A 57,671-nucleotide genomic window follows, 5' to 3' on the forward strand; every position below is an offset into this window, starting at 1 on the left:
GCCGTCGATCAGGTACAGCTTGCCGCCGTGACGCAGCAGGTTGTCCAGGTGCAGGTCTTCCTGCCACAGGCCCTTGGCGTGCATCTGCGCAACGGCGCCCAGCGCCTCGCCGATCACTGCCTGTTGCTCGTCGGCCAGTGGCGGCAAGGATTCAACGGCTTTCCAGGCATCGCCCAAGCTGTGTGCCTGATCGAGGAACTCGAACAACAGCCAGCCACCCTCGCCTTCCTGCAGCCCTTCGGCCAGCAACAGCGGCGTGGTCAGATTCTGCTGGGCGAGCAACTGCACGCCTGCGCGCTCACGCTGAAAATGCCGCGAGGCCTTGCTGCCCACCAGCAACTTGGCCAGCACCGGACGACCGCGCCAGATACCCGCGCCCACATAACGCTGCCCCGGCAACACGCGGAGCAGGCTGAGCAGTTGCAACTGCGCAGGCCCGGCGGCATCGGCAAGCTCGATGCTCAAGGGCAGCGCCGGTGCACGACCGGCGTTTTTCAGTTCAGACAAACGCATCGGCGTCCTCTTTTATCAATCAGGATCAACTCACTGACCTGGCAAGCAACCCATTACCTGTGGGAGTGAGCTTGCTCACGAAGAAGGCCGGGCTGACACAGAAGATCCATCGGATGCACGGACCGCTTCGTGAGCAAGCTCACTCCCACAGGTTGCCAATCCAGATTCAATCATGCTTACCGCCCGGCGCGCTTATGGCTGCCGCGTCGCGCCAAGCGCTGCCACCACGAATCCACCAACCCGCTGTCCCCCGGCGCCTGCACATAGGCAGCGAGCATTTCGCGGATCTCGGCCTCGTTCCACATCGGCGCCCGGCGCAGCAGCGGCTCCAGGTCCTTGACACGGTCACGCTGGCCGAAGATCGATTTGCGGGTTTTCTCAAGGTCAATCAGCTGCGCCAGATACGCGCCGCCTCGCGCCTTGAGGAAGATGTGCTTGGGGTAGAAGCAGCCGTGCACCTGCCCGGCCTTGTGCAGCGTGCGCGCCAGTTGTCCACAGGCCTGCAGGATCGCCAGACGCTGGGTCGCCGACAGCTCGCCCCACTGCGCAAGCAACGCGTCCAGGTCGGTCCAGCCATCCAGCGCGCGTGTCATCAGAATCGCCCGGCGCTCGCCATCGACCTTCTGCTCGCCGTAGAACACCGCATGCAGCGCGGGGATGCCGAGCTTCTGATACAGGCTGATATTGCGAAACTCGCGGGAAAACGAAGGCTCGCCAAACGGGTGATGCAAGGTGTACGTCAGGTAGTTGCTCTGGCGCTTGAGGTAATAGCCCGAGCCTTCCAGCTCCAGACGGTACACGCTGCTCCAGCCGCCGCGGCCGGTGTTGGGTTCGTCGACGGCATCGAGCTCGACTTCCCACAACGAATCGAAATCCGCCAGGCCATGGCGCTCCAGCAGCGCACGGTCGGCGTCGGCAATGAACACGCTCATTCGCGCCCCTCGAAAAAGCTGACGATGTGTCGAATGCGCTTCTTGTCCGAGGCGTTCAGACGCTCGCGACCCCGGTATTGCAGGTAGAAACGCAGACGCTGGGTGGCCGACAGGTGATATTTGGCCACCTTGTCCAGACACGCCAGGTCCTTGGTGATGCGATAGCGCAGCATGAAGCTGACCCAGAACGCGCCGTTGGGGCAATCGATCAGGAACACCGTCGACTGATCGTCCACCAGCAGGTTGCGCCACTTCAGATCGTTATGGGTGAAGTGGTTGTCGTGCATGGTACGCGTGTAGCGGGCCACTTGCTGACTGACGTGATCGACCCACGAACGGTCCTTCAGGCGCAGATCGTGATGCCGGGCGATCTCGGACAAGTCTTCGGTGCGCGGCAACTCACGGGTGATCAACGCCCCACGGTCATAGGCCGCGCCATTGCGCTCCAGACCCCAGGCCACGACCTCGGCGGTGGGAATGCCCCACTTGGCGAAGCGCTTGAGGTTCTGCCACTCGGACTTGACCCGCGGGCGCCCCAGGTAACGGCGCAGGCCCTTGCCCGCCGCCACGTAACGCTTGACGTAATAATTCACGCCGTCGCGCTGCACACGAATCACTTCCGAAAGCGGGTCGCGGGTCAGGCGCTCGCCCTGCAGGGCGAACACCGCGTCCAGCGAGCCGAAATCCTCGGCCAGCGCGGCGTATTCGGGTTCCAGATTCCAACCCGCCATCAGAGCGCATCCCCGTAGCGCAGCTTGCGCTTGTACAGTTTGTCGGCCTTGCCTTCCAGCCAGCTCAGCAGCGCGGCTTCCTCGGCCAGAATCTGGCGCAGCGGCTGCAGGAAATAGCCCTTGAGGAAACGCAACTTGTCGCGCCGGGTCAGGCCGATGTCCATCGCCGAGAAATACAGCGCCGCCAGATCCTTGTTGCGCCAGCGCATCGTGATCGCCAGGCGAGTCTGGGCGCGATGCAGGTCGATTACCGAAAGCTTGAAGTCTTCAGGTGTGACCGGCTTGTCGGTGTGCAGCAGGAAATGGCAGATGTAGCAGTCGCGGTGGTTGACCCCGGCGCGGTGCATCATGCCGACCAGACGCGCGACCTCTGCGATGTAGGCGCGCTTCATGCGAGGCTGAGGCGGCTCTTTCACCCAATTGATGCTCACATCTTCCAGGCTCTCGGTCGGCGCCAGTTCTTCGGTGACGATGAACGAATGCTGCGCTGCCGGGTTGCTGCCGCGCTCGCCGTAAGCTACGGCCGTCATGGTCGGCACGCCGACTTCCTGCAGGCGCTTGATCGCCTGCCACTCCTGGCCTGCGCCGAGGACCGGCAGCTTGGCGGTCAGCAGGTTCTTGGCAACTTCGCCCCAGCCAATGCCGCGGTGGATCTTGACGAAGTAACCGCGCCCGTCGACCTCGGTACGCAAGGTGCGGCGGTTTTCCAGTTCGCGATAGACCTGGCCTTCCAGCGCTTCGACGGCTTCGAACGCATCGCGCCCGGCCCACAGGCTCTTGAAGGGTTCAGCAAGGATCAGTTTCATCCGTGGTGCTCCGCCAGAATCACATCCGCCGCGTGCTGCGGCATGCTGTAGAGATCCGCCGTTTCGGCGAACGCCAGGCCGTTCTTGCCCCAGGCGCTGCGCGCGGCATCGTCCTTGAGCATGCGCGCCAGGTACTGATTGAGCTGGTTCTGCTCGAACGGCTCATCCAGCACCAGGCCGCTGTCGGCCTCGGCAATGTAGTGGGCATAACCGCACACGGCGCTGACCAGCACCGGCAAACCCGCCACCAGCGCTTCGAGCAGCACGGTGCCGGTGTTTTCGTTGTAGGCCGGGTGAATCAGCACGTCGGCGCCCAGCAGGAAGCGCGGGATGTCGCTGCGCCCTTTCATGAAGGTGACGTTGTCGGTCAGGCCCAGCGCGGTGCTTTGCATCTGGAACAGCTTGGGGTCGTCCTGACCGATGACAAACAGACGCGTACGTTTGCGCAACTCCGAGGGCAGCGCCGCCAGCGCCTTGAGGCTGCGGTCCACGCCCTTGGTCTTGAAGCCTGAGCCGATCTGCACCAGCAGCAGGTCGTCATCGCCCAGCTTGAATTCTCGACGGAAATCGGCGCGAATCTCGGCGGCATTGACCGGCGCCCGACGATCCTGGGAAATACCCGGCGGCAACAGGTGGAAGCGCTTGAGCGGCGTGTCGTAATGCTTGATGAACAGCGGCTGCTGCACCTCAGAAATCATCAGCACTTCGGTCTTCGCATCTTTAGCGAACACCGCGCGCTCGTAATCGGCGAAGTGGCGATAGCGGCCCCAGTACTTGTACAGGCCGTGGCGCAGGTTCTGGGCCTTGTCTTCATAGCAGCCGTCGGCGGCGTAATACACGTCCAGGCCCGGCATCTTGTTGAAGCCAATCAAACGATCCACAGGACGTTTGGCCAGGTCAGCGTTCATCCAGTCGGTGAGTTTTTCATTGCGCCGATGGTTGAACAGCGCCTTGACCGGCGCCACCAGCACCTCGAAGCCAGGCGGCACGTCGCCTTCCCAGATCAGGGTGTAGACGCGAATCGAATGGCCGCGCTGCTGACACTCCAGGGCGATGCGCATGAAATCGCGCTGCAGGCCGCCGAAGGGAAAGTATTTATAAAGCACGAATGCCAGTTGCATCAGGGATGTTCCTTTGCCGGCAGCAGCGCACCCAGCTCGGTGGCCACACGCTCGGGATTCAGGCGAGAGAAGCACAGCGGCCACTCGCGTTCGGTATCGAACCGGCGCTGATCTTCAGCCGTCGGTCGATAGGTGCATTTCTTTTGCAGGCACGGCGCACAGGCCGGGTAATCGCCCGCCAGATGAACCTGGGACTTGCCATAGGCGCCGCTCAGGCCCGGGTTGGTCGGGCCGTAGAGCGACAGGGTCGGCACGTCCATCGCCGCGGCCAGATGGCCGAGCCCGGTGTCCACCGCCACACAGCCCTGGGCGCTGGCCAGCACTTTGGCAACGCCGGCCAGATTCAATTTGGGGAGCACCACGGCTTTATCAAGGCCCTGAGCGATGCGTTCGGCGCGGGCCTTTTCCGCCGGGTTGCCCCAGGGCAGGCGCACTTCGAGGCCCTGGGCGATGATACGCTCGGCCAGTTGCCGCCAGTACAGCTCCGGCCAATGCTTGGTCGCCCACGTGGTGCCGTGCAGAAACAGCACGAAGGGCGCAGCGCTTTCGGCCTCGGGATTGAGCAGCCGGCTGTGGTCCAGGCCGTAGTCGCCCACGCCTTGCGGCAGCGAATAACCCAGCGCCTGAGCGAACAACTGCCGCGTGCGCTCCACTGCATGCTGCCCGCGGGCCACGGCATAGGTACGGTCATAAAAGCGCGCAGCCAGCGGTTCGCGGGCGGACTGTTTGTCCAGCCCGGCAATCGGCGCCTTGACGTAGCGGGTCAGCCAGGCGCTTTTCAACAGGCCCTGAGCGTCGATCACCAGATCGTATCGAGTGTCGCGCAGGCGCTGCTTGAACTGGCGCCACTGGCCGTTCTTGAACGTCTGCCACAGGTTCTTGCGCCAGCGGCGGATCGCCACCGGAATCACCCCGGCCACCGCCGGGTGCCAGGTCGGGATCTCGGCGAAGCCTTCTTCCACCACCCAGTCGAATTCGATGCCCGGCAGCGCGCGCATCGCATCGGTCAGGGCTGGCAGGGTATGAATCACGTCACCCAGCGACGACGTCTTGATCAGCAGTACCCGCAACTCAGGCGACCTCGACCGGTGCGCCGCCCAGCCCGTCCAGCGCCTTGATCACGGAGTCGGGCTCAAGCAGGCGCAGGCAGTTGTAGTGGCCGAAACGGCAGGTGCGCTCGAAACACGGGCTGCACTCGATGCCCAGTTGCACGATCTCGACATGATCGGCCAGCGGCGGGGTAAAACCCGGCGAAGTGGAACCGTAGACCGCCACCAGCGGGCGATTCAGCGCGGCAGCCACGTGCATCAGGCCCGAGTCGTTGGAGACCACGGCATCGGCGCACGACAGCAAGTCGATGGCCTCGGCCAGCGAGGTTTCACCGCTGAGGTTCACCGACTCCTCGCGCAGGCCGGGAATCAGCCGCTCGCGAATGCTCTCGCCGACCGGGAAATCCTTCTTCGAGCCGAACAGCCAGACTTGCCAGCCTTCGCGGATCTTCGCCTCGGCGACCTTGGCGTAGTGCTCGGACGGCCAGCGCTTGGACTCGCCAAACTCGGCACCCGGGCAAAGCGCCAGCACCGGGCGATCCAGGGTCAGGCCGAACTTGGCCAGCGCGGCGTCGCGGCTGGCGATTTCGATCGAAAGGCTCGGTTTGGGGTACGGGCGCGGGATCTCGGCGTTCTTTTCATAGGCCAGGGCCATGAAACGCTCGATCATCAGCGGGTATTTCTGCTTATCCAGCGTGCGCACGTCGTTGAGTAGACCGTAGCGGAATTCGCCACGCCAGCCGGTGCGTTTCGGGATACCGGCGAAGAACGGCACCAGCGCCGACTTGAGCGAGTTGGGCAGCAGGATCGCCTGGTCGTACTGGCCCTTGAGCGACTTGCCGATGTTGCGCCGGGTCGCCAGCTCCAGCACGCCGTGGCCGAGCGGAAAGCTCAAGGCCTTGCGCACTTCGGGCATGCGCTCAAGAATCGGCCGGCTCCACTCGGGCGCCAGCACGTCGATTTCGCATTGCGGGTGACGCTGTTTCAGGCACTGGAACAGCGTTTGCGCCATCACCATGTCACCGACCCAGCTGGGCCCTACGATCAGAATTCTCATGCTCAATCCAAAACGACCAGAAACGAGCAGGGAGGCCAATCAGACTGCGTGACGCTTCCACACAGCCTGACGCCTCCCTGTCATAGCTTTTATATAGATCCAGTAATAATCCGGATTTTGCAGCGTTCTTGCTGCCCCCTTCGTGAGCAAGCTCACTCCCACTAGGGAACACTATCCTCTTCGCGAGCAAGCTCACTCCCACAGGAGAACGCGATCCTCTGTGGGAGTGAGCTTGCTCACGAAAGGGCCAATGGATTCACTCAAGAACCCAGCAAATTCAACTCAACCCCAACTGCGCCCAGATCCGCATCACCTCATGCCGCTCGCTGGCGAACTGATCGCCGCTGACCACGCCCGGATTCTTCTGCAGGGCCTGCCGGTGAGCGGCTGAACGGTACGCCTTGTACACCTCGCGCAGCAGGCTGGCATCGGCGGCGGGCATCAGCCCGACCTGCTCAAGACCTTCCAGAATGCGGATGTTATCGGTGTAACGCGAAAGCTCGGGGTGCTCTCTGGACCACGCCAAGGCCGCGTATTGCACCATAAATTCGATATCGACGATACCACCGGCGTCCTGCTTGAGGTCGAACGACGAGGCGGCATCGAAGGCATTGGCCCCCTTGCCGGCGGTCGTGCCCTTGGTCCCGAGGTTGTCGCGCATCTTGGCGCGCATCTCGCTGACTTCCACCCGCAGCGTGTCCAGATCGCGTTCACGACCCAGCACCGCCGCGCGCACTTGCTCGAACCCCTGTCCCACGTCATCGCTGCCCACCAGCACCCGCGCGCGCACCAGCGCCTGGTGCTCCCAGGTCCAGGCTTCGTTCTCTTGATAGCGTGAAAACGCCCCCAGCGAGCTGACCAACAGCCCCGACGCGCCAGACGGCCGCAGGCGCATGTCCACTTCGTAGAGCTGCCCGGAGTTGGTCTGCGTGGTGATCAAATGGATGATCCGCTGGCCCAGGCGAGTGAAGAACTGCGCACCGTCGATCGGCTTGGCGCCGTCGGTTTCGGCCTGCGGGTCACCATCGTGGATGAACACCAGGTCCAGGTCCGAGCCATGCCCCAGCTCGATGCCGCCGACCTTGCCATATCCGACGATCACGAAGCCCGGATCGCACAGCGTGCCATCCGGCCGACGCGGCGCACCGTGGCGAGCGACCGTGTGCCGCCAGGCCAGCGCCAGCACCTGCTCCAGAATCGCCTCGGCCAGCCAGGTCAGGTAGTCGCTGACTTTCATCAGTGGCAGGCTGCCGCTGATTTCCGAAGCGGCCACGCGCAGGCTGTGGGCCAGCTTGAAGTGCCGTAACGCTTCCATCTGTTGCTCAAGATCGTCCTCGGGGATGCGCGTCAGGCGCTCGCGCAACTCGGCGCCCAACTCCAGCGCCTGAGGCGGGTTGAACAGCCGGCCCTCGTTGAGCAACTCATCCAGCAGCAGCGGGAAGCGGGCAATCTGCTCGGCAATCCACGGGCTGGCCGCGCACAGCGTCAGCAACCTGCGCAGGGCGCCGGGGTTCTCCGTGAGCAACACCAGATAGGCCGAACGACGGGCGACGGCTTCGACCAGCGGCAACACGCGCTCAAGTACCAGATCAGGATCGGAATGCTCCACCGCCTGAGCCAGCAAGCGGGGAATAAAGGCGTCCAGCCGCTCGCGGCCCAGGCGCTGCATCGAGCGCAATTGCGAGCTGTTGCGCAGGTTGTTCAGATGATTCAGCGCTTTCTGCGCGTCGACGAATCCGCCTTCCTGCAATTGAAGGCAGGCGCTTTCTTCATTCTGTGAGTTTTCCCACAGCGGCAACCACTCGCCGCCGACGACTTCTTCGCCGCCGTCCTGCGGGTTCTCGTCTTCATCGGGGTCGGCGATCACCTGGCGGAAATGCCAGTCCACCCGGCCGCGCCAATACATCAATTTCTCATGGAAACTGTCCCAATCGGCGAAGCCCATGATCAAGGCGATGCGCGCCTGATCCTGTTCGTCATCGGGCAGCATCTGGGTCTGGCGGTCGGCGATGGCCTGAATGGCGTGCTCGGTGTAGCGCAGGAATTCATAGCCTTCGCGCAGCTCGTTGATGACCGCGGGCGGCAGATAGCCCTGGCCTTCAAGAGTCTTGAGCACCTTGAGCAACGGCCGTTGTTGCAGGCTCAGGTCGCGGCCACCGTGGATCAGCTGGAACGCCTGGGCGATGAACTCCACTTCGCGAATGCCACCCGAGCCCAGCTTGATGTTGGCCGCCATGCCCTTGCGTCGTACTTCCTGCTGGATCAGCTGCTTCATGGTGCGCAGCGCTTCGATGGCCGAGAAGTCCAGATAGCGGCGATAGACGAAGGGCCGCAGCATCTCCAACAGCTCAGCGCCCTTGGCCTGGTCGCCGCCGACCACCCGCGCCTTGATCATGGCGTAGCGTTCCCAGTCGCGGCCCTGATCCTGGTAGTACTGCTCCAGCGCATTGAAACTGAGCACCAGCGCGCCGGACGAACCGTAGGGGCGCAGGCGCATGTCGACGCGGAACACGAAACCGTCGACCGTGACCGGGTCCAGCGCCTTGATCAGCCGCTGGCCCAGGCGGATGAAAAACTCCTGGTTGTCCAGCGGGCGCTTCACCCCTTGGGTCTCGCCGCCTTCGGGGTAGGCGAAGATCAGGTCGATGTCCGAAGACAGGTTCAGCTCCACCGCACCCAGCTTGCCCATGCCGAGGATGACCATCTGCTGCGGCTCGCCGCTGCGTCGCCCGGTGGGCGTGCCGAATTGCTGGCAGTGGCGTTCGTACAGCCACTTATAAGCAAGGTCGATACTGCCATCGGCCATGTCGGAAAGGTCACGACAGGTTTCGATCAGATCGGCCTGGCGGGTCAGATCGCGCCAGATAATTCGCACTTGCTGGCGCGTGCGTTGCCGACGTAGATTACGCCCCAGCTCATCGTCGCTGGTGGCCAGATCCACCGCAGCGGCGATCTGCCCACGCAATTCGCCGGGCGCGAAACTGCGCTCCAGCTCGCCGGATCCGGCCAGTTCCAGCAACATGCGCGGCTCGCGGATGATGTGCTCGGCAACGAAATCACTGGATGCACAGACGCGGTCGAACGCTTCGCGGCGTGCGTCAGGCCAGGCAGCGAAAGCCGCTTGATCGACATCGCTCAGGGATGACAGCGCTATACCAAAGGACTGTTGTGCCCGTGTGACCAACGGCAGCAGGATGGCCGGCAGATCAGCCAGCGAAGGAAGGCTCATGGTCTATCCTTGATCGGCGTTCAAAAGACTACCCGATGTGGTGGTTTTACCTACAAAACGGGCTGGACTGTCGAACAAAGGTTAAAAATTGCTGGTTTCATATAATTTTTGACCACCAGCTCAACGTTTCACTTGATCTACTTGTTGTTTTAACCAAAATCAGCGATTCGTTTCACAGCTTCACACGAGCGAAAACATCGTTCAGCTGTAGTTTTACTACTGTATATACAAGTCGAAAAGCTGAAACGGCCAAAGATTTGTAGTAAAACTACACAACGCCGGGTACAACGCCGGCGATCCAAGAATTTTTATACCGTCTGCCCACAAGGCCAGTCGCAACAAACTCAGGCGACCGATTCTGGAAGCCTTTCCGCCCTGGAGCAAGCCATGCAAGACCTCGATCCCGTCGAAACCCAGGAATGGCTGGACGCCCTGGAATCGGTTCTCGACAAAGAAGGCGAAGACCGTGCTCACTACCTGATGACCCGTATGGGCGAACTCGCTACCCGTAGCGGCTCGCAACTGCCTTACGCCATCACCACGCCATACCGCAACACCATCCCGGTAACCCGCGAAGCGCGCATGCCAGGCGACCTGTTCATGGAACGCCGCATCCGCTCGATCGTTCGCTGGAACGCCCTGGCGATGGTGATGCGCGCGAACATGCAGGACCCAGACCTGGGCGGCCACATCTCCACGTTTGCCTCCAGCGCGACCCTCTACGACATCGGCTTCAACTACTTCTTCCAGGCTCCGACCGAAGAACACGGCGGCGACCTGATCTACTACCAGGGCCACGCATCGCCTGGCATCTACGCTCGCGCTTTCCTGGAAGGCCGCTTGAGCGAAGAGCAGATGCTCAAATTCCGTCAGGAAGTGGACGGCGGCGGTCTGTCTTCGTACCCGCACCCGCACCTGATGCCTGACTTCTGGCAGTTCCCGACCGTTTCCATGGGTCTGGGTCCGATCACCGCGATCTACCAGGCGCGCTTCATGAAGTACCTGGAAAACCGCGGCTTCATCCCGGCCGGCAAGCAGAAGGTCTGGTGCTTCATCGGCGACGGCGAGTGCGACGAGCCGGAAACCCTGGGCGCCATCTCCCTGGCGGGCCGCGAGAACCTGGACAACCTGATCTTCGTCATCAACTGCAACCTGCAGCGTCTGGACGGCCCGGTTCGTGGCAACTCCAAGATCATCCAGGAACTGGAAGGCGTGTTCCGTGGCGCCAACTGGAACGTCAACAAGGTCATCTGGGGCCGCATGTGGGACCCACTGTTCGCCCAGGACGAAGACGGCCGCATGCAGCGTCGCATGGACAAAGCCATCGACGGCGAGTACCAGAACTACAAGGCCAAAGACGGCGCCTACGTGCGCAAGCACTTCTTCGGTGACGATCCGGAGCTGCTCAAGCGCGTCGAGAACCTGTCCGACGACGAGATCTGGAAACTCAACCGTGGCGGCCACGACCCGTACAAGGTCTACGCAGCGTACCACCAGGCGGTCAACCACAAAGGCCAGCCTACCGTCATCCTGGCCAAGACCATCAAGGGTTACGGTACCGGTGCGGGCGAAGCGAAGAACACCGCGCACAACACCAAGAAAGTCGATATCGAGTCGCTGAAGAAATTCCGCGATCGCTTCGACATTCCGCTGAACGATTCCGAACTGGAAGCGCTGCCGTTCTACCGCCCTGCCGAAGACAGCGCGGAAATGAAATACCTGCGCAAGTGCCGCGAGAAGCTGGGCGGTTCCCTACCTCAGCGCAACCGCGGCAACATCAGCATCCCGACGCCGCCGCTGGAAACCCTGAAATCCGTCCTGGACGGCTCGGGCGACCGCGAAATCTCCACCACCATGGCGTTCGGCCGCATCCTGGCCTCGATGGTCAAGGATAAAGAGCTGGGCAAGCGCATCGTTCCGATCCTCGCCGACGAAGCCCGTACCTTCGGTATGGAAGGCATGTTCCGTCAGCTGGGTATCTACTCGCCAGTCGGCCAGCTGTACGAGCCAGTCGACCGCGATCAGGTGATGTACTACCGCGAAGAGAAAGACGGCCAGATCCTCCAGGAAGGCCTCAACGAGGCAGGCGCGTTCTCCTCGTTCATCGCGGCGGGTACTGCCTACAGCAACTACAACACCCCGATGCTGCCGGTCTACATCTTCTACTCGATGTTCGGCTTCCAGCGTATCGGCGACCTGGCCTGGGCGGCGGGCGATGCCCAAACCCGCGGCTTCCTGCTGGGCGGCACCTCGGGCCGTACCACGCTGAACGGCGAAGGCCTGCAACACGAAGACGGTCACAGCCACCTGCTGGCCAGCACCATCCCGAACGTGCGCAGCTATGACCCTGCCTATGCCTACGAGCTGGCGGTGATCATGCAGGAAGGCACGCACCGGATGATGACGCTGCAGGAAAACGTCTACTACTACATCACCGTGATGAACGAGAACTACCATCAGCCAGCGATGCCGGCCGGTGTAGAGCAAGGCATCATCAAGGGCATGTACCTGCTCGAAGAAGACAAGCGCGAAGCGGCTCACCACGTTCAGCTGATGGGCTCCGGCACCATCCTCAACGAAGTGCGCGAAGCGGCGAAGATCCTGCGCGAGCAGTTCAACATCGGCGCCGACGTGTGGTCGGTCACCAGCTTCAACGAACTGCGTCGCAACGGCCTGGCCGTCGAGCGCAGCAACCGTCTGAAACCGGGCCAGAAGCCACAAGTGAGCTACGTTGAAGAATGCCTGGGTGGCCGTAAAGGTCCGGTGATCGCTTCGACCGACTACATGAAACTGTTCGCTGACCAGATCCGTCAGTGGGTTCCTACCAAGGAATACAAGGTCCTGGGCACTGACGGCTACGGCCGCAGCGACAGCCGCAAGAAGCTGCGTCACTTCTTCGAAGTCGACCGTCACTTCGTGGTGCTGGCAGCTCTGGAAGCCTTGGCTGATCGTGGCGATATCGAGCCTAAGGTCGTGGCTGAAGCCATTACCAAGTTCGGCATCGACCCTGAGAAGCGCAACCCGCTGGACTGCTGAGTCGTAGATCGAGAAGAGCGCTGAGACGTGCGCGAAACAGCCGCCGATGCGGAATTTACTTCGGTAAATGAGCATCCCGGCTGTTTCGTTGCTTGAGCCAGCGCAGTCGAGTGAACAGGTTCTCCTGAGGAGAGACATTGTGAGTGAGTTAATTCGTGTACCCGACATCGGCAGCGGTGACGGTGAAGTCATTGAGCTGTTCGTCAAGGTTGGCGACCGCATCGAGGCCGACCAGAGCCTGCTGACCCTGGAGTCGGACAAGGCGAGCATGGAAATCCCTGCGCCAAAGGCCGGTATCGTCAAAGCCCTGAAAGTGAAGCTGGGCGACCGTCTGAAAGAAGGCGACGAACTGCTGGAGCTGGAAGTCGAAGGTGGTGCTGCTGCCGAGCCAGCCGCTGCTCCTGCGGCTGCCGCACCTGCTGCTCCGGCCGCGGCTGAAAAGCCTGCCGAAGCTGCCCCGGCGCCTGCTGCTGCGCCAGCACCTGCTGCTGCCGCGTCGGTCCAGGACATCCACGTTCCTGATATCGGTTCCTCGGGCAAGGCTCGCATCATCGAGCTGATGGTCAAGGTCGGCGACAGCATCGAAGCCGATCAATCGCTGATCACCCTGGAATCCGACAAAGCCTCGATGGAGATCCCATCTCCAGCCGCAGGCGTGGTCGAAAGCATCAGCGTCAAGGTCGAAGACGAAGTCGGCACTGGCGACCTGATCCTGAAACTGAAAGTGGCGGGTGTTGCACCTGCCGCCGCTCCTGCTCCAGCCCCTGCTGCCGCGCCTGCCCCGGCCGCTGCTGCTCCGGCTGCAGCCCCTGCGCCAAAAGCCGAAGCGGCTCCTGCGCCAGCCGCTGCACCTGCTGCCCCAGCCAATAACGGCGCGAAAGTCCACGCAGGCCCGGCTGTTCGTCAGTTGGCCCGCGAGTTCGGCGTCGAGCTGAGCGCCGTGACCGCGACCGGCCCGCACGGCCGCGTGCTGAAAGAAGACGTGCAGGCGTATGTCAAGTCGATCATGACCAAGGCCAAGGACGCTCCAGCTGCTGGCGGCGCTGCCGGCGGCATGGGCATCCCGCCGATTCCGGAAGTCGACTTCAGCCGTTTCGGCGAAATCGAAGAAGTGCCGATGACCCGCCTGATGCAACTGGGCGCCACCGGCCTGCACCGCAGCTGGCTGAACATCCCGCACGTCACTCAGTTCGACCAGGCCGACATCACCGACCTGGAAGCTTTCCGCGTTGCGCAGAAAGCCGTCGCTGAAAAAGCCGGCGTGAAGCTGACCGTGCTGCCGCTGCTGCTCAAGTCCATCGCGCACCTGCTCAAGGAACTGCCGGACTTCAACAGCTCGCTGGCGCCAAGCGGCAAGGCTGTGATTCGCAAGAAGTACTTCCACATCGGTTTCGCGGTGGATACTCCGGACGGCCTGTTGGTCCCTGTGATCAAGAACGTCGACCAGAAGAGCCTGCTGCAACTGGCTGCCGAGGCCGCCGAGCTGGCTGAAAAAGCGCGTTCCAAGAAGCTGTCGGCCAACGACATGCAGGGCGCCTGCTTCACCATCTCCAGCCTGGGTCACATTGGTGGTACCGGCTTCACGCCGATCGTCAATGCGCCGGAAGTCGCGATCCTGGGTGTGTCCAAGGCCACCATGCAACCGGTCTGGGACGGCAAGGCCTTCCAGCCACGCCTGATGCTGCCGCTGTCGCTGTCCTACGATCACCGTGTGATCAATGGTGCCGCGGCTGCGCGCTTCACCAAGCGTCTGGGCGATCTGCTGGCGGATATCCGTACCATCCTGCTGTAAGCCTGACAGGCCCGCGTTTAGCGACGCGGGCCTGCGCTGTTTTCGAGCTGCCACGCTCGTACCTCAACCCCGCTTATATGGCGGGGCTTTTTTTGCGCTTTTTTCGAGCGTGGTGGCTTTGGGTTCCGAGAAAGAACGGGGCTTTGCGGCGACGCGGGTTTCTTTGTTCTGGCTAACGCCAGACCTGTTTCGACTTCGTCGAATTACGATCAAGAGCGCTCTTCCTAACGTCAGATCTGTTTCGACTTCGTCGAGTTACTTGGAAAAGACACCCAAGTAACCAAGGTGTCCTGCTCCTGGTTTGGGTCCGACTTCGTCGGACTTCCTTCATTCCGGTCCCGCTCCGTGGGCCCGGCGCGAATGGGCCATCCATGGCCCCGCGCCTCGCGCGGCATCCATGCCGCTTGGCCCACTCCGCGAGACCTCCATTCAGCCTGCACCCAAGTCGCGTTTTGTGGTGTCTGGACTATTGCGCATGAAGATCAAAATCAAAAGCGGGCGGACTACCCCGCTCCGTAGCAGCACGGCTTGCCGGCGGGAGCGATCTTGAGGGCGACCCGCGAGCAAGCTCGGCTGCTACGAAGGGCATCGCCCTCGTGCTCTTGATCTGGCTTTTGATCTTCATGCGCGATAGCCCAGACGCCACAAAACGCGACTTGGGTGCAGGCCGAACGGAGGTCTCGCGGAGTGGGTCGAGCCGCATGGATGCGGCGAGAGGCGTGTGGGCCATGGATGGCCCATTCACGCCGGGCCCACGGAGCGGGACCGGAGTGAGGGTACCCCGACGAAGGAGGGGCCCAACCAGGAGCAGGACCCCTTGGTTACTTGGGGGTCTTTTCCAAGTAACTCGACGAAGTCGAAACAGATCTGACGTTAGGAAGAGCGCTCTTGATCGTGATTCGACGAAGTCGAAACAGATCTGACGTTAGGAAGAGCGCTCTTGATCGTGATTCGACGAAGTCGAAACAGGTCTGACGTTAGGAAGAACTAAAGAACGCCAAATCACCGCCGAAATATCAGACAGACACCAACCAAAGCGCCCCGCAAAGAAGCATGCCCCAAAAACAACCACTTATCCCCCAATCCCGACAAATCCGACCAACAACCTTCAGTTAATCCCCGATTTGCCGACAGATTTATAGCACTAAGCCATCGCGCTCACTTGTCAGCCCGTTCGCCATGATGCAACCTTGCGACACGCGATTTAACGATGGGCTCCTTGCCCATGCGCGACCGTACTCTTAAAGCGAGTTCCTTCATGAAAAGCCAACCTGATGCTGCCGCCCGATCGGCAGCCGAGGTCGTGACGCAGTTGCCGGTGCCCTCGCGGCTTGGCATGCTGCGTTTCGAACGGCTGAATGAACCCAGCTGGGCGATGCTCTACCTGGACCCGGCCTGCGAAAAGCAGTTCGACATGCCCGCCATCGAGCTGTGCGCCCTCATTGGTGCGCCCTACGCCAGCCTGATGGAGCCCGAAGCCCGCTACCAGCTGCACGACGCCATCCAGCAGCAGATGGCCAGCAACTCGCACTACGTGATCCGCTACACCCTGCACACCACCCGCGGCCCGCTAGGGTTGATGGAGATCGGTGAAGGCTATCGCCAGCACAACCGCGACCTGCTGCGCGGCTACCTGATGGTGATCGACGACGTGTTCGAGGCCAGCGGCCTGAGCTTCACACCGGATCTGGAAATCCAGAACTCGCGCCTGCAGATGGCTCTGGAGCTCAACCAGCGCGCCCAGTACGAGCAATTGCAGCACCTTGAGCGCGTACGCGCGCAGCAGAGTCTGATCCTGCGCCTGGCGCGGCATCGCTACAGTTCCAGCAATTCGTTGCAGGAAGCGGCCGAGCTGATCACCAAGAGCGCCTGCGAAATCTATGACATCGCCCGCGCCGCGATCTGGAACCTCAACGGCAAGACCCTCGAGCCGATCGCCGAGTATCGCCGCGAGACCGACGAATACCTCAAGCCCGCGCCCATCGACATCAGCCGCTTTCCCAGTTACCTGGAAGCGCTGCACACCAGCCGTGCCATCGATGCCAATGACGTCTCCCAGGACCCGCGCACTCGCGAGCTGGCGCAGAGCCTGTTGCCGCGGGACATCAACGCGATTCTCGACGCCAGCGTGCGCATCGACGGCCACGTGGTCGGCGTGCTGTGCCTGGAACAGAGCGGCACGCCCCGGGAATGGCAGTCCGACGAAATCGCCTTCGCCGGTGAGCTGGCCGACCAGTTCGCCCATGCGATCAACAACCACAACCGCCGCACCGCCACCAGCGCCCTGCACCTGTTCCAGCGGGCCGTGGAACAGAGCGCCAACGCCTTTCTGCTGGTCAATTGCGACGGCGTGGTGGAGTACGTCAACCCAAGCTTCACCGAGATCACCCAGTACACCGCCGACGAAGTCCACGGCCACCGTCTGTCGGAATTGCCGGCGCTGGAAAACCTCAGTTCGCTATTGCTCGACGCCAATTCGAGCCTGGCGACCAGCAACAGCTGGCAGGGCGAATTCAAGAGCCGGCGCAAGAATCTGGAGCCCTACTGGGGCCAGTTGTCGATTTCCAAGGTTTACGGCGACAACCGCGAGCTGACCCATTACATCGGCATCTACGAAGACATCACCCAGGCCAAGCTCTCCCAACAGCGGATCGAGCGCCTGGCGTACACCGACAACCTGACCAACCTGGGCAACCGTCCGGCGTTCATTCGCACCCTCGACGAGCACTTCGCCCGAGACATCGAAACGCCGATCAGCCTGCTGCTGGTGGACATCGACAACTTCAAGCGCATCAACGACAGCCTCGGCCATCAGACCGGCGACAAGCTGCTCATCAGCCTGGCGCGGCGTCTGCGCAACAGCCTGAGCCCGACCGGGATTCTGGCGCGTTTCGCCAGTAACGAATTCGCCGTGCTGCTGGACGATACCGGCCCCGAAGATGGCCAGCGCATCGCCAGCCAGGTGCTGACCACGCTCGACAAACCGATGTTCGTCGACAACCAGCTGATCAGCGTGACCGGCTCCGTGGGCCTTGCCTGCGCCCCGCTGCACGGCCGCGACCCGCAGACCCTGATGAAAAACGCAGGCCTGGCGCTGCACAAGGCCAAGGCCAACGGCAAGCATCAGGTCCAGGTGTTCACCGAGGCGCTCAATGCCGAGGCCAGCTACAAGCTGTTCGTCGAGAACAACCTGCGCCGCGCCCTGACCCAGAACGAACTGGAAGTGTTCTACCAGCCCAAGCTGTGCCTGCGCACCGGACGGCTGCTGGGTATGGAAGCGCTGCTGCGCTGGAATCATCCGGAAAAGGGCATGATCCGTCCGGACCAGTTCATCAGCGTGGCCGAGGAAACCGGCCTGATCATCCCGATCGGCAAATGGGTGGCGCGCCAGTCCTGCCGCATGAGCAAGCAGCTGAGCGCCGCCGGTTACGGCAAGCTGCACGTGGCGATCAACGTCTCGCCCAAGCAGTTCTCAGACCCGGATCTGGTCAGCTCGCTGGCCGGCATTCTGCGGGAGGAGCAGCTGGACCCGTCGCTGCTGGAACTGGAACTGACCGAAGGCCTGCTGCTGGAAGCGACCGAAGACACCCGCCTGCAGCTCGAATCCCTGAAGACCCTGGGCCTGACCCTGGCCATGGACGACTTCGGCACCGGGTATTCGTCGTTCAGTTACCTGAAGAAATTCCCCATCGACGTGATCAAGATCGACCGCAGCTTCATCCGCGACATTCCGGATGACCAGGACGACATGGAAATCACCTCGGCGGTCATCGCCATGGCCCACAACCTCAAGCTGACCGTGGTCGCCGAAGGCATCGAAACCGCCGAACAACTGGCGTTCCTGCGCCGCCATCGCTGCGACGTCGGCCAGGGTTACCTGTTCGACAAGCCGATCCCCGGCGAAGAGCTGATCGGCAAGCTGCGCCGCTACCCCAAGGCCTCCCAGGCCTGACGCCCCTTCCCCGCCCGGACGATGTACGGCACACTCCCCTTCTTTGTTTTGTAACTCCTGACCCCATATACCTTCTTCACTGACAAACCCTGTCGGTCATCCTGCCCTCTGGAGGATTCACCCCATGGTCTTGCGCTCGGAAATTCTTGTGAACAAAACTGAAATGCCAAACGCCCAGCAAGCCTTGCCGGGCCGCGAAACACCGATGGCCCTGCCGGAAACCCACTTCGTCAATGGCAACCCGTTGCTGGGCCCGTTCTTCGACGACGTCGAATTCGCCATCTTCGGCCTGGGCTGCTTCTGGGGCGCGGAGCGTCGTTTTTGGCAACGTGATGGCGTGGTCAGCACCGTGGTGGGTTATGCGGGCGGCTTCACGCCGAACCCGACTTACGAAGAAGTCTGTTCCGGCCTGACCGGCCACAGCGAAGTGGTGCTGGTGGTGTTCGACAAGGCCAAGGTCAGCTATCAGGAGCTGCTGGCGATGTTCTGGGAACTGCACAACCCGACCCAGGGCATGCGCCAGGGCAACGACATCGGCACCCAGTACCGCTCGGTGATCTACGCGACCACCCCTGAGCAACTGGAAGCGGCCCAGGCCAGCGCCAAGGTGTATCAGGACGAACTGACCAAAGCTGGGCTGGGCGAAATCACCACCGAAATCGACCAGGCCCCGACCGTGTACTTCGCCGAGGCGTATCACCAGCAGTACCTGGCGAAGAACCCGCAGGGCTACTGCGGGATTGGCGGTACCGGGGTGTGCATGCCGCCGAGCCTGAATACTTAATTCAAGCTCCCCTCGATCCCGATGATTGAACGCGGACCTACTGTAGTAGCGAATTCATTCGCGAAAATGGCACGGGCGACAAATATGTGTCGCCCGTGCCACCGCTTCGCGAATGAATTCGCTCCTACAGATTAGGGATGTGGTGAATCAGGACTCGGCGATCAGCCAATCCAGCCGCCAGTCACCGCCCGTCTGCGCCAGCGTCTTGGCCAGCCAAGGCAACAACTCCCGCAACTCCTCCTCCAGACCCCACGGCGGATTGGCGATCGCCAGGCCCGAGCCCGTCAGGGTGTTCGGCGTGTCCACCGGGTGCACCAGCAACTCCACGCGCAGCAGCTTCGGCGCGCCGGTTTCAGCCAGTTCCTGATAGAAGCGCTTGAGTGCGCGCTGGTCCTTGATCGGGTACCAGATAGCCGCCACGGTCTGGCGCATGCGGCCGATGGTTTCCTTGAGCGCCACCGAGCAGCGCTTCATTTCATCCAGTTGCTCGAACGGCGGATCGATCAGCATCACCGCGCGCTTTTCCTGCACCGGCAACAGGGCACGCGGCACATGCCAGCCCTCGCCCAGGTGCACGGCGACGCGCTTGTCGTATTTCATGTTGTCCTTGAGCAGCGCGCCGTCCTCGGGGTGCTTCTCGTTAAGCAGCACGCGGTCCTGCTCGCGGGTCAGGCGCCGCGCCAGTTCGGGGGAGCCCGGGTAGTAGCGCAGCTCGCCGGTCTTGCGGTTCATGTGCCGCAGCACGTCCAGGTAACCCTGCGCCATGGCCGGCACGTCGTCGGCATCCCACAGGCGGCCGATGCCTTCGATCCACTCGCCGGTGCGCGTGGCCTGATCGCCTTGCAGGTCATACAGCCCGATCCCGGCATGGGTATCGAGGTAGGCGAACGGCTGCTCCTTGCGCGACATCAGCGCAATCAGGCGAGTCAGGACGATGTGTTTCAAGACGTCGGCGTGGTTGCCGGCGTGGAAGGCGTGACGGTAGTTCATGGCGGCTCCTGGAAGGCCGGGCAGTTTAACAAAACCGCCGCGCCTGCGCAGACCGCTCATGCCCCTCGAACCGTCAGCTCTTGATTGAAAAAGCGACAGACAAAAAAAGCCCCGGTTAAGCCGTTACAAAACCGGGGTTGAGGGAGCTGCGCGGGCTAGAGGGTGACCAAACCGTGGCTGCGCGCAATTGTGAATGAAACCATTATGCCCAGTTAACTAAACGGTTACATAGCCAAAACCGACACACTGATGTGCATGCCAGACATTGCCGACGACAGGTATTGCCGAGCGTGCGGCGCGCTACCAGAATCGGTTCAACCCCAATAAAAGGAGCGAGCGTCATGATGCATGCAGACCTGATCGACCAGGACGATCTTCTCGGTCAACTCAGATCCATCGGCTTCGAAATGCCATCGGGCGCCACTGCCGAACAAGCCTGCGCGCAAGCCGTCTGCGGCCTGAACGACGACCGCGCCCGGGCGTTGCGGCAATTGGTGGAAAGATTGCTCAGTGGCGGCGCGACCATCCTGCCAGCAGTGCGTCAGGCGATCGATCAGCAGCTGTTGCCGGCGTTGGCGACCTACAACAAAGCCCGCGCTCAAGCCTGAATCCGATAGACCACCCCGTAGCAGCACGGCTTGCCGGCGGGAGCGTCCGATCAGTCACTATCGATGTGACTGTCAGATCGCCCCGCCGGCAAGCCGTGCTGCTACGGGGGCGTAGCTAAAACGCTTACAACCTCACACTCGCAAACGTCGACTCATTGCGCGCCTGGCTCAGCGCTGACAATGGGCCCGACAGCGGCGCCAACACCATCGCCTGCGGAATCGGCAGCATCGCCACCTGTTGTGCGGTGTTGGAACCTACGCGTTCGTCACGCGGTGGAATGCCGAAGTATTCGCGGTAGCACTTGGAGAAGTGCGGGGTGGAGACGAAGCCGCAAACCGACGCCACTTCGATGATCGACATCGGCGTCTGCTTGAGCAGCTGGCGCGCGCGGATCAGGCGCAGCTTGAGGTAGTAGCGCGACGGCGAGCAGTGCAGATATTTCTGGAACAGCCTTTCCAGCTGACGACGGGACACCGAGACGTACACCGCTAGCTCGTCCAGGTCGATCGGCTCTTCGAGGTTGGCCTCCATCAGCGCGACGATTTCCTGCAGTTTCGGCTGGTTGGTGCCGAGCATGTGCTTGAGCGGCACGCGCTGGTGATCCTGTTCGTTACGAATGCGCTCATACACGAACATTTCCGAAATCGCGGCGGACAGTTCACGTCCGTGATCGCGGCTGATCAGGTGCAGCATCATGTCCAGCGGCGCGGTGCCGCCGGAGCTGGTGAAGCGGTTGCGGTCCAGGGTGAACAGCCGGGTGCTCATGGCCACCCGTGGGAAAGCTTCCTGCATCGCGGCCAGACATTCCCAGTGCACGCTGCAATCGAAACCGTCCAGCAGGCCCGCACAGGCCAGCGCCCAGCTGCCGGTGCACACGGCGCCCAGGCGGCGGGATTGACGGGCCTGGCTCTGCAGCCAGCTCACGTGCTCGCGGGTCACGGTGCGTTGAATGCCGACGCCGCCGCAGACGATCACGGTGTCCAGCACCGGCGCCTTGTGCATCGCGGCGTCAGGGGTGATCTGCAGACCGTCGCTGGCCCAGACCTGGCCGCCGTCGACGCTCAGTGTGGTCCAGCGATACAGTTCGCGACCGGACAACTGGTTGGCCATGCGCAGTGGCTCGACCGCAGAGGCGAGGGAAATCAGTGTGAAATTGTCCAGCAGCAGAAAGCCGATGGATTGAGGCGCACGGTTCTGGGGTTGGGCCCCGGAGTTGAACGAAGTCATCACGGTATCTCCTCACACGAAAGCGGCTGATGGCCCCAAACAGGGCTCTTGTTGTATCGCCCTCACATTGGAGAGCTTTGCCATTGCAACGCAAATGCCATGCCTAAAGTTGAATGGGCATTCAATAAACCCTGATAACGACGTCGCGATGCGTCTATACGGGAGCGACATGGATGTTCAGTTAGCGACCTATCGATTTACAAGCCGCGTAAACATTGAAGAGGTGAGCAAATCGGTAGCACTTGCGTGCGTGACCGAAATATTTGCCAACAGGTGAGTGTCACCCTATGCACAGGTGACGGCCGGCAGGTGAAGTAACGCGGGTGTGGCATGGCGTTGCGCCATGTTCACAGGGTCACGCGCCAAAACGTGGCGAGGGCTCTGGCACGTGATCTAAAACCGGGCAGCCCCTTCGTGAGCAAGCTCACTCCCACAGGTTTGCGTCGTTTACAAATCCTCTGTCCGACGCACCTCTGTAGGGGTGAGCTCAGTCCACTAGGTCGCGCGGGCAAATCCGATCCATGAACATCCACAACCCTGTGGGAGTGAGCTTGCTCACGAATGCTTCAGATCAGACGAAGCAGTTCTGAAGAATCAACACTCCACCGCGCTGACCGCCAGACCGCCGCGCGACGTTTCCTTGTATTTGTCGTGCATGTCGGCACCGGTGTCGCGCATGGTGCGGATCACCCGGTCCAGCGAGATGAAGTGCTCGCCGTCGCCGCGCAAGGCCATCTGGGCGGCGTTGATGGCTTTCACCGCCGCAATGGCGTTGCGCTCGATGCACGGCACTTGCACCAGCCCGGCCACCGGGTCGCAGGTCAGGCCGAGGTTGTGCTCCAGGCCGATTTCCGCGGCGTTGCACAGTTGTGCAGGCGTCGCGCCGAGAATGTCGGCAAGCCCCGCTGCCGCCATGGCGCAGGCCGAACCGACTTCGCCCTGGCAGCCGACTTCGGCACCCGAGATCGACGCGTTCTTTTTACAGAGGATGCCGATGGAGGCCGCACCCAAGAAGAAATCCACCACGTTGGCTTCGCTGACCTCGTCGCTGAATTTGACGAAGTAATGCAGCACCGCCGGGATGATCCCCGCCGCGCCATTGGTCGGCGCCGTGACCATGCGCCCGCCGGCAGCGTTCTCTTCGTTGACCGCCAGGGCGAACAGGTTGACCCATTCCATGGCGTTGAGCGTCGAGCCGATTACGTTGGGTTTGCCCAGCTCCTGCAGGCTGCGGTGCAGACGCGCCGCGCGACGACGCACGTTGAGCCCGCCCGGCAGCGTGCCTTCGTGTTGCAGGCCGTGTTCTACGCAATCCTGCATCGCCCGCCACAGGCGCATCAGGCCGGCGCGGATTTCCTCTTCGCTGCGCCAGACCTTTTCGTTGGCCAGCATCAGTTCCGAGACCCGCAAATTGTGCTTCTTGCACAGCGCCAGCAGTTCGTCGGCGCTGGAAAAGTCATAAGGCAGCACAGTGTTGTCGGCATCCAGCACACCGCTGGTGGCCTGGGCTTCGTCGACGACAAAACCGCCGCCGACCGAATAATAAGTGTCGCGATGAATTTCACCTTCGGCGGAGAACGCGATCAGGCTCATGGCGTTGGGGTGGTACGGCAGGTTTTCATCGAGCAGCAGCATGTCGCGCTGCCACACGAACGGCACTGGTCGGTCGCCATTGAGTTGCAGGGTTTGGGTTTCGCGCAACTCGGCGATGCGCTGGTTGATCAGCGATGGGTCGATCGCGTCCGGCCATTCGCCCATCAGGCCCATGATCACCGCGTTGTCGCTGCCGTGGCCGACGCCGGTGGCAGAAAGCGACCCGTAAAGCCGGACTTCGACGCGACCGACCTGGGTCAGCAGCCCCTTCTCGCGCAAGGTTTGCACGAACAGCGCCGCGGCGCGCATGGGGCCGACGGTGTGAGAACTGGAAGGTCCGATACCGATCTTGAACAGGTCGAAAACGCTGATTGCCATTGGCCGCAAGCCTCCGAAAACTGGGGTTTCCGGCGCGCCGAGCGGCCGGCGACGGAGCTGCTACGCTTCAAGCTGCGGTCCGTCGAGATAGCGGCATCATCAGCCTTTTATTTCGAGGGGCGGCGTCTACAACCGACTCAATCATGCCCACAAACGTCGCGACCACTCGCTGGCGCACAGGAGCACATCCCCCAAAAGAGCAGCCACTGTTTTCGACACTTTTTGACGTAAAGAACATCGAAAACCGGTCGGCGAACGGGGAAAAAAGCTGGAAGCGACGTCACTGACACTGGATGCGACCCCCTCTGTACTGGTTACGACGCCCCCTGTAGGCGTTTGGGAATCGCTGTTCCATGATCGTTATCGACTCGATCGCCAACGCAGTGATAGAGCTGTTTTCCCTTTTGACTCGCCGACACCAAGAAAGCGCATCAGCCCAAACGGTTGATGACGAGAAGAAAACACCTGAGGAGTCCCAACCATGAAAGGTTCACAAAAGCTGTTGCTGGGCGTCGCGTTGAGTCTGCCGATGCTGGCGCAGGCCGCAGAGCCCGCGCAGTGCAAGCTGGTCAATTTTTCCGACGTAGGCTGGACTGACATCACCGCCACCACCGCCGTCACCAGCGCCGTGCTGCAGTCGCTGGGCTACAAGACCAAGACCACGATGATTTCCGTGCCCGTGACCTACAAGTCGCTGGCCGATGGCAAGAACATGGACGTGTTCCTCGGCAACTGGATGCCGACGATGGAAAACGACATCAAGGCCTACCGTGACGCCGGTACCGTCGAAACCATCCGCCCCAACCTCGAAAACGCCAAATACACTCTCGCCGTCCCTGAAGACCTGTGGAACAAGGGTCTGAAGGACTTCTCCGACATTCCCAAATTCAAGGACGAGCTCAAGGGCCAGATCTACGGCATCGAGCCTGGCAATGACGGCAACCGCACCATTCAGAGCGTCATCGACAAGAACCAGTTCGGTCTGAAGGATGCAGGCTTCAAGGTCGTCGAATCCAGTGAAGCGGGCATGCTGGCGCAGGTCGACCGCGCCATCAAACGCAATCAGGCCATCGTGTTCCTGGGCTGGGAACCGCACCCGATGAACACCCGCTTCAAGATCAAATACCTGACCGGCGGCGACGACTCGTTCGGCCCGAACTTCGGCCAGGCCACGGTCTACACCAACGTGCGCAAGGGCTACGCCACCGAGTGCCCGAACGTCGGCCAACTGCTCAAGAATCTGTCTTTCACCTTGCCGATGGAAAGCTCGCTGATGGGCAACATCCTGGACGACAAGATGAAGCCTGATGCAGCCGCCAAGGCGTGGCTGAAGAAGAACCCGCAAATCCTCGACACCTGGCTCGCGGGTGTCACCACAGTGGACGGTAAACCTGGCCTGGAAGCCGCTAAAGCCGAGCTGACTAAGTAACAGACTCGCAGGCGGGTCCGCCCGCCTGTTGTCCTCTTTTCATCCCGCACGCGGACAATCGATATCATGCTGACTGATCATAAAATCCCCTTAGGCCAGTACATTGCCGGCTTTGTCGAATGGCTGACCCAACACGGCGCCAGCACCTTCGACGCCATCGCTTCGTCACTGGAAGCCATGATCCACGGACTGACCGCCGGTCTGACCTGGTTCAATCCTTTCGTTCTGATCGGCCTGATTGCTCTGCTTGCTCATTTCATTCAGCGCAAGTGGGGCCTGACCGCCTTCGTCATCGCCTCCTTCCTTTTGATCCTGAACCTGGGTTACTGGCAGGAAACCATGGAAACCCTGGCCCAGGTGCTGTTCGCCACCCTGGTGTGCGTGGTCATCGGCGTGCCGCTGGGCATCGTCGCGGCGCACAAGCCGTGGTTCTACACCGCGATCCGTCCGGTTCTCGACCTGATGCAGACGGTCCCGACGTTCGTTTATCTGATTCCGACCCTGACCCTCTTCGGGCTGGGTGTGGTGCCGGGTCTGATTTCCACGGTGGTGTTCGCGATTGCCGCGCCCATCCGTCTGACCTACCTGGGCATCTGCGATGTCCCGCAAGAACTGCTCGACGCCGGCAAGGCCTTCGGCTGCTCCCGCCGTCAACTGCTGTCCCGTATCGAACTGCCCCACGCCATGCCAAGCATCGCGGCCGGTATCACCCAGTGCATCATGCTGTCGCTGTCGATGGTGGTGATCGCGGCACTGGTGGGTGCCGACGGCCTGGGCAAACCCGTGGTCAACGCACTGAACACTGCTGATATCGCTCTGGGCTTCGAAGCGGGCCTTGCGATCGTATTGCTGGCGATCATGCTCGACCGTATCTGCAAACAACCCGACGCTAAAGTGAGGGCTGACGCATGAGCATCATCAAATTCGACCAGGTAGACGTTGTCTTCTCCAAAGATCCGCGCGAGGCTCTCAAGCTTCTGGATCAGGGCCTTGCGCGGCCAGAAATCCTGAAGAAGACCGGTCAGATCGTGGGCGTGGAAAAAGCCAGCCTGGAAATCAACAAGGGTGAAATCTGCGTACTGATGGGCCTGTCCGGTTCGGGCAAGTCCAGCCTTCTGCGCTGCATCAACGGCCTGAACACCGTCAGCCGCGGCTCGCTGTTCGTCGAGCACGAAGGCAAGCAGATCAACATCGCCAACTGCTCCCCGGCAGAGTTGAAAATGATGCGCACCAAGCGCATCGCCATGGTGTTCCAGAAGTTCGCGCTGATGCCCTGGCTGACCGTTCGCGAGAACATCAGCTTCGGCCTGGAAATGCAGGGTCGCCCGGAGAAGGAACGTCGCCAGCTGGTGGACGAGAAACTCGAACTGGTGGGCCTGACCCAATGGCGCAACAAGAAGCCCGACGAGCTGTCCGGCGGCATGCAGCAACGCGTGGGCCTGGCCCGGGCGCTGGCGATGGACGCCGACATCCTGCTGATGGACGAACCCTTCTCGGCCCTCGACCCGCTGATCCGCCAGGGCCTGCAGGACGAGCTGCTGGTTCTGCAGAAAAAGCTGCACAAGACCATCGTGTTCGTGAGCCACGACCTGGACGAAGCCCTCAAGCTCGGCACCCGGATCGCGATCATGAAAGACGGCAAGATCATTCAGTACAGCGTGCCCGAAGAGATCGTGCTCAACCCGGCGGACGAGTATGTGCGCACCTTCGTGGCCCACACCAACCCGCTCAACGTGCTGTGCGGCCGCAGCCTGATGCGCCCGATCACCGATTGCACCCGCATCAACGGCTCGCAAGTGTGCCTGGACCCGGGTGACGATTCGTGGATCGACCTGGCCGACGGCAACACCATCAAAGGCGCGCGCAAACACGGTGCGGTGCTCGACCTGCAAAGCTGGGCGCCGGGGCAGTCGGTGGAAACCCTGAACCGCATCCCGACCGTCGTCGATTCCAACATCGGCATGCGCGAAGCGCTGCAGATCCGCTACCACACCGGCAACAAGCTGGTGCTGCAGGAGAACAACAAGCTGGTCGGCATCTTGGGCGACAGCGAGCTGTACCACGCGCTATTGGGCCGTAACCACGGCTAAGCGCATTGAGTGATCGCTCCCGCATTCCGCGTCGAACTGTAGGAGCGTGGCTTGTCCCGCGATCTGCCGGGAACCGGCAGCAAACCCAGCCAACCCAAGTGTGACTGACACACCCGGGGCGTATGGTTTTACTGCTGCTACGCAGCAGATCGCGGGACAAGCCACGCTCCTACAACTGAACGATTCAAGGCTTCGAGAGGAAGGTGTAGCACGGGTTTTCGTTCGTCCACGTTTTTTTGTTGATTGAACGTTCAATTAAAAAGCAATAGACTGAACGCCGTTTTTCAGTCATTCACGATCACTCGGCGAGCCAAGGAGACGAGAGATGCCCAAGGTCGGTATGCAACCCATTCGTCGTCAACAACTGATCCAGGCCACCCTCACGGCGGTGGATCAGGTGGGGATGGGGGACGCGAGCATCGCGCTGATCGCCAAGCTGGCGGGGGTCTCCAACGGCATCATCAGTCACTACTTTCAGGACAAGAACGGCCTGATCGCAGCGACCATGCGTCATCTGATGAATGCACTGATCACCAGCGTCGCCGAGCGCCGCCTGGCCCTGGCGGACGACAGCCCGCGAGCGCACCTGATGGTGATCATCGAGGGCAACTTCGACGCCAGTCAGGTCAACGGCCCGGCGATGAAAACCTGGCTGGCCTTCTGGGCCAGCAGCATGCACTCCCCTTCGCTGCACCGTTTACAGCGCATCAACGATCACCGCCTGTATTCGAACCTGTGCTGCCAGTTCCGCCGCGTACTGCCGCTGGATCAGGCGCGCACTGCAGCCCGCGGCCTGGCCGCACTGATCGACGGATTGTGGTTGCGCGGCGCGCTGTCAGGCGACGCCTTCGATACCCATCAGGCGCAACAGATCGCCTTTGAATACATGGACATGCAACTGGCAAAGGCGGCAAACAGCTCCTTATAAGTACGGCAGACCGCCGCACACCGATCCCGGCAGCCCAGGCACCCGGATCAACGCCCATCACAGACAACTGCGAGGACTCTATGGCCCGTTTCGAATTGCAAAAACTCTACATTGACGGTGGTTACGTCGACGCCAGCAGCGACGCAACGTTTGAAGCCATCAACCCGGCCAACGGCGAAGTCCTCGCCACGGTTCAACGCGCCAGCAAGGCCGACGTCGAACGCGCCGTCGAGAGTGCCGAAAAAGGCCAGAAAATCTGGGCGGCCATGACCGCCATGGAACGCTCCCGCGTGCTGCGCCGCGCCGTCGACATCCTGCGCGAGCGCAACGACGAACTGGCCGCCCTGGAAACCCTGGACACCGGCAAGGCCATCTCCGAAACCAAATACGTCGACATCGTCACCGGTGCGGACGTGCTGGAGTATTACGCAGGCCTGGTGCCGGCCATCGAGGGGGAGCAGATTCCGCTGCGTAACTCTTCGTTCGTCTACACCCGCCGCGAGCCGCTGGGCGTGACCGTCGGCATCGGCGCCTGGAACTACCCGATCCAGATCGCCCTGTGGAAATCCGCCCCGGCCTTGGCCGCTGGCAACGCGATGATCTTCAAGCCGAGCGAAGTCACCTCGCTGACCACCCTGAAACTGGCGGAGATCTACACCGAGGCCGGCCTGCCCGACGGCGTGTTCAACGTGCTGACCGGCAGTGGTCGCGAAGTCGGCACCTGGCTGACCGAGCACCCGCGCATCGAGAAGGTCTCGTTCACTGGCGGCACCGACACCGGCAAAAAGGTCATGGCCAGCGCGTCGAGTTCGTCGCTCAAGGAAGTGACCATGGAGCTGGGCGGCAAGTCGCCTTTGATCATCTTCGACGACGCCGATCTGGACCGCGCCGCCGACATCGCCATGATGGCCAACTTCTACAGCTCCGGTCAGGTCTGCACCAACGGCACCCGGGTATTCGTGCCCAGCGCACTGAAGGCAGCTTTTGAAGCGAAGATCGTCGAGCGCACCCGGCGCATCCGCGTCGGCAACCCGCAGGACGACAACACCAATTTCGGCCCGCTGGTCAGCTTCGCCCACATGGAAAGCGTGCTGGGCTACATCGCCAAGGGCAAGGAAGAAGGCGCACGCCTGCTGATCGGCGGCGAGCGCATGACCGAAGGCGAATTCGCCAACGGCGCGTTCGTGGCGCCGACCGTGTTCACCGATTGCACCGATGACATGACCATCGTCAAAGAGGAAATCTTCGGCCCGGTGATGAGCATCCTCACCTACGAGACCGAAGAAGAAGTGATCCGCCGCGCCAACGACACCGACTTCGGTCTGGCGGCCGGCCTGGTCACCCGCGACCTCAACCGCGCGCACCGGGTGATTCATCAGCTCGAGGCGGGCATCTGCTGGATCAACGCCTGGGGCGAATCCGACGCCAAGATGCCGGTCGGCGGCTACAAGCAGTCGGGCGTGGGCCGCGAAAACGGCATCAGCTCGCTGGCGCAATACACGCGGCTGAAATCGGTGCAGGTCGAGCTGGGGGATTACGCGTCGGTGTTCTGACCCGAACCGGCCACAAACCCGGCTGACGCCTTCGCGAATAAATTCGCTCCTACAGGGGGAATGCGATCGACCTGTAGGAGCGACCGGGGTGGCGTCCCACTTCATTCGCGAGAGGCCAGCTCAAACAGCGCACTAGCATGGGGTGCTAGGGGTCGAGCATTCGATTGCTCCCCCTCTCCTCTCTCATTGGTCACCTTTCAAGAGGGAGCCTTTTATGTCCCAAGAATTCGACTACATCATCGTCGGCGCCGGCTCTGCCGGTAACACCCTGGCGGCCCGTCTCACCGAAGACGCAGGCGTCACCGTTCTGTTGCTCGAAGCCGGCGGCCCGGACTACCGCGCCGACTTCCGCACTCAGATGCCCGCCGCCCTGGCCTTCCCGCTGCAGGGTCGCCGCTACAACTGGGCCTACGAAACCGACCCCGAGCCGCACATGGACAACCGGCGCATGGAATGTGGTCGGGGCAAGGGCCTGGGCGGCTCATCCTTGATCAACGGCATGTGCTACATCCGCGGTAACGCCATGGACTACGACGGCTGGGCGAAACTGCCGGGGCTGGAGGACTGGTCCTACCTGGACTGCCTGCCGTATTTCCGCAAGGCCGAAACCCGCGACATCGGCCCCAACGACTACCACGGCGGCGAAGGCCCGGTCAGCGTGACCACCCCCAAGGCCGGCAACAATCCGCTGTTCCATGCCATGGTCGAAGCCGGCGTGCAGGCCGGTTACCCGCGTACCGAAGACCTCAACGGCTACCAGCAGGAAGGCTTCGGCCCGATGGACCGCACGGTCACGCCAGCCGGGCGCCGTGCCAGCACCGCGCGCGGCTATCTGGACGTCGCAAAGCAGCGCGACACCCTGACCATCGTCACCCACGCGCTGACCGACCGTATCCTGTTCGACAACAAGCGCGCGGTCGGCGTGGCCTACATGGTCGGCGACAGCGACACGCGCATCGAAGCCCGTGCACGCAAGGAAGTCATCGTCAGCAGCGGCGCCATTGCCTCGCCGCAACTGCTGCAACGCTCCGGCGTCGGCCCTGCGGCGCTGCTGAAAAAGCTCGACATCCCGCTGGTTCACGACCTGCCGGGCGTGGGTGAAAACCTGCAGGATCACCTTGAGATGTACCTGCAGTACGCCTGCAAGGAACCGGTCTCGCTGTACCCCTCGCTGCTGTGGTGGAACCAGCCGGCCATCGGTGCCAAGTGGATGTTCCTGGGCAAGGGCATCGGCGCCAGCAACCAGTTCGAGGCCGGCGGTTTCATTCGCTCGCGCGAAGAGTTCGAGTGGCCGAACATTCAGTACCACTTCCTGCCGGTGGCGATTAACTACAACGGCAGCAACGGCGTGCGCGAACACGGCTTCCAGGCCCACGTCGGCTCCATGCGCTCGCCGAGCCGTGGCCGCGTGCACCTCAAATCGAAGAACCCGCGCGAGTACCCGAGCATCCTCTTCAACTACATGTCCACCGAGCAGGACTGGCAGGAGTTCCGCGACGGCATCCGCCTGACCCGCGAGATCATGGCCCAGCCTGCGCTGGACAAGTACCGGGGCCGCGAGATCAGCCCCGGCATCGAGGTGCAGACCGACGAGCAGCTCGACCGCTTCGTGCGCGAACACGCCGAGACCGCCTTCCACCCGTCCTGCTCGTGCAAGATGGGCACCGACGACATGGCCGTGGTCGACCATCAGGGCCGCGTGCACGGCATACAGAACCTGCGCGTGGTCGATGCCTCGATCATGCCGATCATCACCACCGGCAACCTCAACGCACCGACCATCATGATGGCCGAGAAAATCGCCGACCGGATTCGTGGTCGCCAGCCGTTGCCGCGCAGCACTGCCAAGTACTACGTGGCGGGCGATGCGCCGGTGCGGGGCAAGCCGATGCGGGAGGCGGCGACACCCGTGTAACACGAAACTCCGTAGGAGCGCGCTTGCCCGCGATGCGGTTATCCAGACGCTGCAATAGTGTCTGACCCGCCGTAATCGCGGGCAAGCGCGCTCCTACAGGTTTTGATCGTTCGCACGCTATCGATCCGCGCTATGATTCGGCCCATCGCCCGCCGAATCAGCCAGGAGCCTTCGCGCATGTTCGATTTCTCCGCCCAGCTCAAGCAGCGGTTCGCCGCGCTTCGCAGCAGCGCACAATTCTTCTCCCTGCGATACGTCAAGCAGACCAGCCAGCACCTCTCGGTGCGCAAGAACGTCGCCGAGCCGCCGCAACTGAGCACGGATGAAGGCGCGATGCTCACCGTGCGCCTCAATGGCGTCGAGACCTACGCCGCTACTAACGACATTTCCCAACGCGGCCTGCAGGCTGCCCTCGAACGCGCCGAAACCCAGGCTCGTCTGCTGGCGCCACATGCGTTGCTCGACCTGAGCGAACAGCCGGTCGCCACGGCCCGCGCCGACTACCTCTCGCCAAACCTGGCCAGCGCCTTTCCCTCGCTCAGCGATTGCTACGCCCTGTTGAGCGCCGAATCCGCCTCGGTGCCCAAGGACGAGCGCCTCGTTAACTGGCAGGTCAGCCTGGGCCTGGAAAACGTCGAGCAGATCTACCTCAACAGCGCCGGCGCCGAGCTGCGTCAGGCCCAGCGTTTCGTGTTTCCGGGCCTCAGCGTCACCGCCTACGACGGCCAGGACAGCCAGACCCGCAGCCTGGGCCGTGACAACTTCGGCCAGCAGGGCGGCGCGGAAGTCATCACCTCTTGCGGCATCATCGGCGCGGCGGCGAACGTGGCCGATCAGGCGCTGCAACTCATCATGGCGCCCAACACCCCGACCGGCCCGCGCGATCTGCTGCTGACGCCGGACCAGATGATCCTGCAGATCCACGAATCCATCGGCCACCCGCTGGAGCTGGACCGCATCCTCGGTGACGAGCGCAATTACGCGGGCACGAGCTTCGTCAAAGCCAGCGACTTCGGCCATCTGCAATACGGCTCGGACCTGCTCAACGTGACCTTCGATCCGGACATTCCCGAGCAACTGGCCAGCTACGGTTTCGACGATGACGGCACTGCGGCCAGCAAGCAGTTCCTGATCAAGGACGGCGTGCTGGAGCGGCCGTTGGGCGGGGCGCTGTCGCAATTCAGGTCAGGCCTTCAAGGCGTCGCCAACAGCCGCGCCTGCAGCTGGAACCGCGCGCCGATCGACCGCATGGCCAACCTCAACATCGAGCCGGGCGACAAGTCCATGGCGCAACTGATCGCCGGGATCGAGCACGGCATCCTGATGAGCACCAACCGCTCGTGGTCCATCGATGATGCGCGCAACAAATTCCAGTTCGGCTGCGAGTGGGGCCAGTTGATCGAGAACGGCGAACTCAAGGGCGTGGTGAAGAACCCGAACTACCGCGCCATCTCCGCGCAGTTCTGGCGCAACCTGAGCGCGGTGGGCGATGCCAGCACCTTCAAGGTGCTGGGCACGCCGAACTGCGGCAAGGGCGAACCCAATCAGGTGGTGCGCGTGGGGCATGCCTCGCCTGCGTGCGTGTTCTCCAGAGTCGACGTTTTCGGAGGTGACGCCTGATGTCCCATCAAGAGCAATTCAACGCGCTGGTGCAATGGCTGCGCGAGGCCGTGACGCCAGCCGAGCGCTTCACCCTCAGCTACAACGCCGAAGCCTCGGATTTCATCCGCTTCAACCACGCCAAGGTGCGTCAGGCCGGCCAGGTGCAGCAGGCCAGCGTGTATTTCAAGCTGATCGACAACGGCCGCCATGCCGACCTCAACCTGACCCTGGCAGGTGACAGCGAGCTGGATTGCCAGCGCCTGAGCGAGGCGCTGAATCAACTGCGCGAAACCCTGCCGCTGTTGCCGGTCGACCCGTACCTGCTGCTCAACGACGACGCTTGGCAGAGCGACAACCTGCAGAGCGTGCCGTTGCCGGACGCCGCCCATGTGGTCGGGCAGATCGCACAACTGGGCGAAGGCCTGGATCTGGTCGGCATCTACGCGGCAGGCCCGATCTATCGTGGCTTCGCCAGCTCCAGCGGCGCGCTGGGCTGGCATCAGGCCAACAGCTTCAACTTCGACTGGAGCCTGTTCCACGAGAACGGTCAGGCGGTGAAGGCCAACTACGCCGGGCACCAGTGGGACGACGCCGCCTTCGCCAGCCGCTTCGCCCTGGCCCGCGAGCAACTGACCTTTCTCGGCCAGCCCGCACACACCCTCGCCCCCGGCCAATACCGCGCCTATCTGGCACCGGCCGCGCTGGAAGAAGTGATGGGCATGCTCTGCTGGGGCGGCTTTTCGGCGCAGTCGCTGGCCGACAAGACCAGCCCGCTGCAACGGCTGTACGACGGCCAGGCCGCACTGAGCCCGTTGGTGAGTATCGATGAGCAGGTCAGCGGCTCGCTCTCACCTGCGTTTTCCGGCGAAGGCTATCCGCGTTCGGACCTGGCGCTGGTGGTCGAAGGCGCCGCCCGGGATCGTCTGGTGGACTCGCGCAGCGCCGCCGAATACGGCCTGAACGCTAACGGCGCCGGCTGGGGCGAAGCACCCAGCGCCTTGACCATGAACGGCGGCTCGCTGGCGCTGGACGATGTGCTCAAGGCACTGGGCACGGGGCTGTACATCAGCAACCTGTGGTACCTGAACTTCTCCGACCGCACCGCCGGGCGCATGACCGGCATGACCCGCTTCGCCACGTTCTGGGTCGAGGACGGCCAGATCAAGGCCCCGGTCAGCACCATGCGCTTCGACGACAGCGTTTACAGCCTGTTGGGCAGTGCATTGGAACAATTGACGACCGAGAGGGAACTCATTTTGTCGACGAGCACCTACAGTCAACGTCAGACCGCCTCGAATCTGTTGCCGGGGGCGTTGGTCAGCCGGTTGACCTTGACGTTGTAACAGCGCCTTTGATTCTGCCCGCAGGCGCGAACTTTTGAACGGCTGCTTTTGATTCTGGCCGAAGGCCGTGGGAGCTTGGCTTGCCAGCGATCTGGCGCGAAGCGGCAGCAAAACCAGACACCTTGGCCGTGTCAGAAACCCCGCGTTGCCAGGGTTTGCTGCCGCTGCGCGCCAGATCGCCGACAAGTCGGGCTCCCACGGCCTCCGGCCAGAAGCGTGTACGCGACATCCCGACAAACCTTATAAGGACCCAGGATTCACATGCCCACCACCACGCCGCAACTGGACGCCCGCACCCTGCGCTGGATGCCCTGGGTCATCGCCATCGCGTTTTTCATGCAGAGCCTGGACGGCACCATCCTCAACACCGCGCTGCCGTCCATGGCCCGATCGCTGAACGAAGACCCGCTGCGCATGCAGTCGGTGATCATCGCCTACATGCTGACCATCGCCCTCTTGATCCCTGCGTCGGGCTGGATTTCCGACCGATTCGGGATCAAGCGGATTTTCTTCAGCGCCATCCTGCTGTTCAGTTTCGGCTCGCTGCTGTGCGCGGCGGCCAACTCCCTTGGCATGCTGGTCGCGGCCCGCGTGGTGCAGGGGCTGGGTGGCGCGTTGATGATGCCGGTCGGGCGGCTGATCGTATTGCGGGCCTATCCGCGGACCGAGCTGGTGCGCATCTTGAGCTTCATCACCATGCCCGCCCTGCTCGGCCCGCTGATGGGCCCGACCGTGGGCGGCTGGCTGGTGGAAATCCTCAGCTGGCACTGGATCTTCCTGATCAACATCCCGGTCGGCCTGATCGGTTGCTTTGCCGTGCGCAAGTTCATTCCCGACCTGCAGGGCGGCGGGCGCACGCCGTTCGATTCGGTGGGTTTCCTACTGTTCGGCGCCTCGATGGTGCTGATCACCATCGCCCTCGAAGGCCTGGGCGAACTGCATCTGCCGCACCTGCGCGTGGTGATGCTGCTGTTCGGCGGCATGGCTTGCCTGGCGGCCTATTGGCTGCGCGCCGGGCACGTGGATGCACCGCTGTTCTCGGCCTCGCTGTTTCGCACCCGCAGTTTTGCGGTGGGCATCATGGGCAACCTGTTCGCCCGGCTGGGCAGCGGCGCCTTGCCGTTTCTGGTGCCGCTGATGCTGCAGGTCGGCATGGGTTATTCGCCGTCCCATGCAGGGATGAGCATGATCCCGCTGGCCCTGGCGGCGATGTTCGCCAAACCTGTGGCGACCCGGGCCATCGAGCGCCTGGGCTATCGCATCGTGCTCACCGGCAACACCTTGCTGCTGGGCGCGTTGCTGGCGAGCATGGCGCTGGTGGACGCCGACACATCGTACTGGGTGCTGCTGATTCACCTGGCGTTTCTGGGCGGGGTGAACTCGCTGCAGTTCTCGGCGATGAACGCGGTGACCCTGATCGACCTGGACGACGCCAGCGCGGCCAGCGGCAACAGCCTGTTGTCGGTGGTGGCGCAGTTGTCGCTCAGCCTTGGGGTGGCCTGTGCGGCAGCGTTGCTCGGCGGCTTCACCGATGACGTGGCGACCGGCGAGGTGAGTAGCGTGCTCGGCGCGTTCCAGCTGACGTTCCTGTGCGTCGGGGTGCTGGCGATGCTGGCGGCATCGATCTTCCTGCAATTGTCGCCACGCATGCCGCCCGAGGTGCCGACGCGCAAGCCGACCGAACCCGAAATCGAGGCATAACGCCGGGCCTGACACCCCAAAACTCATCTGTGGGAGTGAGCTTGCTCACGAAGAGGCCGGTACATCCGCTGTATTGTTGGCGGCTGATACAAAGCATTCGTGAGCAAGCTCACTCCCACAGGTCATGACTGTGCATAACTCACACCATTTATCGCCCTCACCCACTGGGTGGGGGCCGCGACCTGATACACTGCGCGACATTTTGTTTTGCAGGCCTCCCTTGTGACTAACACCGCGTTCAACTCACTGCCCCTTTCCGCTGCCATGCTGGCTAACCTGGAGTCCCTTGGTTATGCCCAGATGACGCCGATTCAGGCGCAGAGCCTGCCGGTGATGCTCAAGGGCCTGGACCTGATCGCCCAGGCCAAGACCGGCTCGGGCAAGACCGCCGCGTTCGGCATCGGCCTGCTCAATCCGATCAACCCGCGTTACTTCGGCTGCCAGGCGCTGGTGCTCTGCCCGACCCGCGAGCTGGCCGATCAGGTGGCCAAGGAAATCCGCCGCCTGGCCCGCGCCGAGGACAACATCAAGGTCCTGACCCTGTGCGGCGGCGTGCCCTTCGGCCCGCAGATCGGCTCGCTGGAGCACGGCGCGCACATCATCGTCGGCACCCCGGGGCGCATTCAGCAGCACCTGCGCAAAGGCTCGCTGGTGCTCGACGGGCTCAACACCCTGGTGCTGGACGAAGCCGACCGCATGCTCGACATGGGCTTCTACGACGCCATCGAAGACATCATCCAGCAGACGCCGGAGCGTCGGCAGACCCTGCTGTTCTCGGCAACCTACCCGGTCGGCATCAAGCAGCTGGCCTCCAAGTTCATGCGTGATCCGCAGACCGTGAAGGTCGAGGCGCTGCACGATGACAGCCAAATCGAGCAGATCTTCTACGAAATCGCCCCCGAACAGCGCCTGGAAGCGGTGGTCAAGGTTCTCGATCACTTCCGCCCGCAATCCTGCGTGGCGTTCTGCTTCACCAAGCAGCAGGTGCAGGACGTGGTCGATCACCTGAATGCCAAGGGCATGTCGGCGGTCGGCCTGCATGGCGACCTGGAGCAGCGTGACCGCGATCAGGTGCTGGCGATGTTCGCCAACCGCAGCACCTCGGTGCTGGTGGCCACCGACGTCGCCGCGCGCGGCCTGGACATCGATGCGCTGGACATGGTGATCAACGTCGAACTGGCGCGCGATTCGGAAATCCACATCCACCGCGTCGGCCGTACCGGTCGCGCAGGCGAGAAAGGTCTGGCGATCAGCCTGGTGTCGCCTTCGGAAAGCCAGCGCGCCCGCGCCATCGAAGAGCTGCAGAAAGCGCCGCTGAACTGGCAGCAGTACGACCAGTTGAAGCGCAAGGAAGGCGGCAAGCTGCTGCCGCCGATGAGCACCCTGTGCATCGCCTCGGGCCGCAAGGACAAACTGCGCCCCGGCGACATCCTCGGCGCGCTGACCGGCGAGGCAGGCATCCCCGGCACCCAGGTCGGCAAGATCGCGATTTTCGACTTCCAGGCCTACGTGGCCGTGGAGCGCGGCATCGCCAAACAGGCGCTGGACCGCCTGAACAGCGGCAAGATCAAGGGCAAGTCGGTGCGGGTGCGGATTCTCTGATCTCGCCGAAACCGCGCTGCCCCCTTCGTGAGCAAGCTCACTCCCACAGCAGGCCTGGACGCCCGTTCTGTGGGAGTGAGCTTGCTCACGAAGGCTGACTCCCAGCCACCACTGAATCTCCGAGGACACCGCTTTGCCCGTTACTGACGTTGTGATCATCGGCGCTGGCGCCGCCGGTTTGATGTGTGCCTTCACTGCGGCCAACCGTGGCCGCCGGGTGATGCTGATCGATCACGCCAACAAACCGGGCAAGAAGATCCTCATGTCCGGCGGCGGGCGCTGCAACTTCACCAACATGTACACCGAGCCCGCCAACTTCCTTTCGCAGAACCCGCACTTCTGCAAATCGGCACTGGCGCGCTACACCCAGTGGGACTTCATCGAGATGGTGTGCAAGCACGGCGTGCCGTACCACGAGAAGAAACTCGGCCAGCTGTTCTGTGACAACAAGTCCAGCGACATCCTCGGCATGCTGCTCAGCGAATGCGACGACGCCGGGGTCAGCCTGCACATGGACACCTCGGTGCAGACCATCGAGAAGCTCGAGGGCGGCTACCTGCTGCAAACCACACTGGGCGACATCCGCTGCGAATCGCTGGTGATCGCCACCGGCGGGCTGTCGATTCCGACCCTGGGCGCCACCGGTTTCGGCTATCAGGTGGGCAAGCAGTTCGGCCACACCCTGCTGCCGACCCGCGCGGGCCTGGTGCCGTTCACCATCACCGACCAGCTCAAGGAGCTGTGCACCGAGCTGACTGGCACTTCGGTGGATGCCTTGGTGAGCTGCAACGACACAAGTTTCCGCGAGAACATCCTGTTCACCCACCGCGGCCTGAGCGGCCCGGCGATCCTGCAGATTTCCTCGTTCTGGAACCCGGGCGACACGGTGGAAATCAACCTGATGCCCGACCATGACGCGCACACTTGGCTCACAGAGCAACAGGCGCAGCGCCCCAACAGCGAGCTGAAAACCCTGCTGGGCGAAATCTTCACCAAGAAGATGGCCAACCTGATTGCCGAACAGTGGTTCGTGTCCAAGCCAATGAAGCAGTACACCCATGCGGAGCTGGCCGACATCGCCGGAAAACTGGCGAGCTGGCAGGTGGTGCCGGCGGGCACCGAGGGCTATCGCACCGCCGAGGTGACGCTGGGCGGCATCGATACCCGGGAAGTGTCCTCCAAGACCATGGAATCACTGAAATCCCCCCGCCTGTATTTCATCGGCGAGGTGCTGGATGTCAGCGGCCACCTGGGCGGCTTCAACTTCCAGTGGGCCTGGGCGTCGGCGTATGCGGCGGCGCAGTTTGTCTGAAGGAATGCAGATCCCCTGTAGGAGCAATCCGAGGTAACGAGGGTCGCGAATGCGGTGGACCAGGCGCTAAAGATGTATCGGCTGTGCGGGCCTCTTCGCGACCCTCGTAACCTCGGATTGCTCCTACAGGATCTGCGGCGTGCCTGGGAGGCGGAATAAATTTTGCTAAGCCGATGTACAGCGCCCATCAGGCGCTGTACATATCACTGTGCAGATTTGAATTGCGAACAGGCTGTTGGCGTACATGGCATCGAAATCGTTGCGTAATACCTTCCGCCGCCTCTGGGCGCTGGACAAGTTTTCCTACAGCGTGCGGGTATTCATCGCACTGACCGGCAGCATGGCGCTGTGCTGGTACCAGAACGAAATGTCGCTGGTCATCCCGCTGTTCCTGGGGATTATCGCCAGCGCCCTGTCCGAAACCGACGACAGCTGGCAAGGCCGCCTCAATGCGCTGGCCGTGACGCTGGTGTGTTTCAGCATCGCGGCGCTGTCCGTGGAGCTGCTGTTCCCCTACCCCGTGATCTTCATTTGCGCCTTTGCGCTGGCCGCCTTCTGCCTGACGATGCTCGGCGCCCTGGGCGAGCGCTATGGCGCCATCGCCTACGCCACCCTGATTCTGTCGGTCTACACCATGATCGGCGTCGACCAGCGCGGCGGCGAGGTGACCGATTTCTGGCACGAGCCCATGCTGCTGGTGGCGGGCGCAGCGTGGTACGGCCTGCTGTCTGTGCTGTGGCAGATGCTGTTTTCCAACCAGCCGGTGCAGCAGGCGCTGGCGCGGTTGTTCCGCGAATTGGGGCTGTACCTGAAGCTCAAGTCCGAACTGTTCGAACCGATCCGCACCCTGGACGTCGAGGCCCGGCGCCTGGAGCTGGCCAAGCAGAACGGCAAGGTGGTCGCCGCGCTCAACGTGACCAAGGAAATCATCCTCAACCGGGTCGGCAGCGGTCGCCCGGGCTCGAAGGTCAGCCGCTACCTGAAGCTGTATTTCCTCGCCCAGGACGTGCACGAACGCGCCAGTTCCTCGCACTATCCGTACAACTCGCTGGCCGAGGCGTTTTTCCACAGTGACGTGCTGTTCCGCTGCCAGCGCCTGCTGCGCCAGCAGGGCAACGCCTGCCGTGATCTGTCGGTGTCGATCCAGCTGCGCCAGCCGTTCGTGTACGACGACAGTTTCGCCCATGCGCTGGATGACCTGCGCGCCTCCCTGGAACACCTGCGCATCCAGAGCAACCCGGCCTGGCGCGGCCTGTTGCGCTCGCTGCGCGCCCTGGCCAACAACCTCGCGACACTGGACCGCCTGCTCAGCGACGCCAGCAATCCCGATGCACTGGCCGACGCCACCGACAGCAGCCTGCTGGACCGCTCGCCACGCAACCTCAAGGACGTCTGGACGCGCCTGCGCCTGCAACTGACGCCGACTTCCCTGCTGTTCCGCCACGCCCTGCGCCTGCCGCTGGCGCTGGTGGTCGGCTACATCATGCTGCACCTGATTCATCCGTCGCAGGGCTACTGGATCATCCTGACCACGGTCTTCGTCTGCCAGCCGAGCTACGGCGCGACCCGGCGCAAGCTGGGCCAGCGGATTATCGGCACGGCCATCGGCCTGACCGCGGGCTGGATTCTGTTCGACCTGGTGACCACGCCGATCCTGCAATCGATGTGCGCGGTGCTGGCCGGGGTGGTGTTCTTCGTCAACCGCACCACGCGCTACACGCTGTCGACAGCGGCGATCACGGTGATGATCCTGTTCTGCTTCAACCAGGTGGGCAACAGTTACGGGCTGTTCCTGCCGCGCCTGATGGACACCCTGCTGGGCAGCCTGATCGCGGGGCTTGCGGTGTTCCTGTTCCTGCCCGACTGGCAGGGCCGACGCCTGAACAAGGTGCTGGCCAACACGCTGACCTGCAACAGCGTTTACCTGCGCCAGATCATGCAGCAATACGCCAAGGGCAAGAGCGACGACCTCGCGTATCGCCTGGCCCGACGCAACGCGCACAACGCCGACGCGGCGCTGTCGACCACCCTGGCGAACATGCTGATGGAGCCTGGGCACTTTCGCAAAGAGGCTGACGTGGGCTTCCGCTTCCTGGTGCTGTCCCACACGCTACTCAGTTATCTGTCAGGCCTGGGCGCCCATCGCGGCACCGAACTGCCGGACGAAGTGCGCGAGCAGCTGATCGAAGGCGCCGGCGCGCACCTGGCCGCGAGTATCGATGAAATCGCCCAGAGCCTGGCCACGCGCGAACCGGTCGCGGTGCAGAGCGACAGCGAAGAAGCGCTGGCGGTGGATCTGGAACAGATGCCCGAGGAAATCGACGAAGGTCAGCGTCTGGTGCAGACCCAACTGGCGCTGATCTGCCGCCAGCTCGGCCCATTGCGCACACTGGCGGCGCACCTGATCAAGGACCCGGCCAAGGAAGCCGAGATCACAGACCGTGCAGCTTGAGCAGCTTGTCGTAACTGCCATCGGCCTTCATCGCGGCGATGGCCTTGTCGAAGTCGGCGACGATCTTATCGTGGCCCGGAGTTTTCAGGCTGACGAGGATGAACAACCCGTTTTCGCTGAGTGATTGCGGCAGGAATTCGACGTTGTCGCGCACCTCGTCCGGCTCGCGACTGAGCGCCACGCGGGCGGCGTACTCATCTTCGACCGTCAGCTCGACCCGCCCCGCTGCCAGCATGCGCACCGCCGTCGAAAAACTCGCCACCGGCACTTTTTTCAGGTCCATGTCGTCGTCGAACGCCGGCGAATAGGCATAGCTACGCACCACGGCAATCGAGTACGGGTGCAATTGGCGCAGGTTCTGGTATTCGACGCTCGAGGATTTGCGCTTGAGAAAACGCAGGCGATTGACCAGATACTCCCGGGAGAACTGGCCGATCTGCGTGCGATCCTCGCTGTACCAGGCGTTGATCAGCACGTCATAGCGGCCTTCGCCGACGCCATGCACCGCACGCGCCCAAGGCACCTGCTCATACTCGGTGGTGTAACCGGCGCGCCCCAGTGCGGTGCGGATCAGGTCGGTGGACAGGCCATCGTTGAGCAACGAGACATCGGCGTAGGGCGCCCAGGCGTCGCCGACCAACCGCAGCGTCTGGGCGGATGCGCCCTGGACGATCAACAGCACTCCCAGCAACACCACGGCTCGTACCCAACGCGACATGCTCCGAATCCTTAGACGCATAAAAACGATGGCAACTGGCCTTCAGTGAAGACTTTTTCGGGTGGTTTCACAACTCACACAAACATGAAACTTTGTGCGTCAGTTCAAGAAATCGGTTCAACGCAACATCCGTCCAATTCCGGACTTCGCGTATGGATTTGGGCTTGGCGCATTAAGCGTTTAGTATCCGGCATGGACTTTTTTTCGTGAGCAGGCTTGATGTCTATCAACTGGATTTGCAAACACCATACCGCCCTGAGCAAAGAGCAGCTGTACGCCATCCTGCAGCTGCGTACGCAGGTGTTCGTGGTGGAGCAGAAGTGCCCCTATCAGGAAGTCGACGGCCTTGATCTGCTGGGCGATACCCGCCACTTGATGGCCTGGCAGGGCGACGAGCTGGTGGCCTATCTGCGCCTGCTCGACCCGATCCAGCAGGACGGCGACGTGACCATCGGCCGGGTCGTGACTGCCCCATCGATGCGCAACAAGGGCATGGGCCATGAGTTGATGGTGCAGGCGCTGGAACACGCCGAACGCAACTGGCCCGATCAGCCGATCTACCTCTCGGCGCAGGCGCACCTGCAGGGCTATTACAGCCGCTACGGTTTCAACCCGGCGGGCGAGGTGTATGTCGAGGATGGCATTCCGCACATTGGCATGCGGCGGGATCTGGATTAACCACAGCGATACCCTCTGTAGGAGCGACCGGGGTGGCGCTCCACTTCATTCGCGAAGGTGGTTCAGCCGACACATCTCTGTCGCCCGAACCACCTTCGCGAATGAATTCGCTCCTACAGAGGTCCTTGCTTTCAGGGATAACCGAGGACGGCCTTGATCTGCTGCAGATTCGTGTCGATCCATTGGCGATCAATCGCGCCCCAGTCGCGAATCCGGTAACTGCCCGCGTGGTTGCGCCCGCCGTCCAGCTGCTCGAACTCACAGACGATATCCAGATCCGCCAGCGCCGCGATGGTGTCCTGGGCGGTGCGGCGCGGCATGCCGGTGACCTCGGTCAGGGCCGGGACGCTGCTGGCGGTTTCGCTGTCGATCAGATACGCCACGTACAGGCGCCGGTAGAAGCTGCTCTTGGTCTTGCTGACGTCCATCGTCAGGTCCTTGTGCGTGAAGGTGCGCGCCATGCTCTCACAACCCAAACACCAAAACACCGCCCCTCGTAGCAGCACGGCTTGCCGGCCGGGGCGTCCGTAAGATCGCTCCCGCTGGCAAGCCATGCTGCTACGGGTGTCTGTTGCCGGCCGGATCCTCGCTCTCGTAGCAGCACGGCTTGCCGGCGGGGCGTCGGTGAGATCGATATCGCCGGCAAGTCGGACTGCTATTACGCGCCCTGCATATCCCGCCAGGTCAGGTAGATGCGCAGGTCGAACTCCAGCTGGTGATACCCCGGCTGCATGTGCTCGCACAATTTATAGAAGGCCTTGTTGTGCTCGGTCTCCTTGAAGTGCGCCAGCTCGTGGACCACGATCATTTTCAAAAACTCGGGCGCTGCGTCCTTGAACAGCGTGGCGACGCGGATTTCCTTCTTGGCCTTGAGCTTGCCGCCCTGCACTCGCGAAACCGTGGTGTGCAGCCCCAATGCGCGATGGGTGAGGTCCAGGCGGTTGTCGAACAGCACCTTGTCGATGTTCGGCGCGTTGCGCAGGTGTTCCTGCTTGAGGGCCAGCGCGTAGGCATACAGCGCCTTGTCGCTCTGCACTTCGTGGCGCGCCGGGTAGCGCTGTTGCAGGTAGGCGCCCAGTTTGTCCTGGGCGATCAGCTGGCGAACCTGATCCTGCAGGTTCGCAGGATAGGCCTGCAGGTATTTGAGCGGCGTGACTGAAGTGGCGGTCATGGTCGGACTGAAAAATCGCAAAGACGCCAGTCTACCCTGTCAGTCATGGCCGAGCAGCGGGTCTTTGGTCGGCAGCAGGGTCGGCTCGACAAAACGCAGCGCCTCTTCGGGCGTTTGCGGGTGGGCCAGCAGAAAGCCCTGGATGATCTCGCAACCGTTCTCCACCAGCCACTGATACTGCTCCAGCGTCTCGACGCCCTCGGCGATCACTTCGATATCCAGCAAACGGCACATGTCGATGATGCTGCGCGCCACTGCCAGATCGCGCGGCGAGCTCATCATGCCGCCGATGAAGTGGCGGTCGATCTTGAGGGTGTCCAGGTCCAGGTTGCGCAAATGCGCCAGCGAGCTGTCACCGGCGCCGAAGTCATCCAGCGACACCCGCACGCCGATGTCATGCAGCTGCTGCAGTTGTTTGCGGCTGTGCACCAGGTTGTGCACCAGCGACGGCTCGGTGATTTCCACTTCAAGCTGGCGCGGCTTCAAGCCGTGCAGATGAATGGCGCGGGAAAGCTCCGACGCCAGGTTGGGCATGCTGAACTGCGCCGGGCTGACGCTGACGCTCATGACCAGATCGTCCGGGAACACCCCGTCCCAGCGATGACGCTGGGCCGCGCCCTGTTCGAAAATCCAGCTGCCGAGCTTGTTGATCAGCCGGGTTTCCTCCAGCAGCGGAATGAACAGGCTCGACGGCACGTCGCCCGCGTCCGGGTGATTCCAGCGCAACAGTGCCTCGAAACCGCGGGTGCGGCCGGTCACCACGTTGATCTGCGGCTGGTAGACGATGGAGAAATCCTTGCCTTCGATGGCCGTGCGCACGCTTTCTTCGAGCATCAGCCGCGAGCGGGCGCGGCCGTTCATGTACTGGTCGTAGAACCGGTACTGCTGGCGCCCGGCCCGCTTGGCCTCGTACATGGCGATGTCGGCAGCGCGCAGCAGGCCGTCCAGGTTGGTGCCGCAATCGGGGTAGACGGCGATGCCGATGCTGGCGCCCAGGGTCGCTTCGATGCCGTCGACCTGGCGCCGGACCGAAACACGCTCGATGAGTTTTTCCGCGACTTTGGCCGCATGTTCGGGGAAATCCAGCCCGTCGATGACCACCACGAATTCGTCACCGCCCATGCGCGCCAGCACGTCATAAGGGCGCAGGCATTCCTTCAATTGCTCGGCCACCCAGATCAGTACCTGATCGCCGGCGTCGTGCCCCAGCGAGTCATTGACGTGCTTGAAGCCGTCCAGATCCAGATAAAGCACCACCAGGTATTTCCCGGCGTGCTCGTTGCGCACCAGCATGCCTTCGACGGTCTGGTAGAAGCCGCGGCGATTGAGCAGACCGGTCAGCGAATCGGTCACCGCCTGGTGTTCGAGCTGGCTGTAGAGGTCGCGCACCACCGACATGTCGAGCACGCTGAGCACCATGGCTTTCTGCTCTTCGGGCAGCGGCGCGCAGGACAAGGCCACCGGCACCTGGCGCCCCTCGGGCGTGCGCAGAATCGCATCGTGCACGCGGTAGGTGTCTGCGCGGCGATAGTGGTGATAGAAGCCCGAGTCGGTCCATTCGTCGACAAAGGGCTCCTGCAGGTAACGGCACAGCGACGTGCCGCGCAGCTCGCCGTCGGTCATGCCCAGCAGGCGGCAGATGGCCGGGTTGGCGAAGCTGATGGTGCCGTCTTCGCTGACCACCAGGATGCCCTCGGCGACATTGGCCAGCACCGAGGCGTTGAACGCCCTCGCCGATTCCAGCTCGCGGCTGAGCTTCTGCAAGGCGCGGCGATTCTGCTGATGTTCCAGCAGGGCCTGGACCTTGGGCTTGAGGACATTGGGGTCGAACGGTTTGAACAGGTAATCCACCGCGCCGCTGGCGTAACCCTTGTGCACGGCGTCACGGGACTGCTCGTTGGCCGTCAGGAAAATAATGGGGGTCAAGCGCGTTCGCTGGCTGCCGCGCATCAGGCGCGCGACTTCGAAGCCGTCCATTTCCGGCATCTGCACATCGAGCAGGACGATGTCCACGTCGACGTCCAGAAGCAGACCCAACGCTTCCATGCCCGAGCTGGCCGTGACGATCTCCCAGTCCTGTCGTTGCAGGACCGCACGCATCGTGACCAGGTTTTCGGGGTAGTCATCGACTACCAACAGGACTGATTTGCCATTAGGTGGCTGGGATTGCACGCATTCCATGCTGCTACTCATTTCACGTTACTGCCTGGTGAAAGGGCTCCGCCCGCGATTCGGGTGACCTTTACTCTAGCCCCGAATGGGAAAAAGAGAAGTCGAGCCACCGTTGTGCCATCTCTAAATAATACACAAGCCGACTAACGGTATCTCCCCCAATAGCCCTATTCAAACGGATAGAACGGGGAAATGACGGCCAATTGACTGCATCCGTTCGACGGAATCACGTTAACAAAGCTGTCCGCCATACGTATAAGGGGCACCCCTGAAACCCTTGCGCCAGACGCGTTTGCTGGCAATGAGACATATCGGACAGAAGACAAATGATTGATCTGGGATCATGGAATCTGAGCATTCCGGTGGGCTCGCCCCCCGCCACCATCGAAACCAAGCAACTGCTGCAGGGATACGACGACAAATATTTCAAATCCGGCGCCTCGAACGTCACCTTCTGGGCCCCGGTGACCGGCGCCAAGACCGCCAACGCGATCTACCCGCGCACCGAACTGCGCGAGACCTTTTCCGACGGCACCCTACGGAACTGGTCCTACACCGACGCGGATAATTTCCTCAACGCCAAGCTCAAGGTGCTGCAGGTCCCTTCCTCCGGGCGCGTGGTCATCGGCCAGATCCACGTGTACGAAAGCAACCAGCCACTGCTCAAGCTCGAGTACCAGTTTCGCGATGCCACCAAGGACGGCGCCATCGTCGCCAAGGTGCGCTTTCATCCCACCGACAAGAAGGCGCGGATCTTCACCGTGGCCGAAGGCATTCAGCTCAACGAGACCTTCAACTACGAGATCCACCTGAACAAGGCCGGGCTGCTGAGCGTCAAGGCGGCGAACATGGCCTGGAACGACCGCCTCAGCGCCACCTGGAGCAAAGAGCTGCTGTACTTCAAGGCCGGCGTGTACACCCAGGACAACACCGGCTACACCAGCGAAGGCGGCAAAACCATGTTTTTCAACCTGGACATCGATCACCGCAAATCCTGACAACATGGCGCCCTGTAGGAGTGAGCTTGCTCGCGATGCCTTCGATCATTCGACATCTGCATTGACTGTCATACCGTATTCGCGAGCAAGCTCACTCCCACAGTTACGATGTTGAGGCATAAAAAAGCCCGCACTCTGTGCCAAGCGCGGGCTTCTTTATATAGAGGAGCGAATCAGGCCGCCCTGTACTCTTTCTCGGCGGCTTCGAAGCGCGCCTGCATGCCCGGCGTCGGGCCTTTGCCGATCAGGCTGAACAGCACGATGGCGATGCTGGCGAAGATGAAGCCGGGGATGATTTCGTACAGGCCCAGCAGTTCGAAGTGCTTCCACACCACAACCGTTACTGCACCCACCAGGATGCCGGCCAGCGCGCCGTTGCGGGTCATGCCTTTCCAGACCACCGAAATCAGCACCACCGGCCCGAACGCCGCGCCGAAACCGGCCCAGGCGTAGCTCACCAGGCCCAGCACGCGGTTTTCCGGGTTGGCCGCCATGGCAATGGCGATCAGCGCCACCAGCAGCACCATGGCCCGGCCGACCCAGACCAGCTCTCGCTGCGAAGCGTTCTTGCGCAGGAAGGCCTTGTAGAAGTCCTCGGTCAGGGCGCTGGAGCACACCAGCAACTGGCAGCTCAACGTGCTCATCACCGCCGCCAGAATCGCCGACAGCAGCACACCGGCAATCCACGGGTTGAACAGCAGCTTGGCCAGCTCGATGAACACCCGCTCGTGGTTCTCGGTCACGGGGCCGGCCACATCAGGATGCGCCGAGAAGTAGGCGATGCCGAAGAAGCCCACCGCCACGGTGCCGCCCAGGCACAGGATCATCCAGGTCATGGAAATGCGGCGGGCGTTGGCGATCGACTTCACCGAATCGGCGGCCATGAAGCGCGCCAGAATGTGCGGCTGGCCGAAGTAACCCAGGCCCCAGCCCATCAGGGAAATGATGCCGATGAAGGTAGTGTTCTTGAGCATGTCGAAGCTGGTAGGGTCTTTCGCTTCGATCGCCAGGAAGGTGGTATCGACGCCGCCGGTGGCCAGCAGCACGATGATCGGCGTGAGGATCAGCGCGAAGATCATCAGCGTGGCCTGCACGGTGTCTGTCCAGCTCACGGCCAGGAAACCGCCGATGAAGGTGTAGGCGATGGTCGCCGCCGCACCCGCCCACAGGGCCGATTCGTAGGACATGCCGAAGGTGCTTTCGAACAGCCGCGCACCGGCGACGATGCCCGAAGCGCAGTAGATGGTGAAGAACACCAGGATCACGATCGCCGAAATCACTCGCAACAAACCGCTGTGGTCTTCGAAACGGCTGGAAAAGTAATCCGGCAGGGTCAGGGCATCGCCGTTGTGCTCGGTCTGCACCCGCAGGCGCCCGGCGACGAACAGCCAGTTCAGGTAGGCGCCGACGATCAGGCCGATGGCGATCCAGCTTTCGGACAGGCCGGACATGTAGATCGCACCCGGCAGGCCCATGAGCAGCCAGCCGCTCATGTCAGAGGCACCGGCCGACAATGCGGTCACGACGCTGCCCAGACTGCGTCCGCCGAGGATGTAGTCCGACAGGTTATTGGTGGATCGATAGGCCATGAGTCCGATCAGGACCATTGCCGCGATGTAGATCACGAAGGTGATCAGGGTTGGGTTGCTGACGCTCATTGTGTGTCCATGCTTTGTATTTTTATGGCAGGGGGCAACGGGTTGCACCAAGGGCGCGCATGCTAGACAGAATTGCCACTCAGGCGCAACCAGAAGATGAGAACCAGTTGCACTTATCCGGAAGAAAAATGTAACCCCCTGGTTTTTATCGCCTTTCGGAAAAGCCGCCAAACCCTTGCGAGGCAAAGCTCTCAGCGCTGAACGCACCGGTTCTGGGCAACATCACTCACTTCGTCGGAACGACCATGACACATCAGGAAAAAATTGGTTGCACCCGGTTGCACCCAAACTGACGCACAGATAATCTTGGCCTCAACGACAGCCACGCGAACAGTGGCTCCTATGAGGACAAGAAATGGCCACCACCACTCTGGGCGTCAAGCTCGACGACCCGACCCGCGAGCGTTTGAAGGCTGCGGCTCACTCCATCGACCGCACGCCGCACTGGGTGATCAAGCAGGCAATCTTCAATTACCTGGAAAAGCTCGAGAGTGGTGCAACCCTCAACGACCTCAATGGCCTGAACGGCAAGGATTCGGACGACCAGGGCGAGCTGCCGGCCGACAATGGCCATCAGGCGTTCCTCGAATTCGCCGAAAGCATCCTGCCGCAGTCGGTGCTGCGCGCCGCCATCACCTCGGCCTATCGCCGCCCGGAGCCGGAAGTGGTGCCGATGCTGCTGGAGCAGGCGCGCCTGCCCGCCCCGATGGCCGACGCCGCTCATAAACTTGCCGCTTCGATCGCCGAAAAACTGCGCAACCAGAAGAGCGCCGGCGGCCGTGCCGGTATCGTTCAGGGCCTGCTGCAGGAATTTTCGCTGTCGTCCCAGGAAGGCGTGGCGCTGATGTGCCTGGCCGAAGCGCTGCTGCGCATCCCGGACAAAGGCACCCGCGATGCCCTGATCCGCGACAAGATCAGCACCGGCAACTGGCAGCCACACCTGGGCAACAGCCCGTCGCTGTTCGTCAACGCCGCCACTTGGGGCCTGCTGCTGACCGGCAAGCTGGTCAGCACCCACAACGAAGCGGGCCTGACCTCGTCGCTCAGCCGCATCATCGGCAAGTCCGGCGAGCCGATGATCCGCAAGGGCGTCGACATGGCCATGCGTCTGATGGGCGAGCAGTTCGTCACCGGTGAAACCATCGGCGAAGCACTGGCCAACGCCAGCAAGTTCGAAGCCAAGGGTTTCCGCTATTCCTACGACATGCTCGGTGAAGCCGCACTGACCGAACACGATGCGCAGAAGTACCTGGCCTCGTACGAACAAGCCATCCACTCGATCGGCAAAGCCTCCCACGGCCGTGGGATTTATGAAGGCCCGGGCATCTCCATCAAGCTCTCGGCGTTGCACCCGCGCTACAGCCGCGCCCAGTACGAGCGCGTGATGGAAGAGCTGTACCCGCGCCTGCTGTCCCTGACCCTGCTGGCCAAGCAATACGACATCGGCCTGAACATCGACGCCGAAGAAGCCGACCGCCTGGAGCTGTCGCTGGACCTGCTCGAGCGCCTGTGCTTCGAGCCACAACTGGCCGGCTGGAACGGCATCGGTTTCGTCATTCAGGCCTACCAGAAGCGCTGCCCGTACGTGATCGACTATGTGATCGACCTGGCCCGCCGCAGCCGCCACCGCCTGATGATCCGCCTGGTGAAAGGCGCCTACTGGGACAGCGAAATCAAGCGCGCCCAGGTCGAAGGCCTGGAAGGCTATCCGGTCTACACCCGCAAGGTGTACACCGACGTTTCCTACATCGCCTGCGCGCGCAAACTGCTCTCGGTGCCGGAAGTCATCTACCCGCAGTTCGCCACCCACAACGCCCATACACTGTCGGCGATCTACCACATCGCCGGTCAGAACTATTACCCCGGCCAGTACGAATTCCAGTGCCTCCACGGCATGGGTGAGCCGTTGTACGAGCAGGTTGTAGGCAAGGTCGCCGATGGCAAGCTGAACCGTCCGTGCCGCGTGTACGCTCCGGTCGGCACCCACGAAACCCTGCTGGCGTATCTGGTTCGTCGTCTGCTGGAAAACGGCGCCAACACCTCGTTCGTCAACCGCATCGCCGACCAGTCGATTTCCATTCAGGAACTGGTCGCCGACCCGGTGTCGAGCATCGAGCGCATGGCCACTCAGGAAGGCGGCTTCGGCCTGCCGCACCCGCGCATCCCGCTGCCGCGCGACCTGTATGGCAGCGAGCGCGCCAACTCGGCGGGCATCGACATGGCCAACGAACACCGTCTGGCGTCGCTGTCTTCGGCCCTGCTGGCCACTGCGCACAACGACTGGAAAGCCCTGCCGATGCTGGGCAGCCCGGTCAGCGCAGGTGCCGAGGCACCGGTACTGAACCCGTCCGACTTGCGTGATGTGGTCGGTCACGTTCAGGAAGCCAGCCTTGCAGACGTCGACAACGCCCTGCTCAGCGCCCTCGCCGCCGGCCCGATCTGGCAGGCCACCCCGCCCGCCGAGCGCGCCGCAATTCTGGAGCGTGCCGCCGACCTGATGGAAGCCGACATCCAGCCGCTGATGGGCCTGCTGGCTCGCGAAGCGGGCAAAACCTACGCCAACGCCATCGCCGAAGTGCGCGAGGCCGTGGACTTCCTGCGCTACTACGCGGTGCAGGCGCGCAACGATTTCAGCAACGACGCCCACCGTCCGCTGGGCCCGGTAGTCTGCATCAGCCCGTGGAACTTCCCGCTGGCGATTTTCAGCGGTCAGGTCGCCGCAGCACTGGCCGCCGGTAACCCGGTGCTGGCCAAGCCTGCCGAACAGACGCCGCTGGTGGCCGCTCAGGCCGTGCGCATCCTGCTGGAAGCCGGTATTCCCGAAGGCGTGGTGCAACTGCTGCCGGGCCGTGGTGAAACCGTCGGCGCGCGGTTGGTGGGCGATGATCGCGTCAAAGGCGTGATGTTCACCGGTTCTACCGAGGTCGCGCGCCTGCTGCAACGCAACATCGCCGGCCGCCTGGACGCCCAGGGCCGTCCGATTCCGCTGATCGCCGAAACCGGTGGGCAGAACGCGATGATCGTCGACTCCTCGGCGCTGACCGAGCAAGTGGTCATCGACGTCGTGTCCTCGGCCTTCGACAGCGCCGGCCAACGCTGCTCGGCCCTGCGCGTCTTGTGCCTGCAGGAAGATTCCGCCGACCGCGTCATCGAAATGCTCAAGGGCGCCATGGCCGAAAGCCGCCTGGGCAACCCCGAGCGCCTGTCCGTGGACATCGGCCCGGTGATCGACGCCGAAGCCAAGGCGGGCATCGAGAAGCACATTCAGGCCATGCGCGACAAAGGCCGTAACGTTTATCAGGTGGCCATCGCTGACAGCGACGAGATCAAGCGCGGCACCTTCGTGATGCCGACCCTGATCGAGCTAGAAAGCTTCGACGAACTGCAGCGTGAAATCTTCGGCCCGGTCCTGCACGTCGTGCGCTACAAGCGCAAGGAACTGGACCAACTGATCGGCCAGATCAACGCTTCGGGGTACGGCCTGACGCTGGGCGTGCACACCCGCATTGATGAAACCATCGCCAAGGTCATCGACTCGGTCAACGCGGGCAACATGTACGTCAACCGCAACATCGTCGGGGCCGTGGTGGGCGTGCAGCCGTTCGGCGGCGAGGGCCTGTCGGGTACTGGCCCGAAAGCCGGCGGCCCGCTGTACCTGTACCGCCTGCTGTCGACCCGTCCTGCCGATGCGGTGCAGAAATCCTTCGCCGTGCGCGACGCCGGAACTGCGCCGGATACCCGCATGCGTGAAGTGCTGCTCAAGCCATTGGCCGCATTGAAAGCGTGGGCATCGGGCCAGCCAGAACTTGAAGCCGTGTGCACCCAGTTCGCCGAGCAATCGCAAAGCGGCGTGACACGCCAACTGGCGGGCCCGACCGGCGAGCGCAACAGCTACAGCATCCTGCCGCGCGAACACGTGCTGTGCCTGGCCGAAGACGAAGCCGACCTGCTGACCCAACTGGCCGCAGTCCTGGCCGTGGGCAGCACCGCCATCGTGCCGGACAACGAGCTCGGCAAGCCGCTGTTCAAGCGCCTGCCAAAAGACGTTCAGGCGCGCATCAAGCTGGTGAGCGACTGGACCAAGGACGACGTGCTCATCGACGCCGTGCTGCACCACGGCGACTCCGACCAGCTGCGCACCCTGTGCGAACAAGTGGCCCAGCGCAGTGGCGCCATCGTCGGCGTCCATGGCCTGTCCAAAGGCGAAACCGGCATCGCGCTGGAACGCCTGGTGATCGAGCGCGCCCTGAGCGTGAACACCGCGGCGGCAGGGGGTAACGCGAGCTTGATGACCATCGGCTAAGCGTCCACTGCACTGCGCTATGTGGGAGTGAGCTTGCTCACGAATGCGTTTTATCAGACACCGCATCGGCGCCTGATAAAACGCATCGCGGGCAAGCGCGCTCCTACGTATCGGTGCCGCCTCAATACCTGCGTTGAAATGCACGCCCTCCCTGTAGGAGCGAATTCATTCGCGAATCGCCCGCACGACCGACACATCCCCACCGCCTGACACACCGTTCGCGAATGAATTCGCTCCTACAGGTCATCTGGCGCCTGTGAGGTGCCATTTCCTGCAACACATCGGCCGATTTGTAGCCCCTTTCTTACAGCCCCTTCTCTTTCTTATGAAGGACATTTCCTAGAAACTCTCAGCCTCTTGTGCCTGCTGATTTCGATCTCTAGGCTGCGTCCGTCGCTGGTCATCAGCGGCCGGGTTTAGCAGCCTGAGAGAGAACATCTACACCTTCATGGTGGCTTTGCGCGGGGCATCTTCGGATGCGCCGGGTTGCTCTCTACCGGTCTGCTAACCCGTGTCAAAGCCGCCACCCTCATTCGTTTAGCAGCGAGCGTCAGGTGGCTCCACCAGAGAGAGACGCACCATGCTGAAAATCACCCCCGACCCACCCCCACACTCCCTCGAAGAATCCCTGATCCACGCATCCGATCTGTTGCGCTGCGCAACCGCAACCGCCACCGCCTACGAAAGCGCCGATCACCTGAGTGGCAGCAAACGCGACCTGGCTTTCTCGGTCGTGCATCTGATCGACATGGCAAAGGCTGCGGTCGACCGATCACTGGACGCTGTCCACGCAAAATAAATAAGCCCCTTATCGGCACGGCTTGCCGGCGGGAACGGTGTGTCAGGCGATGCATCTCTTGCAGGTCCACCGCCCCGCCGGCAAGCCGTGCTGCTACGCAAGAAGATTGCGTTGGAAAACATCCAACCCGCGTTCTACCCCTCCATCACCCAAATCAATCTTCCTGTTCACCCCCGCCTCGCCCACCTAGACTCGGCCCCATTCCAACCAAAGGTACGCCGCCATGTCCGAGACGCTGCTCAGTTCCCGCAACCTGGCTTTCGAGCTTTATGAAGTGCTGGATGCCGAGTCGCTGACCCGGCGCGAGCGGTTTGCCGAGCACTCTCGCGAGACGTTCGATGCGGCGATCGACACGGCGCGGACCATCGCCGAGAAGTTCTTCGCCCCACACAACCGCAAGAACGACGAGCACGAGCCGCGCTACGAGAACGGTGAGGCGGTGTTGATCCCCGAAGTGAAGCCGGCGGTGGATGCGTTTCTGGGAGCCGGTTTCCTGAATGCCGCGCGCAGCTTTGAAGACGGCGGCATGCAGTTGCCGACGCTGCTATCCCAAGCTTGTTTCGCGCATTTTCAGGCGGCCAACGCGGCGTCGGCGTCGTACCCGTTTCTGACCATGGGCGCAGCGAACCTGATTGAGAATTTCGGCAGTGATGAGCAGAAGCGCCGCTTCCTGCAGCCGATGATCGAGGGGCGTTTCTTCGGCACCATGGCGCTGACCGAGCCCCATGCCGGCTCGTCCCTGGCGGACATCCGCACCCGCGCGGAACCGGCCGCCGATGGCAGCTATCGCCTGCGCGGCAACAAGATCTTCATCTCCGGCGGTGATCACCCGCTGTCGGAAAACATCGTCCATCTGGTGTTGGCCAAATTGCCGGATGCACCAGCGGGGGTGAAGGGTATTTCGTTGTTCATCGTGCCCAAGTTTCTGGTCAACGAGGACGGCAGCCTGGGGCCACGCAACGATGTGTTGCTGGCCGGGCTGTTCCACAAGATGGGCTGGCGTGGCACCACGTCCACGGCGCTGAACTTCGGTGATAACGGCGAGTGTGTCGGCTATCTGATCGGCAAGCCCCATCACGGCCTGAGCTACATGTTCCAGATGATGAACGAGGCGCGGATCGGCGTCGGCATGGGCGCGGTAATGCTCGGTTATGCGGGCTATCTGTATTCGCTGGACTACGCGCGCGAACGCCCGCAAGGCCGCCTGCCCGACAGCAAGAACCCGGAGAGCGCGCCGGTTGAGATCATCCAGCACGCCGACGTCAAGCGCATGTTGCTGACCCAGAAGGCCTACGTTGAAGGCGCGTTCGATCTGGGCCTGTACGCCGCGCGGCTGTTCGACGACACCCAGACCGGCGAATCCGAAGAGCAGCGCAAGGCCGCCCACGAGCTGCTGGACCTGCTCACGCCCATCGTCAAATCCTGGCCATCGGAGTTTTGCCTGAAAGCCAACGAGCTGGCGATCCAGATTCTCGGCGGCCACGGTTACACCCGCGAATACCCGGTGGAGCAGTACTACCGCGACAACCGCCTGAACCCGATCCACGAAGGCACCCACGGCATTCAGTCGCTGGATCTGCTGGGCCGCAAACTGGCGCAGAACGGCGGCGCCGGGCTCAAGCAACTGATCCGTCTGATCGCCGACACCTGTGAGCGCGCGCAGCAGCACCAGCATCTGGACGCACTGCGCGAGCCACTGGAAAAGCTCGTCGCCCGCCTGCAGGTGGTGACCCTGGCATTGCTCACTGATCTAGCTCAAGGAAGCGTCACCCAGACGCTGGCCAATTCGGCGCTGTACCTGAAAGCCTTCGGCCACACCGTGATCGGCTGGCGCTGGCTGGAACAGGCGATCCGCGCCGAGGAAGGACTGAAACGGGGCGCCGAAGCAGACGTCGCGTTCTATAAGGGCAAGCTGCAGGCGGCGCGGTATTTTCTGACCTGGGAAGTGCCGGCCTGCCATCACGAGCTGGCAATTCTGCAAGCCCGTGATGATGTGTGCCTGTCGATGCAGGATGGCTGGTTCTAAGCTCAGGTTACCGGCATAGGCGCGGGGAAAAACGTTTCCAGTAACGCCTCGGCGCCCGCACCCAGCTTCGCAGCGTAATCGGCGCGGTTGAAAAGCACGCCGGTGCGCAGGTCATAGGCCGGCCCTGTCACCTGCTCCACCGGCACCTGTTTGAGCTGCACATTCATGAAGCGGTACGCGCTCCCCGCAACCTCCTCGATCCGCTGGATCTCGAAGTAATTACCGGGTAAAAACACTGACTCAACTTCATTCGGGCTCACTGAAAACGGGCTGATCGGCGTCGCGTTCAGATAGTGCTTGGCAGGGATTTCGAACACGACCGACGTGTCGTCGAACGTGATGTCGCCGGTGTAGCTCTCTGACGTGACGCCTCCTTGGCTGCTGGAAAATACCCGAGCCATGTAGGGATTTTCGCTGAACGAGGTGATATCAGTGTTGACCAGCACATCACCGACCTTGAGTTTGCCTTCGCGAAACACCTTGCCTGAGGTCCCGCGCTCGCCGCTTCCTCCTCGGTAGAGAGTGACGTCATTGTTGTAAGAAATCTCTGCAAGGTCCTCGACCAATTGCTCGATGGTTGCGACTTGATCGTGTATCCGGTGCTCCCCGGTTCGCAGATAGATATTGAAGAGGTCATCGTCGTGGGTGTAGCGAGTGATCGCCCCGCCAAACCAGTCATCGGCGATCTTGAACACGCGATGTTTCTCGCCAAAGGTGTCGAACACGACGTCGTCGCCATCGGTGTCGGAAAGAACTTCCTCATCCGACTCAAGCTCATAGACGCTAATCACCGACTGCTGGCGCTGGTTGCCCAAGGCGGACAAACGTTGCTCCTCCGGTAGGTCGAAGCGCATATGGGTGTCCCAGAACGCTGATGACAGGGTTTCGAATGACGGCGGCTCAACGCCCGCCTCGCCCTCGCCTTGCATGCCGCCGCGCAGTTTCGGCGCGCCGACCAGCTCCCACTCATCGGCATCGTTCAAGCGCACCAGACGCGCACCGCTGAAGGAAAACGGGTTGTCGGGCCTGACGATGCACCAGATCTTCAAGTCGCTGACGTACTGCACCCGATAAGGCTGGCCTTTGAGGCTGATCCAGGTTTCGCCCTTATCCAGCACATGAACACCGCGCAAATGGTCAGCAACCTCAGGTTTGGGTGTGTCGCTCAGAATCACGTTGCCCTTCAGGCTTTTCAGCGACGCGGCCTCACGCTCAACCTCTCCCGCCGTCGCCGGCATAGGCACACTCGGACGACGCAGTTCTGCCAACAATGGCAGATTGAGGAGCAAAAACACCGAGTTGACGATCGCCCCCACCACCCCCGCCTTACGCAGCTGTGCCGTACGCCCGTTGATCGCCTGATCGATGTTCAAGCCGATGCTCGCGATGCCTGCTCCGATCAAGGTCAACCCAATCGGCCAA

39 protein-coding genes (2 of these 39 running past the window's edge) are annotated in these 57,671 nt (G+C 62.3%); 22 read left to right on the plus strand and 17 right to left on the minus strand.

Features of this window, described 5'->3' with window-relative positions; all coding sequences use genetic code 11:
- The 8 genes from AC1MEK_RS22590 to glnE form a co-directional block, all read right to left on the minus strand.
- Positions 1 to 513 carry the beginning of a lipopolysaccharide kinase InaA family protein gene (locus AC1MEK_RS22590; RefSeq protein WP_480398500.1) on the minus strand. The gene continues 927 nt to the left of window position 1, outside the view, so the window shows 513 of its 1,440 coding nt (coding positions 1-513); it begins with the start codon at positions 511 to 513; its stop codon lies beyond the left edge, outside the window.
- Between the two features lie 176 nt (positions 514 to 689).
- The gene (locus AC1MEK_RS22595) at positions 690 to 1,445 is read right to left on the minus strand and encodes a lipopolysaccharide kinase InaA family protein (RefSeq protein WP_480398501.1); all 756 of its coding nucleotides are present in this window, start codon (positions 1,443 to 1,445) and stop codon (positions 690 to 692) included.
- Positions 1,442 to 2,176, minus strand: a complete 735-nt coding sequence (locus tag AC1MEK_RS22600) for a lipopolysaccharide kinase InaA family protein (RefSeq protein WP_480398502.1) — start codon at positions 2,174 to 2,176, stop codon at positions 1,442 to 1,444. The genes AC1MEK_RS22595 and AC1MEK_RS22600 overlap by 4 nt, the downstream gene beginning before the upstream one ends.
- Positions 2,176 to 2,982: a lipopolysaccharide core heptose(I) kinase RfaP gene (rfaP, locus tag AC1MEK_RS22605; RefSeq protein ID WP_480398503.1), complete on the minus strand. Its 807-nt coding sequence runs from the start codon at positions 2,980 to 2,982 to the stop codon at positions 2,176 to 2,178. Before rfaP ends, AC1MEK_RS22600 begins: the two co-directional genes overlap by 1 nt.
- A complete protein-coding gene (locus tag AC1MEK_RS22610; RefSeq protein WP_480398504.1) occupies positions 2,979 to 4,103 on the minus strand; it encodes a glycosyltransferase family 4 protein in 1,125 nt (374 codons plus the stop codon). Before AC1MEK_RS22610 ends, rfaP begins: the two co-directional genes overlap by 4 nt.
- Positions 4,103 to 5,173, minus strand: a complete 1,071-nt coding sequence (gene waaC, locus AC1MEK_RS22615; protein WP_480398505.1) for a lipopolysaccharide heptosyltransferase I — start codon at positions 5,171 to 5,173, stop codon at positions 4,103 to 4,105. The genes AC1MEK_RS22610 and waaC overlap by 1 nt, the downstream gene beginning before the upstream one ends.
- Position 5,174: 1 nt before the next feature.
- Entirely contained in the window at positions 5,175 to 6,209 is a 1,035-nt protein-coding gene (gene waaF, locus AC1MEK_RS22620; protein ID WP_480398506.1) for a lipopolysaccharide heptosyltransferase II, read from the minus strand.
- A 277-nt stretch (positions 6,210 to 6,486) separates the two neighbouring features.
- Positions 6,487 to 9,438, minus strand: coding sequence for a bifunctional [glutamate--ammonia ligase]-adenylyl-L-tyrosine phosphorylase/[glutamate--ammonia-ligase] adenylyltransferase (gene glnE, locus AC1MEK_RS22625; protein WP_480398507.1), 2,952 nt, complete (start codon positions 9,436 to 9,438; stop codon positions 6,487 to 6,489).
- Positions 9,439 to 9,825: 387 nt separating this feature from the next.
- Here glnE and aceE point away from each other — a divergent pair, with 387 nt between their 5' ends.
- The 4 genes from aceE (at position 9,826) to msrA (ending at position 19,002) form a co-directional block, all read left to right on the plus strand.
- Positions 9,826 to 12,474, plus strand: a complete 2,649-nt coding sequence (gene aceE, locus AC1MEK_RS22630) for a pyruvate dehydrogenase (acetyl-transferring), homodimeric type (protein WP_480398508.1) — start codon at positions 9,826 to 9,828, stop codon at positions 12,472 to 12,474.
- 139 nt (positions 12,475 to 12,613) lie between these two features.
- A complete protein-coding gene (aceF, locus tag AC1MEK_RS22635) occupies positions 12,614 to 14,266 on the plus strand; it encodes a dihydrolipoyllysine-residue acetyltransferase (protein WP_480398509.1) in 1,653 nt (550 codons plus the stop codon).
- A 1,258-nt stretch (positions 14,267 to 15,524) separates the two neighbouring features.
- Complete coding sequence (locus tag AC1MEK_RS22640) at positions 15,525 to 18,218, plus strand: putative bifunctional diguanylate cyclase/phosphodiesterase (RefSeq protein WP_480398510.1); 2,694 nt, start codon at positions 15,525 to 15,527, stop codon at positions 18,216 to 18,218.
- A 124-nt stretch (positions 18,219 to 18,342) separates the two neighbouring features.
- Positions 18,343 to 19,002 (plus strand): peptide-methionine (S)-S-oxide reductase MsrA, encoded by a 660-nt coding sequence (gene msrA, locus AC1MEK_RS22645; protein ID WP_480398511.1) that lies wholly within the window; start codon positions 18,343 to 18,345, stop codon positions 19,000 to 19,002.
- Between the two features lie 147 nt (positions 19,003 to 19,149).
- On the opposite strand, the gene AC1MEK_RS22650 is transcribed toward msrA, so the two are convergent.
- The gene (locus AC1MEK_RS22650) at positions 19,150 to 19,992 is read right to left on the minus strand and encodes a 23S rRNA (adenine(2030)-N(6))-methyltransferase RlmJ (protein WP_480398512.1); all 843 of its coding nucleotides are present in this window, start codon (positions 19,990 to 19,992) and stop codon (positions 19,150 to 19,152) included.
- 341 nt (positions 19,993 to 20,333) lie between these two features.
- Between AC1MEK_RS22650 and AC1MEK_RS22655 the strand changes: the two genes are divergently transcribed.
- Positions 20,334 to 20,600, plus strand: coding sequence for a hypothetical protein (locus AC1MEK_RS22655; protein ID WP_480398513.1), 267 nt, complete (start codon positions 20,334 to 20,336; stop codon positions 20,598 to 20,600).
- A 124-nt stretch (positions 20,601 to 20,724) separates the two neighbouring features.
- Here the strand turns inward: AC1MEK_RS22655 and gbdR are convergent, their stop codons facing one another.
- Complete coding sequence (gbdR, locus tag AC1MEK_RS22660; RefSeq protein WP_274131748.1) at positions 20,725 to 21,828, minus strand: choline metabolism transcriptional regulator GbdR; 1,104 nt, start codon at positions 21,826 to 21,828, stop codon at positions 20,725 to 20,727.
- A gap of 594 nt (positions 21,829 to 22,422) precedes the next feature.
- The gene (locus tag AC1MEK_RS22665) at positions 22,423 to 23,799 is read right to left on the minus strand and encodes an L-serine ammonia-lyase (protein WP_480398514.1); all 1,377 of its coding nucleotides are present in this window, start codon (positions 23,797 to 23,799) and stop codon (positions 22,423 to 22,425) included.
- Positions 23,800 to 24,280: 481 nt separating this feature from the next.
- On the opposite strand from AC1MEK_RS22665, the gene AC1MEK_RS22670 reads away from it, so the two are divergent.
- The 12 genes from AC1MEK_RS22670 (at position 24,281) to yccS (ending at position 41,726) form a co-directional block, all read left to right on the plus strand.
- Positions 24,281 to 25,228, plus strand: coding sequence for a choline ABC transporter substrate-binding protein (locus AC1MEK_RS22670; RefSeq protein WP_480398515.1), 948 nt, complete (start codon positions 24,281 to 24,283; stop codon positions 25,226 to 25,228).
- A 63-nt stretch (positions 25,229 to 25,291) separates the two neighbouring features.
- Complete coding sequence (choW, locus tag AC1MEK_RS22675; RefSeq protein WP_480398541.1) at positions 25,292 to 26,140, plus strand: choline ABC transporter permease subunit; 849 nt, start codon at positions 25,292 to 25,294, stop codon at positions 26,138 to 26,140.
- Entirely contained in the window at positions 26,137 to 27,318 is a 1,182-nt protein-coding gene (gene choV / locus AC1MEK_RS22680; protein WP_480398516.1) for a choline ABC transporter ATP-binding protein, read from the plus strand. The genes choW and choV overlap by 4 nt, the downstream gene beginning before the upstream one ends.
- Positions 27,319 to 27,643: 325 nt before the next feature.
- A complete protein-coding gene (gene betI, locus AC1MEK_RS22685; protein WP_480398517.1) occupies positions 27,644 to 28,246 on the plus strand; it encodes a transcriptional regulator BetI in 603 nt (200 codons plus the stop codon).
- Positions 28,247 to 28,326: 80 nt separating this feature from the next.
- Complete coding sequence (betB, locus tag AC1MEK_RS22690; protein WP_480398518.1) at positions 28,327 to 29,799, plus strand: betaine-aldehyde dehydrogenase; 1,473 nt, start codon at positions 28,327 to 28,329, stop codon at positions 29,797 to 29,799.
- A gap of 214 nt (positions 29,800 to 30,013) precedes the next feature.
- Entirely contained in the window at positions 30,014 to 31,714 is a 1,701-nt protein-coding gene (gene betA, locus AC1MEK_RS22695; RefSeq protein ID WP_480398519.1) for a choline dehydrogenase, read from the plus strand.
- Positions 31,715 to 31,891: 177 nt separating this feature from the next.
- Positions 31,892 to 33,334, plus strand: coding sequence for a TldD/PmbA family protein (locus AC1MEK_RS22700; RefSeq protein ID WP_480398520.1), 1,443 nt, complete (start codon positions 31,892 to 31,894; stop codon positions 33,332 to 33,334).
- Positions 33,334 to 34,659, plus strand: a complete 1,326-nt coding sequence (locus AC1MEK_RS22705; protein ID WP_480398521.1) for a TldD/PmbA family protein — start codon at positions 33,334 to 33,336, stop codon at positions 34,657 to 34,659. Before AC1MEK_RS22700 ends, AC1MEK_RS22705 begins: the two co-directional genes overlap by 1 nt.
- Positions 34,660 to 34,920: 261 nt before the next feature.
- Positions 34,921 to 36,360: a multidrug transporter subunit MdtD gene (mdtD, locus tag AC1MEK_RS22710; RefSeq protein ID WP_480398522.1), complete on the plus strand. Its 1,440-nt coding sequence runs from the start codon at positions 34,921 to 34,923 to the stop codon at positions 36,358 to 36,360.
- A gap of 222 nt (positions 36,361 to 36,582) precedes the next feature.
- Complete coding sequence (dbpA, locus tag AC1MEK_RS22715; protein ID WP_480398523.1) at positions 36,583 to 37,962, plus strand: ATP-dependent RNA helicase DbpA; 1,380 nt, start codon at positions 36,583 to 36,585, stop codon at positions 37,960 to 37,962.
- Positions 37,963 to 38,095: 133 nt separating this feature from the next.
- Positions 38,096 to 39,274: a BaiN/RdsA family NAD(P)/FAD-dependent oxidoreductase gene (locus AC1MEK_RS22720; protein WP_480398524.1), complete on the plus strand. Its 1,179-nt coding sequence runs from the start codon at positions 38,096 to 38,098 to the stop codon at positions 39,272 to 39,274.
- Positions 39,275 to 39,518: 244 nt separating this feature from the next.
- Positions 39,519 to 41,726 (plus strand): YccS family putative transporter, encoded by a 2,208-nt coding sequence (gene yccS, locus AC1MEK_RS22725; protein ID WP_480398525.1) that lies wholly within the window; start codon positions 39,519 to 39,521, stop codon positions 41,724 to 41,726.
- Here the strand turns inward: yccS and AC1MEK_RS22730 are convergent.
- Positions 41,707 to 42,444 (minus strand): substrate-binding periplasmic protein, encoded by a 738-nt coding sequence (locus AC1MEK_RS22730; RefSeq protein ID WP_480398526.1) that lies wholly within the window; start codon positions 42,442 to 42,444, stop codon positions 41,707 to 41,709. The genes yccS and AC1MEK_RS22730 overlap by 20 nt on opposite strands.
- Before the next feature lie 219 nt (positions 42,445 to 42,663).
- On the opposite strand from AC1MEK_RS22730, the gene AC1MEK_RS22735 reads away from it, so the two are divergent.
- Positions 42,664 to 43,122: a GNAT family N-acetyltransferase gene (locus AC1MEK_RS22735; RefSeq protein ID WP_480398527.1), complete on the plus strand. Its 459-nt coding sequence runs from the start codon at positions 42,664 to 42,666 to the stop codon at positions 43,120 to 43,122.
- Between the two features lie 131 nt (positions 43,123 to 43,253).
- On the opposite strand, the gene AC1MEK_RS22740 is transcribed toward AC1MEK_RS22735, so the two are convergent.
- The 3 genes from AC1MEK_RS22740 to AC1MEK_RS22750 all read right to left on the minus strand — a co-directional run bounded on the left by AC1MEK_RS22740 (position 43,254) and on the right by AC1MEK_RS22750 (position 46,474).
- On the minus strand, positions 43,254 to 43,550 hold the full coding sequence (locus tag AC1MEK_RS22740; RefSeq protein ID WP_480398542.1) for a winged helix-turn-helix domain-containing protein: 297 nt from the start codon (positions 43,548 to 43,550) through the stop codon (positions 43,254 to 43,256).
- A gap of 230 nt (positions 43,551 to 43,780) precedes the next feature.
- Positions 43,781 to 44,293 (minus strand): YgjP-like metallopeptidase domain-containing protein, encoded by a 513-nt coding sequence (locus AC1MEK_RS22745; protein ID WP_480398528.1) that lies wholly within the window; start codon positions 44,291 to 44,293, stop codon positions 43,781 to 43,783.
- A gap of 39 nt (positions 44,294 to 44,332) precedes the next feature.
- On the minus strand, positions 44,333 to 46,474 hold the full coding sequence (locus tag AC1MEK_RS22750; protein ID WP_480398543.1) for a putative bifunctional diguanylate cyclase/phosphodiesterase: 2,142 nt from the start codon (positions 46,472 to 46,474) through the stop codon (positions 44,333 to 44,335).
- 317 nt (positions 46,475 to 46,791) lie between these two features.
- Between AC1MEK_RS22750 and AC1MEK_RS22755 the strand changes: the two genes are divergently transcribed.
- On the plus strand, positions 46,792 to 47,463 hold the full coding sequence (locus AC1MEK_RS22755) for a polysaccharide lyase family 7 protein (RefSeq protein WP_480398529.1): 672 nt from the start codon (positions 46,792 to 46,794) through the stop codon (positions 47,461 to 47,463).
- A 173-nt stretch (positions 47,464 to 47,636) separates the two neighbouring features.
- Here the strand turns inward: AC1MEK_RS22755 and putP are convergent, their stop codons facing one another.
- Complete coding sequence (gene putP / locus AC1MEK_RS22760; protein ID WP_480398530.1) at positions 47,637 to 49,121, minus strand: sodium/proline symporter PutP; 1,485 nt, start codon at positions 49,119 to 49,121, stop codon at positions 47,637 to 47,639.
- Positions 49,122 to 49,476: 355 nt separating this feature from the next.
- Here putP and putA point away from each other — a divergent pair, with 355 nt between their 5' ends.
- The 3 genes from putA to AC1MEK_RS22775 all read left to right on the plus strand — a co-directional run bounded on the left by putA (position 49,477) and on the right by AC1MEK_RS22775 (position 56,249).
- Positions 49,477 to 53,424 (plus strand): trifunctional transcriptional regulator/proline dehydrogenase/L-glutamate gamma-semialdehyde dehydrogenase, encoded by a 3,948-nt coding sequence (gene putA, locus AC1MEK_RS22765; RefSeq protein WP_480398531.1) that lies wholly within the window; start codon positions 49,477 to 49,479, stop codon positions 53,422 to 53,424.
- Positions 53,425 to 54,004: 580 nt separating this feature from the next.
- Complete coding sequence (locus tag AC1MEK_RS22770; RefSeq protein WP_480398532.1) at positions 54,005 to 54,223, plus strand: DUF6124 family protein; 219 nt, start codon at positions 54,005 to 54,007, stop codon at positions 54,221 to 54,223.
- Between the two features lie 223 nt (positions 54,224 to 54,446).
- Entirely contained in the window at positions 54,447 to 56,249 is a 1,803-nt protein-coding gene (locus tag AC1MEK_RS22775; protein WP_480398533.1) for an acyl-CoA dehydrogenase, read from the plus strand.
- 2 nt (positions 56,250 to 56,251) lie between these two features.
- Here AC1MEK_RS22775 and AC1MEK_RS22780 read toward each other — a convergent pair whose 3' ends face one another.
- Positions 56,252 to 57,671: the 3' portion of a dermonecrotic toxin domain-containing protein gene (locus tag AC1MEK_RS22780; protein WP_480398534.1), read on the minus strand. Its footprint extends 1,139 nt past the window's final position; the window shows 1,420 of its 2,559 coding nt (coding positions 1,140-2,559); its start codon lies beyond the right edge, outside the window — the gene reads right to left on this strand; it ends in the stop codon at positions 56,252 to 56,254.

The organism is Pseudomonas sp. 2 (assembly GCF_056627435.1).

Bases quoted from the DNA above. Each gene is read 5' to 3' on its own strand.
- AC1MEK_RS22595 (WP_480398501.1), bottom strand. From the start codon at position 1,445: ATGAGCGTGTTCATTGCCGACGCCGACCGTGCGCTGCTGGAGCGCCAT.
- AC1MEK_RS22600 (WP_480398502.1), bottom strand. From the start codon at position 2,176: ATGGCGGGTTGGAATCTGGAACCCGAATACGCCGCGCTGGCCGAGGAT.
- rfaP (WP_480398503.1), bottom strand. From the start codon at position 2,982: ATGAAACTGATCCTTGCTGAACCCTTCAAGAGCCTGTGGGCCGGGCGC.
- AC1MEK_RS22610 (WP_480398504.1), bottom strand. From the start codon at position 4,103: ATGCAACTGGCATTCGTGCTTTATAAATACTTTCCCTTCGGCGGCCTG.
- waaF (WP_480398506.1), bottom strand. From the start codon at position 6,209: ATGAGAATTCTGATCGTAGGGCCCAGCTGGGTCGGTGACATGGTGATG.
- glnE (WP_480398507.1), bottom strand. From the start codon at position 9,438: ATGAGCCTTCCTTCGCTGGCTGATCTGCCGGCCATCCTGCTGCCGTTG.
- aceE (WP_480398508.1), top strand. From the start codon at position 9,826: ATGCAAGACCTCGATCCCGTCGAAACCCAGGAATGGCTGGACGCCCTG.
- AC1MEK_RS22640 (WP_480398510.1), top strand. From the start codon at position 15,525: ATGAAAAGCCAACCTGATGCTGCCGCCCGATCGGCAGCCGAGGTCGTG.
- msrA (WP_480398511.1), top strand. From the start codon at position 18,343: ATGGTCTTGCGCTCGGAAATTCTTGTGAACAAAACTGAAATGCCAAAC.
- AC1MEK_RS22650 (WP_480398512.1), bottom strand. From the start codon at position 19,992: ATGAACTACCGTCACGCCTTCCACGCCGGCAACCACGCCGACGTCTTG.
- AC1MEK_RS22655 (WP_480398513.1), top strand. From the start codon at position 20,334: ATGATGCATGCAGACCTGATCGACCAGGACGATCTTCTCGGTCAACTC.
- gbdR (WP_274131748.1), bottom strand. From the start codon at position 21,828: ATGACTTCGTTCAACTCCGGGGCCCAACCCCAGAACCGTGCGCCTCAA.
- AC1MEK_RS22665 (WP_480398514.1), bottom strand. From the start codon at position 23,799: ATGGCAATCAGCGTTTTCGACCTGTTCAAGATCGGTATCGGACCTTCC.
- AC1MEK_RS22670 (WP_480398515.1), top strand. From the start codon at position 24,281: ATGAAAGGTTCACAAAAGCTGTTGCTGGGCGTCGCGTTGAGTCTGCCG.
- choV (WP_480398516.1), top strand. From the start codon at position 26,137: ATGAGCATCATCAAATTCGACCAGGTAGACGTTGTCTTCTCCAAAGAT.
- betI (WP_480398517.1), top strand. From the start codon at position 27,644: ATGCCCAAGGTCGGTATGCAACCCATTCGTCGTCAACAACTGATCCAG.
- betB (WP_480398518.1), top strand. From the start codon at position 28,327: ATGGCCCGTTTCGAATTGCAAAAACTCTACATTGACGGTGGTTACGTC.
- betA (WP_480398519.1), top strand. From the start codon at position 30,014: ATGTCCCAAGAATTCGACTACATCATCGTCGGCGCCGGCTCTGCCGGT.
- AC1MEK_RS22700 (WP_480398520.1), top strand. From the start codon at position 31,892: ATGTTCGATTTCTCCGCCCAGCTCAAGCAGCGGTTCGCCGCGCTTCGC.
- AC1MEK_RS22705 (WP_480398521.1), top strand. From the start codon at position 33,334: ATGTCCCATCAAGAGCAATTCAACGCGCTGGTGCAATGGCTGCGCGAG.
- mdtD (WP_480398522.1), top strand. From the start codon at position 34,921: ATGCCCACCACCACGCCGCAACTGGACGCCCGCACCCTGCGCTGGATG.
- yccS (WP_480398525.1), top strand. From the start codon at position 39,519: ATGGCATCGAAATCGTTGCGTAATACCTTCCGCCGCCTCTGGGCGCTG.
- AC1MEK_RS22730 (WP_480398526.1), bottom strand. From the start codon at position 42,444: ATGTCGCGTTGGGTACGAGCCGTGGTGTTGCTGGGAGTGCTGTTGATC.
- AC1MEK_RS22735 (WP_480398527.1), top strand. From the start codon at position 42,664: ATGTCTATCAACTGGATTTGCAAACACCATACCGCCCTGAGCAAAGAG.
- AC1MEK_RS22740 (WP_480398542.1), bottom strand. From the start codon at position 43,550: ATGGACGTCAGCAAGACCAAGAGCAGCTTCTACCGGCGCCTGTACGTG.
- AC1MEK_RS22745 (WP_480398528.1), bottom strand. From the start codon at position 44,293: ATGACCGCCACTTCAGTCACGCCGCTCAAATACCTGCAGGCCTATCCT.
- AC1MEK_RS22750 (WP_480398543.1), bottom strand. From the start codon at position 46,474: ATGGAATGCGTGCAATCCCAGCCACCTAATGGCAAATCAGTCCTGTTG.
- AC1MEK_RS22755 (WP_480398529.1), top strand. From the start codon at position 46,792: ATGATTGATCTGGGATCATGGAATCTGAGCATTCCGGTGGGCTCGCCC.
- putP (WP_480398530.1), bottom strand. From the start codon at position 49,121: ATGAGCGTCAGCAACCCAACCCTGATCACCTTCGTGATCTACATCGCG.
- putA (WP_480398531.1), top strand. From the start codon at position 49,477: ATGGCCACCACCACTCTGGGCGTCAAGCTCGACGACCCGACCCGCGAG.
- AC1MEK_RS22770 (WP_480398532.1), top strand. From the start codon at position 54,005: ATGCTGAAAATCACCCCCGACCCACCCCCACACTCCCTCGAAGAATCC.
- AC1MEK_RS22775 (WP_480398533.1), top strand. From the start codon at position 54,447: ATGTCCGAGACGCTGCTCAGTTCCCGCAACCTGGCTTTCGAGCTTTAT.